Annotated in this window: 66 protein-coding genes and 1 pseudogene (1 of these 67 only partly in view); 40 read left to right on the forward strand and 27 right to left on the reverse strand. The window is 62.4% G+C overall.

Going from position 1 to position 51,866, the window contains the following annotated elements:
* Positions 1 to 136: 136 nt before the first annotated feature.
* Positions 137 to 604 carry a MarR family winged helix-turn-helix transcriptional regulator gene (locus ACE04I_RS13845; RefSeq protein WP_046795807.1) on the reverse strand — a complete coding sequence of 156 codons (468 nt, stop codon included), beginning with the start codon at positions 602 to 604 and terminating at the stop codon, positions 137 to 139.
* Between the two features lie 141 nt (positions 605 to 745).
* Here ACE04I_RS13845 and ACE04I_RS13850 point away from each other — a divergent pair, with 141 nt between their 5' ends.
* From ACE04I_RS13850 to ACE04I_RS13860, 3 genes are all read left to right on the forward strand, one after another.
* A complete protein-coding gene (locus tag ACE04I_RS13850) occupies positions 746 to 1,168 on the forward strand; it encodes an organic hydroperoxide resistance protein (RefSeq protein ID WP_046795806.1) in 423 nt (140 codons plus the stop codon).
* Between the two features lie 210 nt (positions 1,169 to 1,378).
* Positions 1,379 to 1,777, forward strand: coding sequence for an MbcA/ParS/Xre antitoxin family protein (locus tag ACE04I_RS13855; protein WP_046795805.1), 399 nt, complete (start codon positions 1,379 to 1,381; stop codon positions 1,775 to 1,777).
* A complete protein-coding gene (locus tag ACE04I_RS13860; RefSeq protein ID WP_046795804.1) occupies positions 1,737 to 2,492 on the forward strand; it encodes an RES family NAD+ phosphorylase in 756 nt (251 codons plus the stop codon). Before ACE04I_RS13855 ends, ACE04I_RS13860 begins: the two co-directional genes overlap by 41 nt.
* Here the strand turns inward: ACE04I_RS13860 and ACE04I_RS13865 are convergent.
* Positions 2,485 to 2,940: a MarR family winged helix-turn-helix transcriptional regulator gene (locus ACE04I_RS13865; protein ID WP_137326789.1), complete on the reverse strand. Its 456-nt coding sequence runs from the start codon at positions 2,938 to 2,940 to the stop codon at positions 2,485 to 2,487. The genes ACE04I_RS13860 and ACE04I_RS13865 overlap by 8 nt on opposite strands.
* 50 nt (positions 2,941 to 2,990) lie before the next feature.
* On the opposite strand from ACE04I_RS13865, the gene ACE04I_RS13870 reads away from it, so the two are divergent.
* From ACE04I_RS13870 to ACE04I_RS13890, 5 genes are all read left to right on the forward strand, one after another.
* Positions 2,991 to 3,743, forward strand: a complete 753-nt coding sequence (locus ACE04I_RS13870) for a DUF899 domain-containing protein (protein ID WP_046795803.1) — start codon at positions 2,991 to 2,993, stop codon at positions 3,741 to 3,743.
* Positions 3,744 to 3,788: 45 nt separating this feature from the next.
* On the forward strand, positions 3,789 to 4,256 hold the full coding sequence (locus ACE04I_RS13875; protein ID WP_170986341.1) for a DUF1579 domain-containing protein: 468 nt from the start codon (positions 3,789 to 3,791) through the stop codon (positions 4,254 to 4,256).
* A gap of 38 nt (positions 4,257 to 4,294) precedes the next feature.
* Positions 4,295 to 5,110, forward strand: coding sequence for a VOC family protein (locus ACE04I_RS13880; protein WP_046795801.1), 816 nt, complete (start codon positions 4,295 to 4,297; stop codon positions 5,108 to 5,110).
* A 92-nt stretch (positions 5,111 to 5,202) separates the two neighbouring features.
* The gene (locus tag ACE04I_RS13885) at positions 5,203 to 5,604 is read left to right on the forward strand and encodes a nuclear transport factor 2 family protein (RefSeq protein WP_487207217.1); all 402 of its coding nucleotides are present in this window, start codon (positions 5,203 to 5,205) and stop codon (positions 5,602 to 5,604) included.
* 107 nt (positions 5,605 to 5,711) lie between these two features.
* Entirely contained in the window at positions 5,712 to 6,458 is a 747-nt protein-coding gene (locus ACE04I_RS13890; RefSeq protein WP_487207218.1) for a sulfite exporter TauE/SafE family protein, read from the forward strand.
* Positions 6,459 to 6,467: 9 nt separating this feature from the next.
* Here the strand turns inward: ACE04I_RS13890 and ACE04I_RS13895 are convergent, their stop codons facing one another.
* On the reverse strand, positions 6,468 to 8,006 hold the full coding sequence (locus ACE04I_RS13895) for a helicase HerA-like C-terminal domain-containing protein (RefSeq protein WP_046795798.1): 1,539 nt from the start codon (positions 8,004 to 8,006) through the stop codon (positions 6,468 to 6,470).
* Positions 8,007 to 8,117: 111 nt separating this feature from the next.
* Positions 8,118 to 8,492 (reverse strand): winged helix-turn-helix transcriptional regulator, encoded by a 375-nt coding sequence (locus tag ACE04I_RS13900; RefSeq protein ID WP_046795797.1) that lies wholly within the window; start codon positions 8,490 to 8,492, stop codon positions 8,118 to 8,120.
* A gap of 164 nt (positions 8,493 to 8,656) precedes the next feature.
* On the opposite strand from ACE04I_RS13900, the gene ACE04I_RS13905 reads away from it, so the two are divergent.
* The 3 genes from ACE04I_RS13905 (at position 8,657) to corA (ending at position 11,335) form a co-directional block, all read left to right on the forward strand.
* Entirely contained in the window at positions 8,657 to 9,529 is an 873-nt protein-coding gene (locus ACE04I_RS13905; protein WP_046795796.1) for an alpha/beta fold hydrolase, read from the forward strand.
* Between the two features lie 139 nt (positions 9,530 to 9,668).
* Positions 9,669 to 10,061: a hypothetical protein gene (locus tag ACE04I_RS13910; RefSeq protein ID WP_046795795.1), complete on the forward strand. Its 393-nt coding sequence runs from the start codon at positions 9,669 to 9,671 to the stop codon at positions 10,059 to 10,061.
* Positions 10,062 to 10,357: 296 nt separating this feature from the next.
* Positions 10,358 to 11,335: a magnesium/cobalt transporter CorA gene (gene corA, locus ACE04I_RS13915; protein ID WP_046796057.1), complete on the forward strand. Its 978-nt coding sequence runs from the start codon at positions 10,358 to 10,360 to the stop codon at positions 11,333 to 11,335.
* A 53-nt stretch (positions 11,336 to 11,388) separates the two neighbouring features.
* On the opposite strand, the gene ACE04I_RS13920 is transcribed toward corA, so the two are convergent.
* The 6 genes from ACE04I_RS13920 to ACE04I_RS13945 form a co-directional block, all read right to left on the reverse strand.
* Positions 11,389 to 12,699, reverse strand: coding sequence for an alpha/beta hydrolase family protein (locus tag ACE04I_RS13920; RefSeq protein ID WP_046796056.1), 1,311 nt, complete (start codon positions 12,697 to 12,699; stop codon positions 11,389 to 11,391).
* Between the two features lie 175 nt (positions 12,700 to 12,874).
* Positions 12,875 to 13,129 (reverse strand): BrnA antitoxin family protein, encoded by a 255-nt coding sequence (locus tag ACE04I_RS13925; protein WP_046795794.1) that lies wholly within the window; start codon positions 13,127 to 13,129, stop codon positions 12,875 to 12,877.
* Positions 13,083 to 13,361, reverse strand: a complete 279-nt coding sequence (locus ACE04I_RS13930) for a BrnT family toxin (RefSeq protein WP_046795793.1) — start codon at positions 13,359 to 13,361, stop codon at positions 13,083 to 13,085. Before ACE04I_RS13930 ends, ACE04I_RS13925 begins: the two co-directional genes overlap by 47 nt.
* Before the next feature lie 107 nt (positions 13,362 to 13,468).
* Entirely contained in the window at positions 13,469 to 14,296 is an 828-nt protein-coding gene (locus ACE04I_RS13935; protein WP_046795792.1) for an aldo/keto reductase, read from the reverse strand.
* A gap of 105 nt (positions 14,297 to 14,401) precedes the next feature.
* Complete coding sequence (locus ACE04I_RS13940) at positions 14,402 to 15,439, reverse strand: aldo/keto reductase (protein ID WP_046796055.1); 1,038 nt, start codon at positions 15,437 to 15,439, stop codon at positions 14,402 to 14,404.
* A 61-nt stretch (positions 15,440 to 15,500) separates the two neighbouring features.
* On the reverse strand, positions 15,501 to 16,682 hold the full coding sequence (locus ACE04I_RS13945; protein ID WP_046795791.1) for an MFS transporter: 1,182 nt from the start codon (positions 16,680 to 16,682) through the stop codon (positions 15,501 to 15,503).
* Positions 16,683 to 16,995: 313 nt separating this feature from the next.
* Between ACE04I_RS13945 and ACE04I_RS13950 the strand changes: the two genes are divergently transcribed.
* Entirely contained in the window at positions 16,996 to 17,889 is an 894-nt protein-coding gene (locus tag ACE04I_RS13950) for a LysR family transcriptional regulator (RefSeq protein WP_487207219.1), read from the forward strand.
* Between the two features lie 83 nt (positions 17,890 to 17,972).
* Positions 17,973 to 18,308, forward strand: coding sequence for a hypothetical protein (locus ACE04I_RS13955; RefSeq protein ID WP_137326788.1), 336 nt, complete (start codon positions 17,973 to 17,975; stop codon positions 18,306 to 18,308).
* A gap of 6 nt (positions 18,309 to 18,314) precedes the next feature.
* Here the strand turns inward: ACE04I_RS13955 and ACE04I_RS13960 are convergent, their stop codons facing one another.
* A complete protein-coding gene (locus ACE04I_RS13960) occupies positions 18,315 to 18,974 on the reverse strand; it encodes a glutathione S-transferase family protein (RefSeq protein WP_046795788.1) in 660 nt (219 codons plus the stop codon).
* Positions 18,975 to 19,115: 141 nt separating this feature from the next.
* Between ACE04I_RS13960 and ACE04I_RS13965 the strand changes: the two genes are divergently transcribed.
* Both ACE04I_RS13965 and ACE04I_RS13970 read left to right on the forward strand, forming a co-directional pair.
* Positions 19,116 to 20,024 (forward strand): alpha/beta fold hydrolase, encoded by a 909-nt coding sequence (locus ACE04I_RS13965; protein ID WP_245282130.1) that lies wholly within the window; start codon positions 19,116 to 19,118, stop codon positions 20,022 to 20,024.
* A 62-nt stretch (positions 20,025 to 20,086) separates the two neighbouring features.
* Positions 20,087 to 20,227, forward strand: a complete 141-nt coding sequence (locus tag ACE04I_RS13970) for a hypothetical protein (protein ID WP_156176977.1) — start codon at positions 20,087 to 20,089, stop codon at positions 20,225 to 20,227.
* 30 nt (positions 20,228 to 20,257) lie between these two features.
* Here ACE04I_RS13970 and tam read toward each other — a convergent pair.
* Positions 20,258 to 21,029, reverse strand: a pseudogene (gene tam / locus ACE04I_RS13975) (trans-aconitate 2-methyltransferase).
* A 172-nt stretch (positions 21,030 to 21,201) separates the two neighbouring features.
* Here tam and ACE04I_RS13980 point away from each other — a divergent pair.
* Entirely contained in the window at positions 21,202 to 22,083 is an 882-nt protein-coding gene (locus tag ACE04I_RS13980) for a branched-chain amino acid aminotransferase (RefSeq protein WP_487207220.1), read from the forward strand.
* 337 nt (positions 22,084 to 22,420) lie between these two features.
* Here the strand turns inward: ACE04I_RS13980 and ACE04I_RS13985 are convergent, their stop codons facing one another.
* From ACE04I_RS13985 to ACE04I_RS14000, 4 genes are all read right to left on the reverse strand, one after another.
* Positions 22,421 to 22,708, reverse strand: a complete 288-nt coding sequence (locus tag ACE04I_RS13985) for a ribbon-helix-helix domain-containing protein (protein ID WP_046795785.1) — start codon at positions 22,706 to 22,708, stop codon at positions 22,421 to 22,423.
* A 60-nt stretch (positions 22,709 to 22,768) separates the two neighbouring features.
* Positions 22,769 to 23,032 (reverse strand): YdeI/OmpD-associated family protein, encoded by a 264-nt coding sequence (locus tag ACE04I_RS13990; RefSeq protein WP_046795784.1) that lies wholly within the window; start codon positions 23,030 to 23,032, stop codon positions 22,769 to 22,771.
* A 10-nt stretch (positions 23,033 to 23,042) separates the two neighbouring features.
* On the reverse strand, positions 23,043 to 23,786 hold the full coding sequence (locus tag ACE04I_RS13995) for a sulfite exporter TauE/SafE family protein (protein ID WP_487207221.1): 744 nt from the start codon (positions 23,784 to 23,786) through the stop codon (positions 23,043 to 23,045).
* Between the two features lie 99 nt (positions 23,787 to 23,885).
* Positions 23,886 to 24,206 carry a hypothetical protein gene (locus tag ACE04I_RS14000; protein WP_046796052.1) on the reverse strand — a complete coding sequence of 107 codons (321 nt, stop codon included), beginning with the start codon at positions 24,204 to 24,206 and terminating at the stop codon, positions 23,886 to 23,888.
* 186 nt (positions 24,207 to 24,392) lie between these two features.
* Between ACE04I_RS14000 and ACE04I_RS14005 the strand changes: the two genes are divergently transcribed.
* The 3 genes from ACE04I_RS14005 to ACE04I_RS14015 all read left to right on the forward strand — a co-directional run bounded on the left by ACE04I_RS14005 (position 24,393) and on the right by ACE04I_RS14015 (position 25,869).
* Positions 24,393 to 24,995, forward strand: coding sequence for a superoxide dismutase (locus ACE04I_RS14005; RefSeq protein WP_046795783.1), 603 nt, complete (start codon positions 24,393 to 24,395; stop codon positions 24,993 to 24,995).
* A 158-nt stretch (positions 24,996 to 25,153) separates the two neighbouring features.
* Complete coding sequence (locus tag ACE04I_RS14010) at positions 25,154 to 25,420, forward strand: type II toxin-antitoxin system Phd/YefM family antitoxin (RefSeq protein WP_046795782.1); 267 nt, start codon at positions 25,154 to 25,156, stop codon at positions 25,418 to 25,420.
* Positions 25,417 to 25,869: a type II toxin-antitoxin system VapC family toxin gene (locus ACE04I_RS14015; RefSeq protein ID WP_046795781.1), complete on the forward strand. Its 453-nt coding sequence runs from the start codon at positions 25,417 to 25,419 to the stop codon at positions 25,867 to 25,869. Before ACE04I_RS14010 ends, ACE04I_RS14015 begins: the two co-directional genes overlap by 4 nt.
* Before the next feature lie 45 nt (positions 25,870 to 25,914).
* On the opposite strand, the gene ACE04I_RS14020 is transcribed toward ACE04I_RS14015, so the two are convergent.
* Positions 25,915 to 26,613, reverse strand: a complete 699-nt coding sequence (locus ACE04I_RS14020; protein ID WP_046795780.1) for a helix-turn-helix transcriptional regulator — start codon at positions 26,611 to 26,613, stop codon at positions 25,915 to 25,917.
* A gap of 134 nt (positions 26,614 to 26,747) precedes the next feature.
* Between ACE04I_RS14020 and ACE04I_RS14025 the strand changes: the two genes are divergently transcribed.
* The 6 genes from ACE04I_RS14025 to ACE04I_RS14050 all read left to right on the forward strand — a co-directional run bounded on the left by ACE04I_RS14025 (position 26,748) and on the right by ACE04I_RS14050 (position 30,665).
* On the forward strand, positions 26,748 to 27,392 hold the full coding sequence (locus ACE04I_RS14025) for a LysE family translocator (protein WP_046795779.1): 645 nt from the start codon (positions 26,748 to 26,750) through the stop codon (positions 27,390 to 27,392).
* A 140-nt stretch (positions 27,393 to 27,532) separates the two neighbouring features.
* The gene (locus ACE04I_RS14030) at positions 27,533 to 27,973 is read left to right on the forward strand and encodes a c-type cytochrome (protein WP_046795778.1); all 441 of its coding nucleotides are present in this window, start codon (positions 27,533 to 27,535) and stop codon (positions 27,971 to 27,973) included.
* Positions 27,974 to 28,045: 72 nt separating this feature from the next.
* Positions 28,046 to 28,960, forward strand: coding sequence for a c-type cytochrome (locus tag ACE04I_RS14035; RefSeq protein WP_046795777.1), 915 nt, complete (start codon positions 28,046 to 28,048; stop codon positions 28,958 to 28,960).
* A 75-nt stretch (positions 28,961 to 29,035) separates the two neighbouring features.
* Entirely contained in the window at positions 29,036 to 30,013 is a 978-nt protein-coding gene (locus tag ACE04I_RS14040; RefSeq protein WP_046795776.1) for a cation diffusion facilitator family transporter, read from the forward strand.
* A gap of 71 nt (positions 30,014 to 30,084) precedes the next feature.
* Positions 30,085 to 30,339 carry a type II toxin-antitoxin system HicA family toxin gene (locus ACE04I_RS14045; protein WP_046795775.1) on the forward strand — a complete coding sequence of 85 codons (255 nt, stop codon included), beginning with the start codon at positions 30,085 to 30,087 and terminating at the stop codon, positions 30,337 to 30,339.
* Positions 30,336 to 30,665, forward strand: coding sequence for a type II toxin-antitoxin system HicB family antitoxin (locus ACE04I_RS14050; protein ID WP_046795774.1), 330 nt, complete (start codon positions 30,336 to 30,338; stop codon positions 30,663 to 30,665). Before ACE04I_RS14045 ends, ACE04I_RS14050 begins: the two co-directional genes overlap by 4 nt.
* Positions 30,666 to 30,678: 13 nt before the next feature.
* Here the strand turns inward: ACE04I_RS14050 and ACE04I_RS14055 are convergent, their stop codons facing one another.
* The 4 genes from ACE04I_RS14055 to ACE04I_RS14070 form a co-directional block, all read right to left on the reverse strand.
* A complete protein-coding gene (locus ACE04I_RS14055; protein WP_046796051.1) occupies positions 30,679 to 31,167 on the reverse strand; it encodes a GNAT family N-acetyltransferase in 489 nt (162 codons plus the stop codon).
* Positions 31,168 to 31,377: 210 nt separating this feature from the next.
* Positions 31,378 to 31,734: an HVO_A0114 family putative DNA-binding protein gene (locus ACE04I_RS14060; protein WP_046795773.1), complete on the reverse strand. Its 357-nt coding sequence runs from the start codon at positions 31,732 to 31,734 to the stop codon at positions 31,378 to 31,380.
* Positions 31,707 to 32,003, reverse strand: a complete 297-nt coding sequence (locus tag ACE04I_RS14065; RefSeq protein WP_046795772.1) for a toxin-antitoxin system TumE family protein — start codon at positions 32,001 to 32,003, stop codon at positions 31,707 to 31,709. The genes ACE04I_RS14060 and ACE04I_RS14065 overlap by 28 nt, the downstream gene beginning before the upstream one ends.
* A 31-nt stretch (positions 32,004 to 32,034) precedes the next feature.
* Positions 32,035 to 32,448: a MerR family transcriptional regulator gene (locus tag ACE04I_RS14070; RefSeq protein ID WP_046795771.1), complete on the reverse strand. Its 414-nt coding sequence runs from the start codon at positions 32,446 to 32,448 to the stop codon at positions 32,035 to 32,037.
* Positions 32,449 to 32,532: 84 nt separating this feature from the next.
* Here ACE04I_RS14070 and ACE04I_RS14075 point away from each other — a divergent pair, with 84 nt between their 5' ends.
* The 10 genes from ACE04I_RS14075 to dmeF all read left to right on the forward strand — a co-directional run bounded on the left by ACE04I_RS14075 (position 32,533) and on the right by dmeF (position 39,262).
* Positions 32,533 to 33,273, forward strand: coding sequence for a cation efflux transmembrane domain-containing protein (locus tag ACE04I_RS14075; RefSeq protein ID WP_046795770.1), 741 nt, complete (start codon positions 32,533 to 32,535; stop codon positions 33,271 to 33,273).
* Positions 33,274 to 33,356: 83 nt separating this feature from the next.
* Positions 33,357 to 34,208 (forward strand): D-alanyl-D-alanine carboxypeptidase family protein, encoded by an 852-nt coding sequence (locus tag ACE04I_RS14080; RefSeq protein WP_052760458.1) that lies wholly within the window; start codon positions 33,357 to 33,359, stop codon positions 34,206 to 34,208.
* Positions 34,209 to 34,333: 125 nt separating this feature from the next.
* The gene (locus tag ACE04I_RS14085) at positions 34,334 to 35,782 is read left to right on the forward strand and encodes an alanine/glycine:cation symporter family protein (protein WP_046795769.1); all 1,449 of its coding nucleotides are present in this window, start codon (positions 34,334 to 34,336) and stop codon (positions 35,780 to 35,782) included.
* A 123-nt stretch (positions 35,783 to 35,905) separates the two neighbouring features.
* The gene (locus ACE04I_RS14090; protein ID WP_046795768.1) at positions 35,906 to 36,808 is read left to right on the forward strand and encodes a dihydrodipicolinate synthase family protein; all 903 of its coding nucleotides are present in this window, start codon (positions 35,906 to 35,908) and stop codon (positions 36,806 to 36,808) included.
* 158 nt (positions 36,809 to 36,966) lie between these two features.
* Complete coding sequence (locus ACE04I_RS14095; protein WP_046795767.1) at positions 36,967 to 37,152, forward strand: hypothetical protein; 186 nt, start codon at positions 36,967 to 36,969, stop codon at positions 37,150 to 37,152.
* Positions 37,153 to 37,183: 31 nt separating this feature from the next.
* A complete protein-coding gene (locus tag ACE04I_RS14100; protein WP_046795766.1) occupies positions 37,184 to 37,474 on the forward strand; it encodes a hypothetical protein in 291 nt (96 codons plus the stop codon).
* Between the two features lie 11 nt (positions 37,475 to 37,485).
* The gene (locus ACE04I_RS14105) at positions 37,486 to 37,662 is read left to right on the forward strand and encodes a hypothetical protein (RefSeq protein ID WP_156176975.1); all 177 of its coding nucleotides are present in this window, start codon (positions 37,486 to 37,488) and stop codon (positions 37,660 to 37,662) included.
* Positions 37,663 to 37,695: 33 nt separating this feature from the next.
* Complete coding sequence (locus ACE04I_RS14110) at positions 37,696 to 37,854, forward strand: hypothetical protein (protein ID WP_156176973.1); 159 nt, start codon at positions 37,696 to 37,698, stop codon at positions 37,852 to 37,854.
* Between the two features lie 125 nt (positions 37,855 to 37,979).
* The gene (gene dmeR, locus ACE04I_RS14115; RefSeq protein WP_046795765.1) at positions 37,980 to 38,252 is read left to right on the forward strand and encodes a Ni(II)/Co(II)-sensing transcriptional repressor DmeR; all 273 of its coding nucleotides are present in this window, start codon (positions 37,980 to 37,982) and stop codon (positions 38,250 to 38,252) included.
* A 23-nt stretch (positions 38,253 to 38,275) separates the two neighbouring features.
* Positions 38,276 to 39,262 (forward strand): CDF family Co(II)/Ni(II) efflux transporter DmeF, encoded by a 987-nt coding sequence (gene dmeF, locus ACE04I_RS14120; protein WP_046795764.1) that lies wholly within the window; start codon positions 38,276 to 38,278, stop codon positions 39,260 to 39,262.
* 25 nt (positions 39,263 to 39,287) lie between these two features.
* Here the strand turns inward: dmeF and ACE04I_RS14125 are convergent, their stop codons facing one another.
* The 3 genes from ACE04I_RS14125 to ACE04I_RS14135 all read right to left on the reverse strand — a co-directional run bounded on the left by ACE04I_RS14125 (position 39,288) and on the right by ACE04I_RS14135 (position 42,881).
* Entirely contained in the window at positions 39,288 to 39,557 is a 270-nt protein-coding gene (locus ACE04I_RS14125) for a hypothetical protein (protein ID WP_046795763.1), read from the reverse strand.
* A gap of 242 nt (positions 39,558 to 39,799) precedes the next feature.
* Entirely contained in the window at positions 39,800 to 41,920 is a 2,121-nt protein-coding gene (locus ACE04I_RS14130; RefSeq protein WP_487207222.1) for a S9 family peptidase, read from the reverse strand.
* 79 nt (positions 41,921 to 41,999) lie between these two features.
* A complete protein-coding gene (locus ACE04I_RS14135) occupies positions 42,000 to 42,881 on the reverse strand; it encodes a LysR family transcriptional regulator (protein WP_046795761.1) in 882 nt (293 codons plus the stop codon).
* Between the two features lie 308 nt (positions 42,882 to 43,189).
* Between ACE04I_RS14135 and ACE04I_RS14140 the strand changes: the two genes are divergently transcribed.
* Positions 43,190 to 44,686 (forward strand): CoA-acylating methylmalonate-semialdehyde dehydrogenase, encoded by a 1,497-nt coding sequence (locus ACE04I_RS14140; RefSeq protein ID WP_046795760.1) that lies wholly within the window; start codon positions 43,190 to 43,192, stop codon positions 44,684 to 44,686.
* Positions 44,687 to 45,041: 355 nt separating this feature from the next.
* Here the strand turns inward: ACE04I_RS14140 and ACE04I_RS14145 are convergent, their stop codons facing one another.
* Positions 45,042 to 46,091, reverse strand: coding sequence for a Fe(3+) ABC transporter substrate-binding protein (locus ACE04I_RS14145; protein WP_046795759.1), 1,050 nt, complete (start codon positions 46,089 to 46,091; stop codon positions 45,042 to 45,044).
* 172 nt (positions 46,092 to 46,263) lie between these two features.
* Between ACE04I_RS14145 and rirA the strand changes: the two genes are divergently transcribed.
* The 4 genes from rirA (at position 46,264) to ACE04I_RS14165 (ending at position 49,447) form a co-directional block, all read left to right on the forward strand.
* A complete protein-coding gene (rirA, locus tag ACE04I_RS14150) occupies positions 46,264 to 46,746 on the forward strand; it encodes an iron-responsive transcriptional regulator RirA (RefSeq protein WP_046795758.1) in 483 nt (160 codons plus the stop codon).
* 160 nt (positions 46,747 to 46,906) lie between these two features.
* Positions 46,907 to 47,941, forward strand: a complete 1,035-nt coding sequence (locus tag ACE04I_RS14155) for an AbrB family transcriptional regulator (RefSeq protein ID WP_137326787.1) — start codon at positions 46,907 to 46,909, stop codon at positions 47,939 to 47,941.
* A gap of 77 nt (positions 47,942 to 48,018) precedes the next feature.
* The gene (locus tag ACE04I_RS14160) at positions 48,019 to 48,555 is read left to right on the forward strand and encodes a gluconokinase (RefSeq protein WP_046795756.1); all 537 of its coding nucleotides are present in this window, start codon (positions 48,019 to 48,021) and stop codon (positions 48,553 to 48,555) included.
* A gap of 235 nt (positions 48,556 to 48,790) precedes the next feature.
* The gene (locus ACE04I_RS14165) at positions 48,791 to 49,447 is read left to right on the forward strand and encodes a TetR/AcrR family transcriptional regulator (protein ID WP_046795755.1); all 657 of its coding nucleotides are present in this window, start codon (positions 48,791 to 48,793) and stop codon (positions 49,445 to 49,447) included.
* A gap of 64 nt (positions 49,448 to 49,511) precedes the next feature.
* Here ACE04I_RS14165 and ACE04I_RS14170 read toward each other — a convergent pair whose 3' ends face one another.
* Together ACE04I_RS14170 and ACE04I_RS14175 are read right to left on the reverse strand one after the other, a co-directional pair.
* The gene (locus tag ACE04I_RS14170) at positions 49,512 to 50,804 is read right to left on the reverse strand and encodes an NAD(P)/FAD-dependent oxidoreductase (RefSeq protein WP_046795754.1); all 1,293 of its coding nucleotides are present in this window, start codon (positions 50,802 to 50,804) and stop codon (positions 49,512 to 49,514) included.
* A 27-nt stretch (positions 50,805 to 50,831) separates the two neighbouring features.
* A protein-coding gene (locus ACE04I_RS14175; protein WP_046796049.1) for an NAD(P)/FAD-dependent oxidoreductase crosses the window boundary here: on the reverse strand, positions 50,832 to 51,866 show its 3' portion. 213 nt of this gene lie beyond the right edge of the window; only the last 1,035 of its 1,248 coding nucleotides appear in the window; its start codon lies off the right edge, out of view; it ends in the stop codon at positions 50,832 to 50,834.

A 51,866-nucleotide genomic window follows, 5' to 3' on the forward strand; every position in this document is an offset into this window, starting at 1 on the left:
CCCTAGCCCTCTCCCCGCCTGCGGGGAGAGGGGACGTGGCAAACGAACCCTTGTGATGCGGGAAACCGGTGCGGCATATCCCTTCTCCCCGCGAGCGGGGAGAAGGTGGCGGCAGCCGGATGAGGGGCAACAAACCTCACGCGTCCGCGCTCAGAAGCCTCTCCCTCAGCGCCTTCAAGGCATCCCTCAATGCGGCGACCTCGTCCAGTCCGCAGCCCAGCGCTTCGCCGATCGCGCGGGCGACGTGTTCGGCTTGAGCCTTCATCTCGGCGCCCTTCGGCGTGAGCGAGATATGCACCTGGCGCTCGTCCCGGCGGTCGCGCTTGCGCTTGACGAGATCGGCCTGCTCCAGCCGCTTGAGGAGAGGGGAGAGCGTGCCGGAATCGAGGCCGAGCCGCTCGCCGATCGCCTTCACCGGCTGACCGTCTTGCTCCCACAGCGCCAGCATGACGAGATATTGCGGATAGGTCAGCCCGAGCGGCTCCAGAAGCGGCTTGTAGGCGCGGTTGAAGGCATGCGCCGCGCCGTAGATCGCGAAACAGAGCTGGCCGTCGAGGCTGATGCCGACGTCTCCCAAGTGACCGTTTTCCGACTTTTTCTGCATGTGGCTCCTGACTTTAGGGGCAAGCTCTCTATTTCGTCATTGTCGCAGGCTTGACGGCAAAACACAATGCGCATAACTATATTGCGCGCAATTGAATTGCGAACAACAAAATTAGCCTCGCTCTCAGGAAGGAGTCCCCAGATGGCCATTCTCTATACGACCAAGGCTTCCGCCACCGGCGGCCGCGCCGGCCGCGCCGTTTCCGAAAACGGTGTCCTCGATGTCACGCTGACCGTGCCGAAGGAACTTGGCGGCGACGGCGCCACCGGCACCAATCCCGAACAGCTTTTCGCTGCCGGCTATTCGGCTTGCTTCCTGGGCGCACTGAAGAACGTCGCCGGCAAGGAGAAGGTGAAGATCCCGGATGACGCCAAGGTCACCGCCACTGTCGGCATTGGCCCGCGCGACGACGGCACCGGCTTCGGCATCGAAGTCTCCCTGCTGGTCGATCTTCCCGGCTTCGACAAGGCCCAGGCGGAAGACCTCGTCGCCAAGGCCCATATCGTCTGCCCCTACAGCCATGCCATGCGCACCTCGACAGAAGTTCCGGTCAAGGTGGCCTGACGGGATTTCCACCCTCCCTCGAGGGGGGGGTCGAACCGCAGGTTCGGGGTGGGGTGACCGTTCGTGCGTGAGCACAGTGCTCACCCCACCCGCAGCTTCGCTGCGACCTCCCCCTCAAGGGGAGGTGGGGAGTTCCTCATCGGCCCCCGAGCACGCGCCTTGTTTTCCGCAAGTTTAGTGCTATATTCTTTCCATGGAAAGGAAATAGCCATGACTTTGCGGCAGAAAGTGGCTCCCCCTCCGACGCGAGAAGGTTCGTCTCAGGAAGGGATGGTGGTGACCAAGGCGGCGGTGAACGCAGCTGAACGGCTGGGTCTCAACGCGCGCATACTCGGCGCGGTGGTCGGCGTATCGGAAGCTTCCGTCTCGCGCATGAAGCGGCAGGATCACCAGTTGGAGAAGGGCACGAAGCCTTTCGAGCTGGCGCTCCTGCTCATCCGGCTGTTCCGCTCGCTCGATGCCATTACCGGCGGTGACGACATGGTCGCCCGCCAATGGCTGCGCAACGAAAATTCGGCGCTCGGCGGCGTGCCGGCTCAAAGAATCCTCACCGTTTCCGGCCTCACCGATGTCCTTGCCTATCTGGACGCCCGCCGCGCTCTCGTCTGAGGCGCGGCGCATCTCCGGCCGCTTCTGGCGGCTGGTGGAGGCGCAGCACCGGGTATCGACGATGAAGCTCGTCGATACGGTGGAGGAGCAGGCGCTTCTCGAAAACCTGCTGGAGGAGACGAAGCCCTCCTATCCGCCCGAATGCGAGGGGCTGGATTATCTGCTCGCCACGCCCTTCCGCTATGGCGCCGCCTATCCGCACGGCTCGCGTTTTCGCCGGGCCGGGCGAACACTCGGCGTCTTCTATGCGGCCACGGCCGTCACCACCGCGATCGCCGAAATGGCCTTCTACCGGCTGCTGTTCTTCGCCGAATCGCCCGCCACGCCCTTTCCCGCCAATGCCGCGGAATATACCGCCTTCGCCGTGCCCGCGAAGACGGATGCCGGCATCGATCTCACCCTTCCGCCATTCGATCGGGATCGTGCCCATTGGGAGCACCGCACCGATTACGCCGCCTGCCAGGCGCTGGCGGATGCGGCGCGCGGGGCGGGCATAGAGGCGATCCTCTACCGTTCGGTGCGCGATCCGGAAGGCGGCATGAATATCGCGCTCCTCACCGCCAAAACATTTGCCGCGAGAGAGCCGGTGGAGCGGCAGACCTGGCGCATCCGCCTGTCCGGCGCCGGCGTGCAGGCGATCCGCGATTTTCCGTTGACGAGGATCGGGTTCTCGCGGGCGGATTTCGAGGCCGATCCGCGACTGCGGCCTATTTAACGAGAGCCAGCGTCTCTCTCAGCCGCTCCACGTCGCCGCCGAGTTCCGCGTCGACCTCCCCATGCACGCGGACCCAGATCGGCAGCGCTGCCGAAAGCAGGGCCATGCCTTCATCGGTGAGGCTCAGGAGCTTGCCGCGCCGGTCCTTAGGGTCGACGGCGGTTTTGACGAGCCCGCGCCGTTCCAGCACCTTCAGCGCCGCCGTCAGCGTCGTGCGGTCCATGGCGAGCACGTTGACGACCGATCCCATGGAGGCCGGCTGGGGGCGGTTGAGCGACATCATCAGCGAGAATTGGCCGTTCGTCAGCCCGATCGGCTTCATGGCATTGTCGAAGCGGCGCGCGAGCGCCCGCGCGGCTCGCTGCACGTGCAGACAAAGACATGTGTCGCGAACATGCAGGGTGGTCGAGAAGGGAATCGGCTCTATTTCGGCAGTGTTTGACAGCATGCGGATAGTATGTTGATATCAACCTATCATGTCAATGGAGGAGAGAAATCATGGATGCTACCGTATCCCCGAGAAATCCCGTCGTATCGCGCGAGGAATGGCTGAAGGCCCGCCGCGATCTCCTGAAGCTCGAGAAGGAAGAGACCCATCTGCGCGACAAGGTGCGGGCCGAGCGCCGGGCATTACCCTGGGTGAAGGTCGACAAAGAGTATGTCTTCGACACGCCGAAGGGGAGGAAGGCGCTTGCCGAGCTGTTCGACGGCCGCAGTCAGCTCCTCATCTATCACTTCATGCTCGGTCCGGAATGGGAGGCGGGCTGCCCCGGCTGCTCCTTCCTGGCCGACCATTTCGACGGCACGCTGCCACATCTCAACCATCACGACGTGACGCTGATCGCCGTTTCCCGTGCGCCGCTCGAAAAGATCGAGGCCTACAAGAAGCGCATGGGCTGGAAGTTTCCCTGGGTCTCGTCCTACGGCTCGGACTTCAACTTCGATTATCACGTCTCCTTCACCAAGGAGGATCTCGCGAAGGACAAGGTCTTCTACAATTTCACGGAAATTCCACCGGAAGATGCGCATGACGAGCTGCCCGGCCTTTCCGCCTTCTACAGGAACGAGAGCGGAGAGGTTTTTCATACCTATTCGACCTATGCCCGAGGCGGCGAGGAGGTGATCGGCACGCTGATGATCCTCGACCGGGCGCCCTTCGGCCGCAACGAGGACTCGACCATGAATTTCGTCAAGCGCCACGATGAATATGAGCCGGCGCCGGAGGCGGCGTCTTCATCATCTTGCCATTGATCGGGCGCAGGATCGGGTCCGTATAAAGAGGAGGAGGAAATCATGATGGAAATGCCGAAACCGCAGGCCGAGCACGGCTTTCTCGAACAGCTCGTCGGGACATGGAATGTCACTTCCGGAACCATGAGCGGCGATGAGACGTGGACGGAAGTGGTCCGCTCCCTGGGCGGCATCTGGTTTGTGGCCGAAGGCAATGGCCAGATGCCCGGAGGCGGGGATGCCACGACGATCATGACGCTGGGCTACGATCCCGAAAAGGGCAAATATGTCGGCACCTGGCTGGGGTCGATGATGAACTACCTGTGGGTCTACGAGGGCGAGCTTTCCGCCGACGGCAAGACGCTCAGCCTCTATACCACCGGTCCGGATATGGAAAATCCGGGAAAGACCGGCGACTACCGCGAGCAGATCACCTTCCAGGATAGAAACAACCGCACCTTCAATTCCAGCGCCAAACAGCCGGATGGAAGCTGGAAGCAGTTCATGGAAGCGAGCTATACGCGCAAGCTCTGAACCAGCGCGTTCAACTACAATCGAAGGAGGAAACGGCAATGTTGCAGACCGTTTCGGAAGCACGTTCGAAGACGCATGGCAAGTTCATCTGGTGCGAACTGATGACGCCCGACACCGATGCCGCGGGCAAATTCTATTCCTCGGTGGTCGGCTGGAAGGTCAAGCAGGTCGATATGCCGGATATCGATTTTCCCTATTTCCTGTTCGAGATGGGGGAGGGCGAAAATTGCCCCGGCATCGGCGGCATGATGAATTTTCCGCCGGAATTGGAAGGCAAGATCCCGCCGAACTGGACCGGCTATGTCGCGGTCGATGACGTCGACCAGACGGCTAGGGAATTCACCGAACACGGCGGCGCGGTGCAGCGTCCGCCCGAGGATATCCCCGGTATCGGCCGCTTCGCCGTGCTTGCCGATCCGCACGGCGCGGTCATCTGCGTCATGAAGCCCCTGCCGATGGATCAGCCACCGCCGCCGGAGCTTGCTCCGGAGGATGTCGGCGCCGTCGGCTGGCATGAACTCTATGCTGGCGATGGTGCCGAAGCTCTCGATTTCTACGGAAAGGTCTTCGGCTGGACGCTTGATCAGGACTGCGACATCGGTGAGATGGGCGTTTACAAGATATTCGCCCATAACGGTCAGATGATCGGCGGTATGATGACCAAGCCGGCCGACATGCCTGCCTGCTGGGCCTATTACTTCACGGTCGAGGCGATCGATGCTGCGGCCGAGCGGGTGAAGGCTGGTGGCGGCAAGATCGTCATGGGGCCTATGCAGGTTCCGAGCGGCGGCTGGATCGTCCAGTGCACCGATCCGCAGGGCGCCTTCTTCGCTCTGAGCGCGGCGAAACGATAACCGCCGAGTTGATCTTCCCGACGTCGTCAAAGCCTCGCCGCGGTTGCGACCGTGGCGGGGTGAGCGTGGCTGCGCGAGCAAAGGAGGTTCGCATGGCATCCGAAAGCGAAGAGCAGCGGATCAGGGATATCATCGAAGACTGGGCGAATGCAGTGATGAGCGGTGATCGCGTAAAAATCCTTGCCCGCCACTCGCCCGATCTCCTGATGTTCGATTTTCCCGAAACGGTCGAAGGCATTGAAGCCTATGACAAGACCTGGGATTTCTTCTTTGCCGATCCGAAAGGGCCGATCACCTATCGGCCGACCTCGATGCGGGTGGTGGCCGGCAACGATGTCGCCTTCGCCGCCTGCACTTTCCATTGCGATGGCACGTCTGCCGGCCCGCTGGATTTCAGATTGACGGTGGGCCTGGAGAAACGTGATGGCGAATGGGTCATCTCGCATGAACACCATTCGGTCCCGACGGTCGAGGATCGCTTCATCGAGCCGTGACGGCGACGCGGAGATGCGCGTGAGGGCTGTGCATCCTTCGACCTTTATCGAAGCATCAGGCCTTTTCGCGCCTTGAGAAGCATCGAGCCGCCGTGAGATAAGGCGGCATGACGGAGCTTTCCCTTCCCTTTCTCGCCGCCGTTGCCGGCACATTCATCATCGCAGGCCTGGTCAAGGGCGTCACCGGAATGGGGCTGCCGACGGTCGCGATGGGGGTGCTGGGCGCGCTCATCTCTCCCGTCGCGGCGGCGGGGCTGCTGCTCGTGCCTTCCGCCGTCACCAACATATGGCAGTTGTCGACCGGGCCGAGCTTCATGGCGCTCGCAAGAAGGCTCTGGCCGATGATGGCGATGATCGTCGCCGGCACCGTGCCGGGCGCATTTCTGCTGACCGCGGGAAGCCCTCTATCCGTGGCTGCCCTTGGCCTCGTCCTGGTCGCCTATGCCCTTTATTCGCTTTTCGGAAAGCAGCCCTTCGTGCCCCCGCAGGCCGAAAGATGGTTGTCGCCCCTGATCGGTCTGGTGACCGGCGTCATTACGGGCGCAACCGGCGTTTTCGTCATCCCGGCCGGGCCCTATCTTCAGGCATTGAACCTTGGCCGCGACGATCTCGTGCAGGCGCTCGGCCTCTCCTTCACCGTCTCGACCATGGCGCTGTTTGCCGGCCTCGCCTGGCACGGCGCCCTAGATTTCGGCAATCTCCTGCTTTCGTCACTGGCGATCCTGCCGGCGCTTGCCGGCATGTGGGCGGGGCAGGCGCTGCGAAATCGCATCAGCCCCGCCGCCTTCCGGCGCGGCTTTCTGGTCTGCCTCGTCCTGCTCGGCGGCGAGCTTGCCCTGCGGCCGTGGTTTTAGGCCTAGGCCTTACCGCTTGAAGCTGCCGAGGATGCCGCGCACGATCGCCCGGCCGACCTGGGTGGCGACGGTGCGGGCGACGGACTTCATCGCTGCTTCCACCACCGTCTGGCGCTGGGAGCCGGCGCGGCCGCGGGTGGGGCGCTCGTCCGCGCCGCCGCCGAAGCCCGGCAGCGTCCAGCCGGAACCCGCCGATGCGGTCTGGGCCTCCTCCGCCTCCTTGGCGGCTGCCGCATCCGCTGCCTGCTTGGCTTTGGCAGCCAGCATTTCGAAGGCGGATTCCCGATCCACGTCCTCGTCATAGAGGCCGAGCACGGGGCTCCGGTCCATCACGGCCTGACGCTCCTGATCGGTAAGCGGCCCGATGCGGCTCGAAGGCGGCCGGATGAGAGTGCGCTCCACCATGGAGGGGGCGCCCTTGCCTTCCAGCGTCGAGACCAGCGCCTCGCCGGTGCCGAGATTGGTGATCGCGGTGGCGCAATCGAAGGCGGGGTTGGGACGGAAGGTATCGGCCGCCGTCTTCACCGCCTTCTGCTCGCGCGGCGTATAGGCGCGCAGCGCATGCTGTATTCGGTTGCCGAGCTGGGCAAGAACGGTTTCCGGTACGTCGAGCGGGTTCTGCGTCACGAAATAGACGCCCACCCCCTTGGAGCGGATGAGGCGGACGACCTGTTCGACACGCTCGGTGAGCACTTTCGGCGCGTCGTTGAAGAGCAGATGCGCCTCGTCGAAGAAGAAGACGAGCTTCGGCTTTTCCGGATCGCCGACTTCCGGCAGTTCCTCGAAGAGTTCGGAAAGCAGCCAGAGCAGGAAGGTCGCGTAGAGCCGTGGGTTCATCATCAGCTTGTCGGCGGCAAGCACCGAGATCTGCCCATAGCCATTGGTATGGGTGCGCATGATATCGCTGATCTTCAGCGCCGGCTCGCCGAAGAAATGCGTGGCACCCTGCTGTTCCAGCACCAGCAGCGACCGCTGGATCGAGGCGACGGAGGCCTTGGAAATCTGCCCGAACTGGCTGGAAAGCGCGCTGGCGTTTTCCGCCATGTAGTTGAGGAGGGAGGTGAAATCCTTGAAGTCGAGAAGCGGCATTCCCGCCTGATCGGCAATCTTGAAGGCGATGTTGATGACGCCTTCCTGAGGCTCGGAGGCATCCATCAGCCGTGAGAGCAGGAGAGGGCCCATCTCCGCGATGGTGGTGCGCACCCGGTGGCCCTTCTCGCCGAAGAGATCCCAGAAGATCACCGGAAACTGTTCGAAATCGTAATCGGCAAAGCCGATCTGCTCGGCGCGCTTGGCGAGGAAATCCTTGGGCTCGCCCTTGGCGGCGACGCCGGAGAGATCGCCCTTGATGTCCGCGGCGAAGACGGGCACCCCGGCTTTCGAAAAGCCTTCCGCCAGGATCTGCAGCGTCACGGTCTTGCCGGTGCCGGTGGCGCCGGTGATGAGGCCGTGCCGGTTGCCGAACTTCAAATCCAGATATTCGGCCTTGTTGAGCGAATCGTCCGGATTGCGGCTGCCGCCGATGAAGAGTTTACCCGTTTCGTCCATGCAACTATGCGCTCCCTGGCCGCGTGCCCTCACAGGATGTTAGTTATAGGGTGCGTCGGGAAAAGCGGCAACGGCAAGTGCAACGGTTGGTTACTCCTTCCACTGTGTGGTTCACCGGGCCGGCTTTTTATTGTCATAGGCCTGCTGCGCCTGCTCGATCTCGTGCAGATGGCCGATCGCCCAGTCATACGCCGCTCCGAGCGGGACTTGCAGGGTGCGCCCGAGTTCGGTGATCGAGTATTCGACCGCGACCGGCGAAGTGGGGAATACTTTCCGGTCGATCAGCCCGTTGCGCTCCAGACGCCGCAGGGCCTGCGTGAGCGCCTTGTGCGTCACCCCTTCCAACCTCCGCCTGAACTCATTGAAGCGCGTCGGCCTCTCGGCAAGGACGGTGAGGATCATCACCGACCATTTGTTGGCGACCTGATCGAAGAAAGAACGCGCGGCGCAGTCTGCAAAGAACACCGCATCAACCTGGTCCGTCATCCCGGTAACCTTCCGTATATCTACGCACCTGGAAGTGCATTCTTGATCCTAGATATACAATGGATATCTGTCCTGCAACTCGCATGGCAGCCAGGATTGCCGACATCGGTTCATGTCCCTGCGAGGCAATCGAACGCCAAGCTTTGCAAACGACAGAGGATAAGATGGAGACCAGATTTTCGAGGCGCAGCCTGCTGAAATTCACCGGCGCCACGGCCGTAGCGGCCGCCACGTTCAGGAGCACGCCGACGGCGGCGGCACCTGCGGCGAAACTCTTCTATACCGAGGCCGGCGCGGGCAGGAATGTGATGCTCCTGCACGGCTGGACTTGCGATTCCAATGATTGGATCGGGCAGCTTCCATTGTTCGAAAGCAAGTACCGGGTGGTCGCGCCCGATCTGCGCGGGCATGGAAGGTCGGAGGTCATGCCGTCGGGCGCCTATAGGCCCGCCGATCACGTTGCCGACATCGAAACCTTGATCGCAACCAGGTATCCGGGCGAGAAGTTCGTCATCGTCGGGCACTCGATGGGCGGGCAGATCGCCGCGCGCCTTGCCCTCAAGCGGCCGGATCTGGTCAGCGCCGTCGTGTCCGTCGATGGGGCGCTTGGTTTTGGTGGTGACGCGGCCCAACTGTTCGACAAGACCGTCCGCGATCTGAGCGCCGGCGATCCCGCCGTTGTTGTCCCGGCTCTGTTTCAGCTCGTTTATGATGCAGCGACCGATCCGGCATTCAAGCGCTGGCACGCAAGGCGCGTCCAGGGCATGCCGAACCACGTCGTGCGCGACACCTTCGGCCCCCTCTTCTTCGGAGCGGACCAGGTCGGTGTCGGAGAGGCGAGCGCGAAATTCTGCGAACGAGTGGAAGTGCCCATCTATCACCTGTGCCGCGATCCAGCTCAGGCGGGCCGCATGCGGCCGTGGTTCTCGCACCCGAAGTCGAAAGTCGATCTATGGTCCAATGCGGGTCATTGGATCATGCAGGACCGCCGGGAGGACGCAAATGCTGCCATCAGCGCCTGGATCGATGCGCTTTAGGGCCGTGACACAGGCGGTACGCCAGTCCACCGATTCGACCGGCGCGAATTTGCTCCTATATTTACGGCTCCCCACTGGTTTGGGGGCCGGACAGTGTGTATTACTTTGACGTCAACGTCAGATTTCGAGGAGAATCTTTATGAACGAGCTGGTTACCCGCGTTGCTGAAAATGTCGGCATCGCTCCCGATGTCGCTGAAAAGGCGGTCGGCATGATGCTCGGTTTCCTGCAGCGCGAGGCCGATGACGGCGCCGTCGCCAAAATGATCGAGTCGATCCCCGGCGCGACGGAACTGGTCGCCCAGTTCAACGGCGAAGGCTCGAACGGCGGTGGTCTGCTCGGCGGCCTGATGTCGGCGATCGGCGGCGGCGGGGTCATGGGGCTCGGCCAGCAGCTGATGAGCCAGGGCCTCGGCATGGGTGAGATCACTTCGCTCGCCAAGGAAACCATTGCCGTTGCCCGCGAGCATGCCGGCGACGAGGTCGTGGACACCGTGGTTTCTTCCGTTCCGGGCCTTTCCCAGTTCGTGTAATGCCGTGCCGCCTGTGCGGTGCAAAATGTGTTTGACTTCCTTGCGCATTGGGCGCATCCGTTCGCTCAGCGCCGCCCGTTCGGGCGTCGCTGTTTCAAAGGAAAAAGAGAGATGAACCCCGACAGTCGAAGTTCGACGTCAACATACCGACCCGTCCTTTCGGGGCTCTGATCCTTTTTAAGGATACGCGCTCCTGAAGGACCGATGGTCCGAGAAAAGGAGCTGTCATGCTGCGTATCCATGCCTATGACCTCGACCGCCTTGTGCCGGTTGTTTCCGATACGCCCGCCGTCGTCATGGCGCCTGCTATTGCCGGTGCCGCGGTCGCGCTCGACCTGAAATCCGAGGCTCAGCCGCCCGTCGTCTGGTACGACCTCATCAATCCGACCCAGGAGGAAGAGCGCACCGTCGGCGAGCGCCTCGGCATCACCGTGCCGACCATGGACGAAATGGAGGACATCGAACTCTCCGCCCGTCTCTACCAGGAGAACGGCGCCGAGTTCATGACCATGACGGTGCTGACCCGGCCGGATGCCGAGGCGCCGCGCAAGGTGCCCGTCACCTTCATCGTCAAGGGCCAGGCGCTGGTGACCGTGCGCTATTCGGAACCGCGGCCCTTCGACGCCTTTCTGGCCCGCGCCCGCCGAGGCAACGGCGCGGGCCTGCATTGCAGCAATGGCGAGCTGATCATGGCGGGGCTGATCGAGGCGGTGATCGACCGCATGGCCGATACGCTGGAGCGGCTCGGCAACGACATCGACCAGATTTCCCAGGAAGTCTTCAGCGCCAAGGCCGCCAAGGTCAACAAGAAGACGCGCGACCTTCAGGAACTGATCCGGGAGATCGGTCAGGCGGGTGAGTTCCTGACGGTCGTTCGCGAAAGCCTGGTCAGCGTCTCGCGCGTCGTTGCCTATTATAGCGCGTTGGACGGCGTCGACCGCAAGCTGGCCAAGGAGCTCCGCCAGCGCCTGAAGCTTCTGCAGCGGGATGCGACCTCGCTCGGCGATCACTCGGCCTTCCTGTCGAGCAAGATCAATTTCCTGCTGGATGCGACGCTGGGGCTGATCAATCTCGAGCAGAACCAGATCATCAAGATCTTCTCGGTCGCCGCGGTGGTCTTCCTGCCGCCGACTCTGGTTGCCTCGGTCTATGGCATGAACTTCGATGTCATGCCGGAACTGAGATGGCAGTACGGCTATCCGATGGCGATCGGCATGATGATCGTTTCGATGATCATGCCCTATCTCTATTTCAAGAGAAAGGGATGGCTGTAACCACCCCTTAAGGGGGCGTCTCTCTCCCCGCATGCGGGGAGAGAGTTGGGGTGCTATTGCCCCGCCACCTGCGGCTCGTAGTTCATGATGAACCGGCAGGGCTCGTTGTCGTAACGGGCGCTTGCGGCCTTGCAGCTTTCGGCGATGGATGCAGGGCTCGGTTTCTCGCTCTTGTCGATCCAGCCCACCATGGCGGCGAAAATCGCGGCGTATTGCGGCGTCGAGAGCTTGCTGTGCTGGTTCTCGTCGGTGAAGGTCTGGACCAGTAGATCGGCATTGCCGGCGTTGGCGACCGTCTCGCGATATTGGGCCTCCAGTTCCACGAAGGCGGTCGGATCGTTCCTGGCATGCATGGAAATCGTCGGCGCGACGATCGCGCCCGTCAGGTCAGCGTCATAGGCGAGCAGCCGCCGGGCTTCCGCGTCGGCGCTGAACCGCTCCACGCCCTCGTTGAGGGCCGCATCGTCATCCGAGCCGGAATAGACGGTCTTCGAATTGTCGAAGGGGTTCTTTCCCTCCAGCCGCCGCCATACGATATCCTGGAAGAGATTGGTGGCCCAGGCGAGATGCGCCACGAGATTGCCCTCCGGCACCTTGGTGACGCCAAGAATATTGGCGAGGTTTTTCGTCTGTTCCGGCGAGCGCTTGTCCTTGTCGAGGGAAACGCCGGTGCATTCGTCGACACGCTTTTCGAGTTCGGCCCGCGGCATTTTCCCATCCTTGGGCAAACCCTGCCATACGGGATATTGCGCCTCTTCGGGCCGCGGATGGTTCTTGCAGTAATACTGGTAGACGGCGCGAAGATCGGCACGGAAGCCGTAGGACTCGGTGCCGCCGCCGAGCACGCCGCTCGTCAGCACCACGCCGTCGTAATTCCTCTTGCCGTCGGCATCGAGCGCATAGAGTTCGGCTGCCTTGGCGGCGACATTGGCGCCCCAGGATTGGCCGTGCAGCAGGGTCAGACGTGGTTCGCCGAGCAGCTTTTCGGCGATCTTGCGGACGTTTTCGGTGTCTTCCGCCGCCATTCGCACCCCATAGCCTTCCCGGCGGTAGTTGGAGGCGGCCCAGGCATAGCCTTCCTCGACGGTGACGGCGAACCGTTCCAAATCTTCGATGGGATCATCCGGTTCGGGTTTGGCGGTGCGCGGACCGCCATGCGAGTGCACGACGAGAATGCCGTTCCAGTTCTGAGGCTTGGCGATCCAGTAGAAGGCGCCGTTCTGGTCGGCGCCCGCAAGGCATTCGGTGCCTTCCGGAAGCGTTTCCGGGCAATCCTTCTTCTCCTGCCCAAGGGCCGGCAATGCCGCAGGCAGGGACATGACGGCGGCGAGTGCCACCGAGGCCAATAGTTGCTTCAAATGCATGGAAAGCTCCTCCTTCTCCACCACCCGGAGGCTATTCCGGTGTGTTTGCGGGAGGCAACCGCGGTAAGGGCCGGATTGCGCGCCGAATGTGATTCAGCACCGGCGAATGTTTCGCATCCTGCCCAACGGGCGTCAGCGATGGGTGGGAAACCACCCATCCGGCGGCGGCGGAAGATTACCTTTTCGCCAGCCAATCCCGCAATGCGTCGTTGATGCGGGATTGCCAGCCGGGCCCATCCGCTCGAAAGCGCTCCAGAACATCCGCATCCAGCCTGATCGTCGTGGAAACCTTGGTTCGATCGCTTTTCGGCCGGCCCCGTTGAACGGGTGCCTCCGCAAGCTTCTCCGCCCATGGGCTTTCCGTCAGATCGGGGGCATCGTCATCAATGGCCGGCCAGTCTGGCGCCATAGGCTTTCTGTTCCCGGTCATTGGCTTTCCTCATGCTGATGATGCGCTGATGGTCTCCCCGGGGCGTCCAGACCAGAACGACCAGCCGTTCATTCAGGAAGCCCACGGTGAAATAGCGCGTTTCTCCATAGTCGATCCGATCGTCTTCGATCGTCAGGTGAGGGCCATCGAAAACCTGGCCCGCATCGGCGAAATCCAGACCTCGCTGCTCGAGGGTCAGAAGCCGCTTCACCGGATCGAATAGGATCGCCATTTATTGTTACTACAGAAAAAATGGATTTTCCAGCGTTATGGACGAAGGAGCATTCACAAAAAAATGCGCCGGAACAATCCAGCGCATTTGATGTCGTTTTGCAATGTTTAGTTGTCCCACTCCGGCGCCAGATGGCCGGGGTTGACGATGCGGCCGTCGGGGCGGGCAAGTTCGTGGATCGCCTGCATCTCCTTTTCCGTCAGCGCGAAATCGAAGATGTCGAAATTCTCCTGAAGCCGGCTTTCCGTTGCCGTCTTGGAAAGGGCGATAACGTCCTTCTGCTGCACGGCCCAGCGCAGCGCCACCTGCGCAGCCGTCTTGCCGTGCCGCGAGCCGATCTCCTTCAGCACCTCGTCCTGCGGCACCTTGCCGTCCGCCATCAGGTAGTAGGCGGTAATGGAAATGCCGTCCTTGCGCGCCGCGGCGATCACCTTGGACTGGTCGAGATAGGGATGGTACTCGATCTGATTGTTGGCGATCGGCGCGTCGGAAAGCTTCACGGCTTCCGCCATCAGGGCGGTGTTGAAGTTGGAAACGCCAATATGGCGCACCTTGCCGGCTTTCCGGACCTCGTTCAGTGCGCCGATGCGCTCGGCGAGCGACACTTCGCTCTTCGGCCAGTGGAGGAGCAGCAGGTCCACATGGTCGGTCTGAAGCTTCTTCAGGCTCTCGTCGACGGAAGCGATGAAGTCCTTGTGACGGTACTTGTCGACCCAGACCTTGGTGGTGAGAAAGATGTCGGCGCGCGGAATGCCCGACTTGGCGATCACTTCGCCCACTTGCGCCTCGTTGCCGTAGATCTGGGCGGTATCCACATGGCGGAAGCCGAGTTCGAGCGCCTGGGGCAGGATGCGCAGCACATCCGGGCCGGGCATGCGGAACGTGCCGAAGCCGAGAGCGGGGATATTGGCGCCATTGGCGCTGACGACGTGCATGATAGTCTCCTTACTAAAGAATGTCCGCCCGGACCGGGCGGAGGAAAGGGGCCTTTTCTACATGGGCCGATTCCATGACGGATCAACCGTCATGTCGTGTGCCGGTCACCCGGCGAGCGGCGGGTCGAGGCGTGCAAAGCCCTCCTGCCGCCTATAGGGGAAGTGCGGATAGGGCGCGGTGACCGCGCTGGCTTGATCGAGCTTTTCGATCTGCTCTTTCGTCAGCGCCCAGCCGACCGCGCCGAGGTTCTGACGAAGCTGTTCCTCGTTACGGGCGCCGATGATGACGGAGGATACGGTCGGCCGCTGGAGAAGCCAGTTGATCGCCACCTGCGGCACGGTCTTGCCGGTTTCAGCAGCCACGTCTTCGAGCGCGTCGACGACCTTGTAGAGCAGTTCGTCGGTGACCGGCGGACCGAAGCTCGCGGTTTCGTGCAGACGGCTTCCCGCCGGGATAGGCTTTTCCCGGCTGATCTTGCCGGTGAGACGGCCCCAGCCGAGCGGGCTCCAGACGAGCGCGCCCAGGCCTTGGTCCTTGCCGAGTGGCATCAGGTCCCATTCGTAATCGCGACCGACCAGCGAATAATAGACCTGGTTCGCCACGTAGCGGGTCCAGCCGTGCTTTTCGGCGGCCGCCAGCGATTTCATGATTTGCCAGCCGGAGAAGTTCGAGACGCCGATATTGCGAAGCTTGCCGTCGGCCACGAGCCGGTCGAGCGTCGAGACCACTTCCTCCACCGGCGTCGAGGCATCGAAGGCGTGGAGCTGGAATATGTCGATGTGGTCGGTTCTGAGCCGCTTCAGGGCATCCTCGACGGAGCGGATCAGCCGCGAACGGGACGAGCCCCAGTCGTTCGGTCCATCGCCCATCGGCAGGCTTGCCTTGGTGGAGATGAGCACGGCATCGCGCCGGTCCTTGATGGCCTGGCCGAGCACCTCTTCCGAGGCGCCGTTCGAATAGACGTCGGCCGTGTCGAACAGGTTGACGCCGGCCTCGAGGCAGATATCGACGAGACGGCGGGCCTCTTCGACATCTGTCGTGCCCCAATTGCCAAAGAGCGGGCCGGAGCCGCCGAACGTGCCGGCGCCGAAACTAAGGACGGGCACCTTCAGGCCGGATGCTCCAAGTGATCTGTATTCCATATCGGGCTCCATGGAAAAGTTCGCGTAGCCGAGAAGGGCGGGCGAGCCCCGCCCCGTCTTATCATTCCGCCGGGCTTGCCTGCAGGGCAGGGCGGGAGCCATCCAGCCGGATCGCGATCAGCGCGACCGCAAGGGCGGCGATCGGCACCAGGCCGGCGACGAGCGTGACCGAGCCGAGGCCGAGACCGCTGTCGATGATGACGCCGCCGAGCCAGGCGCCGATGGCGTTGCCGAGGTTGAAGGCGGCGATGTTGAAGGAGGAGGCCAGTCCCTGGCCGGCGCCTTCCGCCTTTTCCAGCACCCACATCTGCAGCGGCGATACGGTCGCGAAGGCGGCTGCCCCGAAGAGACCGATCGCGATCACCGCGGCGACCTGCTGGTGGATGGCGAAGGTCAGGGCGAGCAGCGCGACCGAAAGCGCGATCAGACTGCCGATGACGGTGGGCACCAGTTTGCGGTCCGCCAGACGCCCGCCGAGCAGGTTGCCGACGACGAGCCCGCCGCCGAAGACGAGCAGGATGGGCGAGACGGCGGATTCGGAGAACCCGGTGATCTCGGTCAGGATCGGCGCGATATAGGTGAAGCCGGCGAATACGCCCACCCAGGAGAGCACTGTGGTCAGCAGCCCGAGCAGCACGGAGCGGCGGCCGAGCACGGCAAGCACGCCCTGCGAACCCTCTTCCTGCTGGTCCGCGGCATTGTCCCTGGGAACGAGCAGCGCGATCACTGCAAGCGCGATGATGCCAATCGCGGTGACGGCCCAGAAGGTCGAGCGCCAGCCGAAGGCCTGGCCGAGCCAGGTGCCGAACGGGACGCCGAGGATATTGGCGACGGTAAGCCCCGTGAACATGATGGCAATGGCCGAAGCTTGTCTGTTGGGAGCGACGAGGCTGGTGGCGACGACCGAGCCGACGCCGAAGAAGGAGGCATGCGCAAACGCGGTGAGCACGCGCGCCGCCATCAGCGTCCAGTAGTCGGGCGCCAGCGCACAGGCGAGATTGCCGATGGTGAAGACCACCATCAGGCTCATCAGCAGGGTCTTGCGCGACCATTTGCCGGAGATCGCGCCGAGGAGGGGCGCGCCGACGACGACGCCCAGCGCATAACCGGAGATCAACAGGCCGGCCGCCGGGATCGAGACGCCGAGATCTTTGCTGACGTCGATGAGCAGACCCATGATGACGAATTCGGTGACGCCGATCCCGAAGGCCCCGGCCGTCAGGGCATAGAGAGCGAGTGGCATGTTTGTGTTCCTAATCCTTGGGAGGAGGGATGGAGGATGATGTCCTTGGAAGGATGACGGGAATATCGTCGCGCGGCACTTGCCTGTGTAGCGACACAAGCGGATAATCATTTGTGAAGTGAAGTCACAGGTGAGGATGCAGGACGCGATGCGTGGAGCCCCTCCTCCTTGTGGGGAGGGGTTGGGGAGGGGATCTTCCTTCGAGTGGAGAAAGACCCCTCCCGCCTGCCGGCCACCCTCCCCACAAGGGGGAGGGTTAAGCTCGCCGCGCCACATTGCATCTCGTGACCGTTGGAGCGAAAGAGAAGCAACGATGGACAATCGCGTTGGGGAAATGGAAGTCTTCACGCTCGCGGCGGAGCTCAGGAGCTTCTCGGCCGCGGGGCGCAGGCTCAAGCTCTCGCCCTCGGCGGTCAGCAAGCTCGTCACCCGGCTCGAGAACCGGCTCGGCACGCGCCTTGTCGTGCGCTCCACCCGTACGCTGCAACTGACGCCGGAAGGCGAGACCTATCTGGCGCGGGCGCAGCGCATCCTCGCCGAGATCGCCGATACGGAGGCGGTCGTTTCGGGGGGAGGGCGCATGCTTCCGCGCGGGCCGCTCTCCGTCAACGCCTCGGTCGGCTTCGGCGAGCGCTACATCCTTCCGCTGGCGGGTGAATTTCTGACGCTCTTTCCGGATGTCCAGCTCGACGTCACGCTGACCGACGACATCGTGGACGTGATCGGCGAGCGGGTGGATATCGCCATCCGCCACGGCTCCATGCGCGATTCGTCGCTGATGGCGAAAAAGCTGGCCGAAAGCAGCCAGGTGGTCATGGCCTCGCCCGAATACCTGAAAAGGCACGGCACGCCGAAGACGCCGGACGAACTCATTCATCACAATTGCATCAACTTCAATTTTAGAAGAGCGGTCGAAGGCTGGCCTTTTCGTGATCCGGTGACGGGCAGGGCGGAAGTCCGCCCGGTGGCGGGAAGCCTGAAGGCGAGCAGCGGCTCAATCATCCGGCAGTTCTGCCTTGCCGGGCTGGGGATCGGCCGTGTCGGGCGTTTCCATGTGGAGCCGGACCTTGAGGCGGGACGCCTCGTGCCGGTGCTGGAGGATTATAATCCCGGCGACATGGAGGAGATGCACGCCGTCTATGCCGGCCACGAACATCTCGCCGTGCGCATCCGCGCATTCATCGAATTCCTGGCGGAGCGGCTTTGATGGCGAACGTGGCGAACCTGCCGCATTCATGCCATGGTTTGGACAATTTCTTCCACAAATTCATAGGCATGGAGAATCTGATCATGTCCGAACGATTTAATGACGTCCTTGCCCGCATTCGGGCCGACGTGGATGCCGCAACCGCCGAGCTGCCGCATCTCACGATACCCATGGAAGATCTGCGGCTATTGATCCAGAGCCTGGAAAACCTCCATTCGGAGAGGGAAGAACTGCGTCGCAAGATCGACCAGCACAACGATGTGATCGAGGCGGTGGCGGTCTTCATTGAAGCCTACCGGGAAAAATACCGCAACTATTCGAGCGGCGGCGTGCGTCCCAGCGCGGTCCTGCGCCGGGAGGTGCGAATGATATGGGCCGCCATGAACGGCCATGCGGTGGCGACCGACAGCAGCTTCTAACCAGCCTTAATCCCGGTCCGGTGCGCCGAGCGGGAAGAGCGGCCGGTAGGGCCGGGCCTCGTCGACCGCCCGCGCAAACGAGGGGCGGGCGAGCAGCCGCTTGCGATAGGCCCGCACATTGGCGAACCTGCCGTCGATCTCATGCGTCCAATCGGCATAAAAGAGGAAGGGCGCGGCGGCGCAGTCGGCGAGGCTGAAGCCGTCGCCGGCCGCCCATTCCCGGGTTCCCATGCGCTCGTCCAGCCAGCCATAGGCGGCCTCCAGCATATCGCGTGCCTCCTGAACGCCGTAAGGATCCCGCTTGTCCTCGGGGCGGATCGCATTGAAGACGATCCTCTGCTGTGGGGTGGAGATGTAATTGTCGAAGAAGCGGTCGAGCATCCTCACCTCGAGCGCCAGATCGGGGTCGTCGGGGATCAGCCTCACCGGCCCCGGATAATGCTGCTGCAGATATTCGATGATGATGGAAGACTCGAAGATCTGCCTGCCGCGGTCCTTGAGGATCGGAAAGCGCTTGACCGGCCAGATCGCGCAAAGCTCCTCGTAGGCCGAAGGGTCGTCCGGGCTCAGCATGCGGTATTCGAAAGCGATATCGTTCTCGTAGAGGGCGGTGAGCGTCTTCTGGCAATAGGAAGAGAACGGGTGGGCGTAGAGCATCGGGCGCATGGGTAAACCTCCAAACCAGTTTCATTTTGAAATCAGTATTGATTAACTGATCCTGTTTTGCAATCGGTTTATTTCCCTCGGATCGATTCAGGCGCCTCCGCGGTTTTGAGGGCTTATTCTCAATGCCTACGGAGAACGCTCATGCAAGCGATGGCCACGCATCTCGACGAGAAACGGGTTCGCCATAAATGGCTCGATCTCGACGGCATGAATATATTCTACCGCGAAGCGGGTGCGGAGAATGCTCCCGTGCTGCTTCTGCCGCACGGCTATCCCTGCTCTTCCTATGAATTCAGGGAATTGATGCCGGCGCTTGCCGATCGCTGGCGGCTTCTTGCTCCGGATTTTCCGGGCTGCGGATATAGCGATGCGCCCGGCGGGTTCTCTTATGATTTCGATGGTTATGCCGAATTTCTCCATGCTTTCGCGCAAAAGCTCGGAGCGAGCCGTTTCGCCATCTACCTGCACGACTTCGGCTCGCAGATCGGCCTCAGACTGGCGATCCGGCATCCCGAATGTATCGAAGCCGTCATCATCCAGAACGGCGACATCTACGAGGATGCGCTGGGGCCGAAATATGAGGGCCTCAAGGAATATTGGCGTAATCCGACGCCGGAGGGGCGCGAGAAGATCGCTACGGCCGTGAGCGAGGAAGGCTTCAGGGAAGAGTTCCTGAACGAGGTGGATGCCGATGTCGCCGAGCGCATCTCGCCCGATCTATGGCAGCTCCACTGGTCGCTGATGGACGAGAAGCGCCGGCAGATCGCGATCGATGTCATAGCCGGCTTGCGGGAAAACGTCGCGTGGTTTCCGCGCTACCAGGCCTATCTGAGGGAACACCGGCCGCCGGCGCTCATCGTCTGGGGCCCGCGCGACGGCTACATGCCGGAGAAATCCGCGCGCGCTTATCTCCGCGACCTGCCGGATGCCGAGCTTCACCTCTTCGAGACCGGCGGCCATTGGCTGCTGGAAACCCATCTGGAAGAGGTCGTTCCGCTGCTGCGCGATTTCCTCGGCCGGGTTCTGCCGGCAGCTTCCATGCGCGGTTGAGGGGAAAGTGGTGTGGAACCTTTTCGTTGCAGACGGGTTGCTTCCCCCGCAATGGAGGAGCCATGATGCGATTTATCATGCCGGGGATTTTCGTGGTGCTGATCGCTCTCGTCCTCAGCATCCTCGTTCTGCGTTCGCCGAGGGACGAGCCGGCCAATGGCGAGCTTACCAGCAGCGCCGATGCCGATCCTGAGTCCCGTTAGCGACTACCCGTTACGCAATCCTTTGCTGGTTCAGGCTTTCACCGCGGTGATGAAGAGCCGGGGAAAGCGCAGCAACACCCGGCCGTCCGCCATCGGCGGATAGGCGCGCGCGATGCGGGCCGTGTAGTCCGCCGTGAAGGCCTCAGCGTGGTCCGGGCCGGCGGCATCGAGATAAGGCCTGAGGCCCGTTGCCTTGACCCATTCGACGATCGCCGCCGCATCGGCGAGCGGGTGATAATAGATGGGTATGCCAGAGATCGACGCGGGCCGCCTTCGGCATCAGCCGGTCGTAATAGGCGGATGGCGGGGGCAGGGGCGCGCGCCTGATCCTGCCGCCCTCGAAAGCCGGCGCCCAGGGGCCGGCCGCTCCCGCTTCCTCCATCAGCGTGTGGCTGGGTTCGGAAAGATTGTCCGGCATCTGCACGGCCAGCACCCCGCCGGGCCGCAGGTGATCCATCAGCCGGGCGAGCACCGAAAGGTGATCCGGCACCCACTGGAACACCGCGTTCGCATAAAGCAGGTCCGCCGGTTCCTCCGGCACCCATGTGGCGAGATCGGCCTTGATGAAGCGGCTCTCGGGCAGCCGTTTTGCCGCCGCCGCCAGCATGTTGTCGTCGCTGTCGAGACCGATGACGTTGGCGGCGCCGAAGCGCTCCGCCAGAAGTTCGGTGGAATTGGCCGGCCCGCAGCCGAGATCATAGGCGCGGCTTGCCGAACCGAGTGACACCTGGGCAAGCAGATCGCGCGCCGGCCGCGTCCGCTCGTCCTCGAATTTCACGTATTGCTCCGCCGACCAGACCATTTTCGCGACTCCGTGACATTGCGACCGCGTGGAACATGCCACTCCTCGCATAAGCGCTCCATGGTCGAATTTATCAATTTTTGTGATGACTCATTTCCAATTATCGCTTGACCTGCGAACGAGGCCGGGCCTTCACTCGCGGCGAAATTTGGAAGAGCCAAGGAGACCCGTAATGCCCGTCGATACCACCCCCCGCAGCGCCACCTGGACTTTCGTGGATGGCGAGTGGCACTCGGGCAATCCTCCGCTGATCGGCCCCACCTCGCATGCCATGTGGCTTGGTTCGACGGTGTTCGATGGTGCGCGCTGGTTCGACGGCATTGCTCCGGATCTCGACCTGCATTGCCAGCGCATCAACCGTTCGGCGCTCAACATGGGCCTGAAGCCCGTCGTCCCGGCTGAGGATATCGAAGCGCTCGCCTGGGAAGGCGTGAAGAAGTTCGACGGCAAGACCGCGATCTGTATAAGAGACAGGTACTGGGCCGAGCACGGCACGTCCTACAGCGTCGTGGCCGCCGATCCGGAATCCACCCGCTTCGCGCTTTGCCTGTTCGAGGCTCCGATGAATTCGGCCAAGGCAGGTTCGCTAACGGTTTCGCCCTTCCGCCGCCCCTCGCCGGAAGTCGCCATGACGGGCGCCAAGACCGGCAGCCTTTATCCGAACAGCGGCCGCATGATCATCGAGGCCCGCTCGCGCGGCTTCGACAACGCGCTCGCCCGCGACATGAACGGCAATGTGGCCGAAACCGCTTCCTCGAACGTCTTCATGGTCAAGGACGGCGTCGTCCTGACCCCGGTCGCCAACGGCACCTTCCTCGCCGGCATCACCCGCGCCCGTGTGATGGGCCTTCTGCGCCAAGCGGGCTTTGACGTGCGCGAGGCGACGCTCACCGTGCAGGATTTCCTGGAAGCCGACGAGGTCTTCACCTCCGGCAACTATTCCAAGATCGTGGCGATCAACCGCCTGGACGATCGCGAATTCCAGGAAGGCCCGGTCGCCCGCAAGGCGCTGGAACTCTACATGGACTGGGCCCGCTCGACCGCGCGCGGCTGAGATTTCAGAGGAGGGCGACGCTATGCGTCGTCCTCTTCACTGACTTCAACAGCTCCGCCTAAACTTCTTCCGGCGTGCAGAAAGCGGGCGATGGTGACCGTATCGCCGCTAACGCGGAAGGCGATCGTTCCTCGGCGCTTGTAATCTACGAGCCGAAGTCCGGGTTCGATGTCGTCCCGTGGTGTTCCTCTTTTGGGAAATCTATCGAACCTGCGGCAATGCTAGACAATCCTTTGAACATAGGCACGAGCGAAATCCTCGCCCTTACGTTCCGCCAGATAGTCGAACAGGTTAGCCAGATCGTGCCGTGCTTCAAGCGCGAAGATGACTGTGTAGATCATGCGCCGATTGATCGCCGATCGCGGGTGCGCATGTATTCGTCAAGCTCTTTGCGGGTTTCATCGATAGTACGGCCCCAGCTGGGGTCTGCGTCGTGCGCCTTGATCGTCGGCACGACTTCGTCCCGCAGCCATTGCTCGATTTCCGCATCGTGGTCGGCGAGATAGCACAGCCCTTCGGTCACGACCTCGCTCTCGTCGGCAAATTCGCCTGAGGCGATTTTCTTTTCCACGAGGTCAGCCATGTCTTCCGGCAGCGAGATGGTGATGGAACGGTTCGCGCGCATCGTGAAGCTCCTTGTCCGCCGACATTAGCACGGAGAGGCGGGGGCTCGATAGCCGCCTCCTCACTCCCTTCCCGTCGGTCCGGTGTACTTCATCTTCATGTAGGCATTGCCGGCCTTGAGTTCGTCCAGCATCTGGCGGATGCGCTTTTCGCGCGTGTCGGCCCGTTTCGCCTGGGCGATCCAGCCGAGATAGTCGTTGCGCTGGTAGGCGGGGCGGGCATCATAGGCTGCCTCGAGCCCCGCCGCCTTCAGCCGCTCGGCGATTTCCGGTGGCATGGGGTTCAGCGGGCGCTTCAGCTTGTCCGTATCCTTGCCGGATTTCATGACCGCCTCCTCAGACGAGCCTCACCGCCGCAGTGCCGATGATGATGACGGAAACGGCGATCATCAAGGGCTTCACCGGCACGCGCTTGAGTATGAGCGCGCCGAACGGAGCCGCCAGAATGCCGCCGAGGATGAGGCCAATGGCGGAGGAAAGTTCCGACCAGCCGAGAGCCAGGATGAAGGTCAGCGAGATCACCGAGGTCACGCCGAATTCGGTGAGGTTTGTGGAGCCGATCACCTTCTTGGCGTCGTGGCCGCGGCCGAGCAGCGTGCTCGTCACGATCGGTCCCCAGCCGCCGCCGCCCATCGCGTCGAGCAAGCCGCCGCCGGCGCCCACATAGGGCACGATCCAGTCGCGCACGTCGCGCGGCCATTGCGGCCGGAACGCCTTGTAGAGGATGAAGAGCCCAACGGCGATGAGATAGGCCGAAACGAAAGGTTCGATCGCCTCGCCGTCGATGTTGGAAAGCAGATAGGCGCCGATCGCGCCGCCGATCATGCCTGCAGGTGCCAGCCGTGCGACGAGCCGCCAGTCGACATTGCGGTGATAGGCATGCGAGACGCCCGATGCCGCGGTCGTGAAGCATTCCGTCACGTGGGTCATGGCGCTGGCCGCCGCCGGCGGCACCCCGATCGTCAGCAGGCTCGTCGTGGAAAGCACGCCGAAGGCGAGGCCGAGAGCGCCGTCGACCATCTGTGCCAAAAAGCCGATCAGCACGAAGATCAGGAAGTCCGTGGTCACGAAGTCGAGCATCGAGCCATTCTCCTGGCTGGCTATGGTCCTCACCTGGGTTCCAGCCGGAGGTAATTCGTGATCGGAATAAAAGGTTCCCGCGCCTGCGCGGAGTAAGGATCAGTCCGGCAGTTCCACCGTCACGCGATCTTCGCCGAGTTCGCTGCCGAGTTCGACGGCCTGGGTCTGCTTGTCCATCACGCAGATATGGCTGACGCGGGCATCGGCGCCCACCGCCTTGCCGGTGACGATCGCAAGCCCGAAGCGCTCGCTGCCGATAGGATCGACCGCCGCTTCCGGGTTCTCGATCATACCGCTTGCGGCGGCGACGCATTTCTCCTCCACCGTCTTTTCGAATGCGGCCCAGGCCTCGTCGGAGGATGCTTTCGCGGTCTGGACGGAAAGCAGGATGAGAAGGGAAAGCGGCAGAGCGGTCTTCATGGAGGCCTCGCGAATCATTTAAATCAGAGGTTCCAACAACACCGGAAATCCAGCAAGTCTTTGACGTCGGCAGGCGGATTTTTGGCAAGATTGCCGTTGCCTCCGGCCATGTCCGCACCTATGTTCCGCCACGAGCCCGTCCCCGCGCGAGCCGTTCCTAGGTGTTTGCCGAAAAGGAGTAAGACAATGGCCTTTGAACTTCCTGAACTTCCCTACGATTACGAAGCGCTTTCGCCCTATATGTCGAAGGAAACGCTGGAATTTCACCACGACAAGCATCACAAGGCCTATGTCGACAACGGCAACAAGCTCGCGGCCGAGGCCGGCATGGCCGATCTTTCTGTCGAGGAAGTCGTGAAGAAGTCCTTCGGCACCAATCAGGGCCTCTTCAACAACGCGGCCCAGCACTACAACCACATCCATTTCTGGAAGTGGATGAAGAAGGGCGGCGGCGGCAACAAGCTGCCGGGCAAGCTGGAAAGCGCGATCACGTCCGATCTCGGCGGCTACGACAAGTTCAAGGCCGATTTCCTCGCAGCCGGCGCCACGCAGTTCGGCTCCGGCTGGGCCTGGCTCTCGGTCAAGGACGGCAAGCTCGCCATCTCCAAGACCCCGAACGGCGAGAACCCGCTGGTGCATGGCGCGGAACCGATCCTCGGCGTCGACGTATGGGAACATTCCTATTACATCGACTACCGCAACGCCCGCCCGAAGTATCTCGAAGCCTTCGTGGATAACCTGATCAACTGGGATTACGTCCTGGAACGCTACGAAGCAGCCACGAAGTAAGGCTCCGATTTCGTCCGGAAAGGGCGAGCCGCGATCATTTGAAAAACATCCGGCGCCAGATCGGCGGCCGGGTGTTTTGTTTTGGGCCGCCGTCCTGCCCTTGAATATTACACGAATGGGCAGCATATTAGTCATTTGTGACTACTTTGCGAGGCGATATGCCAAGGGTAAGCCTTAAGGATGCGAAGGCGGGATTTTCCAGTCTGGTCGACCAGGCTGCCGCGGGAGAATTCGTCACGATCACGCGCCACGGAAGGCCGGCGGCCGTGATGGTCAGCGTCGAAGCCGCGGAGTTTGCGAGAAGCGCGCTTCGGAAGGATCGGCCGAGCCTTGCCCGATATCTCAGAAGCTTCCCGGCCGATTTCGATCTCGACGACGATGTTTTCGCGAGAAATCCGACGCCGGGCCGCGAGGTCGATCTGTGACCGGGTATCTCCTCGATACCAATGCCGTTTCCATGTTCGCGCCCTCCAAGGCGAACGTCAGTCCGAACTTCGCCAACTGGGTGGAGGAGCAGGAAAAACTGGACGCGATCTATCTCTCTGCTCTCACGGTGCATGAAATCGAACGGGGAATTCGCTTGCTGGAGGCGAAGGGTGCGACGTCGAAAGCGTCGATCATCGCGATGTTCCTGCAAGGGATGATTGCCGGCTATGGGGATAGGATTTTGCCGATTGATGCCGAAACGGCACGAGAATCCGGCAGGCTGGAGGCAAAGGCCGCGGCGGCCGGCCACAATCCCGGAACGGTGGATGCGCTCATCGCCGGAACCGCGAGCATTCGCGGGCTGATCGTCATCACGCATAACCTGAAACATTTTCGGCCGTTTGGCATTCCGGCAAGGTCACCCGATGAATTGGCCATTGGCCGATAGCTTGTCACACTAGCTTTATCCGTGAAGGCTGATCAGCCTCCCTCTCTAACCCGCAGCCGCAGGCCCCGTCTGCCAGCCTTCCACCCAGAGCTGCCTCAGCCTCACGCCTTCGCCGCGGAAGAACTCCTCCACCGCTTCGCAATGTTCCACGCGGTCGGCGCGGAAGTTGCGGATCGCCCGCCTGAGTTCGCACCAGGCGACGATATTGGCGGTCTGCGAGTAGTAGACGAGAGCGATGGGCCGGATCGTCCTTTCGGTGGCGCGGCCGAATTCATCGCGGTAGTCGAGCGCAAGTTTCCGCTCGTCGCGGATCGCGCGGCGCACCAGCGCAAGGTCGATGGCTTCCGGTGCCGGCGCGGTTATGCCCCAGGCATGCAGGGCATTGTCGGAAAAGATGCGCGCCAGCGGCGGCGGCACGGCCGCGGCGATCTTGCGGTTCACCTGTTTTGCCGCCTGCTTGAGCCCGGTATCGCCGGTGCGCTCCAGCAGCGCCAGCGAAAGCACGATCGCCTCCGTCTCCTCGATCGACAGCATCAGCGGCGGCAGCGTGAAACCCGGCCGCATGATATAGCCGATGCCGCGCTCGCCCTCGATCGGCACGCGCATGGCCTGAAGTGCTGCGATGTCGCGATAGATGGAGCGCACCGTCACCTCGAGCTGGTCGGCGATTTCGGCGCCCGTCACCGGTTTGCGGGCAAGCCGGAGGATCTGGATAATCTCGAACAGCCGGGAAGCCTTGCGCATGTCGTTTTCCTCTTTGCCGGCCCAGACAACTGACAGAACGTTGTCAGTTGGTTTCGTCTATATCTCTGCATATCCGATTGAAAAACAAGGCGCCTGTTTCTGGAAGGCGCTCGCGGCACCCAAGGCTAACTGACATGACCTATACGGAAAACCTCTGGCTCTTCTTCACCCTGTTGTTCGGTATCATCGTCGTGCCGGGCATGGATATGATCTTCGTGCTGGCGAATTCGCTCACGCGTGGCCGTGCCGCCGGCCTTGCGGCCACCGGCGGCATCATGGCGGGCGGGCTCGTCCATTCGCTTTACGGCGCGCTCGGCGTCGGCCTGCTGGCGAGCCTCATGCCGAAGCTCTTCACGCCGCTGCTCATCGTCGGCGCGGCCTATATGGCCTGGATCGGCGTGAGCCTGATGAAGAGCTCCATCGTCGTGGAAGGGGTTGGCCCGGCCGATGCCCGCTCCAACTGGGAGGCGTTCCGGCGCGGCGCCGTCACCTGCCTCATGAACCCCAAGGCTTATCTCTTCATGCTGGCGGTCTATCCGCAGTTCCTGCGGCCCGATTTCGGCCCGCTGGCGCCGCAGGCGGCGGTCATGGCGGCGATGACGGCGGCAACGCAGCTCGCCGTCTATGGCGGGCTCGCCGCGGCCGCCGGCAAGGCACGGGAGTTCCTGGTCGGCAACGGCGGCATCACCGTCTGGCTCGGTCGTGTGGCCGGGCTGTTGCTGGTGGTGGTCTCGCTGATCACGCTATGGGAAGGGCTTGACGCTTCCGGTGCGTTCTGACGAAGTCTTACTTTACAACCTTGTTTTACAACGCTTATCACCGGTTTGTTACTTCTATCTCCGGTCCGGAACCGGCATCTTGCCCGCGTCGAACAATCGCTCGCCGGCTCGTGCCGGTAACCAACCATGGAGAGTCCCGCATGAGGTTCAAAGCTGCCGCAATCACGGCGACCGCACTCTGTCTTGGCTTCGCCGCCGTCTCCGTTGCGCAGGAAACCCCGCAGGCAAAGCGCGAACAGCTGATGAAACAGGTCGGCGGGGCCATGGCCGCCCTCGGCGGCATCGCCAAGGGCGAGAAGCCCTATGACGAGGCCACGGTGCGCACGGCGCTCACCGCCGTCAGCACCAATCTCAAGGCATTTCCGGATCAGTTTCCCGCGGGCTCCGAGGTCGATTCGGCCGCGGCTCCTGCCATCTGGCAGAACACGGAGGATTTCCGTTCCAAGGCGCTCGCGCTCGCGGAAAAGGCGGATACGGCGCTTGCATCCTTCCCCGCCGACCAGGCAGGCGTCGGCGCCGCCATGCAGAGCCTCGGCTCGAGCTGCGGCGATTGCCATCAGACCTATCGCCTGAAGCGTTGATCCACCGGTTTTAGGAATGCGGCCGCGACCTGTTTGCGGCCGCTGTTATGCATGTGAAGCGGGAGAGGGATGATGGCCGCAAGATGGACCAAGCTCTTCGTTGCCGGTGCGGCGATCGTCGTCGCGGGCGCGGTCACGGCCTGGGCGCTCACCAGGCCGGACCCCCATCCCGATAGCTATTGGGCGAACCTCGGCGAGCCCGATCTCGCCCGCGGGGAAAACCTCTTCTGGGCGGGCGGCTGCGCGAGCTGTCACGCGGCGCCGGATGCGACGGGCGATGCGTTGAAGGTGATGTCGGGCGGCAGGGCGCTGCCCACCGGCTTCGGCACCTTCCACGTTCCCAACATATCGCCCGATCCGACTGCCGGCATCGGCGGCTGGACGCTCGCCGAATTCGGCAATGCCATGACCCGCGGCGTCGGCAGGAACGGCGAGCATCTCTATCCGTCCTTTCCCTACGGCTCCTATGCCCGCATGAGCCCGCAGGACATCAACGATCTCTTCGGATATCTGGGCACGCTGCCCGAAAGCAGCTATGTCGCGCTGCCGCACGAACTGCGCTTTCCTTATAATATCCGGCTTGCGCTCGGCGCCTGGAAGTACCGCTATTTCAACGATGAGCCGCGCGTCGAGCTTGCCTCCGCCGATGAGAAGCTGAAACGCGGTCAGTTCCTGGTCGAAGGGCCGGGCCATTGCGGCGAATGCCATACCCCGCGCGACGCGCTCGGCGGTTTCCTCGATGGCCAATGGCTGGCCGGCGGACCGAACCCGGAAGGCGAGGGGCGCATTCCCAATATCACTCCGGGCGGCCAGGATCTCGGCTCCTGGAGCGAGAGCGACCTGGTGAACTATTTCCAGACGGGCTTCACGCCTGAGTATGATTCCGTCGGCGGCTCGATGGCCGACGTGCAGCGCAACCTCGCGCATTTGCCGCAACAGGATCTCGAAGCCATCGCCGCCTATCTGAAAGCCGTACCGTCACGCTGACCGATAGCCGCCGCCGGGTGGAACGAAGCCCGCAACCTTACGTTTTCGCTCCCATGTGGGCGGAGAAGCGTCACCATGAGCCATAGCCACGAGCATCACCATCACGCCGCGGCCGAAGGCGGCGACAAGCGGATGATCGGCGCGATCGCGGTCAACATGCTCCTGACGGTTGCCCAGATCGTCGGCGGCGTCGTCTCGGGAAGCCTTTCGCTGATTGCCGATGCGCTTCACAATTTCAGCGATGCGGCCTCGCTGGTCATTGCGTTTGCCGCCCGCAAGATCGCGCGCCGCCCGTCCGACGAGGTCATGACCTTCGGTTACGTGCGGGCGGAAATCGTCGCAGCCCTCATCAACTACACGACGCTGATCGTGATCGGCCTCTATCTCGTCTACGAAGCGGTGATGCGCTTCATCACGCCCGAGCCGATCGAGGGCTGGATCGTGGTCGTCATCGCCGCCGTCGCGCTCGTCATCGATCTCGTGACCGCGCTGCTGACCTATGCGCTGTCGAAGGAAAGCATGAACATCCGTGCCGCCTTCCTGCACAATGTCGCGGACGCATTGGGTTCGGTGGGCGTCATCATCGCCGGAACGCTGATCATTTTCTATGGCTGGCGGATCGTCGATCCGATCGTCACGCTGCTGATCGCCGCCTATATCCTCTGGCAGGCCTTTGCGGAGATCGGCGGCTCGATCCGCATGCTGATGCTCGGCACGCCTTCCGGCGTCGATATCCAGGCGCTGGTCCAGGCGCTCGGCACGGAACCGGGCGTCTCGAGCATTCATCACGTCCATGTCTTCGCGATCGACGAGCGGTACACGGCCATGGAGGCGCATGTCGTGCTGGCCGATGGCTTCGAGGCGAGCGCCGACGACGTCAAGGCGCGGCTGAAGATGCTGGCGCATGAAAAATTCGGTATCGGCCATTCGACCCTGGAGATGGAGCGGCCGGATACCTGCTGCCGGGGCGAGGACGCCCGCACCATAGGCCATGCTGTCGGCGCTGCGCATGATGCCGAGAATGCCGGACGGCACCACGCGCACGGCCATTAGAGGAAGGCGGCGGTGCCGTTCGATCAGGTTCCATGCTTGCAAATTATGCTAGCATCAAGTAGGTTGCCTGCATGAACAGCAAGCAGCGCAAGACGCTCGTCGCCATTTTTCGCGACCCCGCTTCTCCGTCGATCGAATGGAGCGATATCGAAAGCCTTTTGCTTGCTGTCGGCTGCAATATCCTTGAAGGCAGCGGTTCGCGTGTCCGTTTCGAGAAGGACGGGTTGATCGCGTCGTTTCATCGCCCTCATCCGGAAAAGGAGGCGAAACGCTATCAAGTCAAGGATGCGCGGCTTTTCCTGAAGCAATTGGGAATAGAACCATGAATGTGTTGCACTACAAGGGCTATTCGGCACGTGTGGAATTCGATGCGGAGGACGAAATCTTCGCTGGGCGCATTGCCGGCATACCCGATGTCATCGGTTTCCATGCGGACAATGTTGCGGACCTCAAGATGGCGTTCCATGAAGCGGTCGATGATTATCTTGCAACCTGTGAACGCCTTGGCCGGCCTCCGCACAAGCCATATTCGGGGCGGGTGATGTTCCGCATCGATCCGGACGTCCATGCCCGTGCGGCGAAGGCTGCGGAACTCGAGGGAAAGAGCCTCAACGAATGGGCTGGAGAGGTTCTGGCAAAGGCGACGGGATGAATGATCCCGCGCCTCATGCCAGTGCCTGCATATAGCGCATGCCGGTTACCGGCCGCGGCACGAAATCCATGAATTCGTAGAAGCGGTGGGCGGCGAGATTGCCGGTCGCGGCGCTGACCGAGAGATAGTCGCAGCCGGCGTTCCTGGCGATTTCGCGGGCGCGGGAGACGAGGTGCTGGCCGGTGCCGTGGCCGCGATGTCCGTCGCGCACGAAGAGATGGTGCAGGTCCATGCCACGCTTGCCTTCCTGCGCTCTGTAGAGCGGCACGAGAATGGCGTAGCCGATGAGCTGCGAACCCGTATCGGCGACAAGCGCGGTGATCCACGGCATTTCACCGAACAGATCGCGTTCCAGCGTTTCGGGTGTCGTGGCTACCACATCGTTGTGATGAGCCGCCAAAAGCCCGATCATCTCGTTGAGTTCGGGCAGGTCGCGCGGCTTTGCGGCGCGGATGGTCACCACCGGCGGGCGGGGAAGTGTGATTTCGGTGTCTTCGGTCATTTTCGGCATCCTTTTCCGGTTTGTCGCCGTCAGGTGCCGTTTCATACAACAAAGCCGCCTGACGGCGGCCTGTTGACAATGATGATCTGTCGGCCGCCCTTTAGAGGAAGGCCCAAAAATACGAGCAGGAGATGATGTTGCGCGTCTTGATCATGCCGGTGTGATGCTCCCATTCACGGGGCTTGTCAAGCGGCTTTGGTGACGGCGCCTCTACGCCGCCTTCAGCGTAAAATCGACCCTGATGCCGCCATAGGGAAAAACCACTTTCCCGTCGGAGGTCTTGTCGATGATGCCTGCCGCGATCAGCGCGGTGATATCGCCGTGGACGGCCTTTACGTCACGCTCCACCCGCCGCGCCACTTCGCGGATGGCCATGTCGCCCTGACCTGCCATCGCTTGCAGGATTTCCCAGCGTTTGACAGTCAGCACCTTCCAGAGAAGATCGATGGAAGCAAAGTCGATATGGGTGCCCTGAGCCTCCCCGCGAAAGGCGGCCGCCATCTGCCGTTTGGTTTCCTCGATGGAGGAAAGGCCAAGTGTTACGATGGGATGTTGTCTTTCATCCATAGCTCGACATCCTTCCAGAAATCGTCCTGCAATCTTTCCAGATTCACAAACGCATAGGCGACCTCGTCGCGGCCCAGATGTTTGTGATCTCTCTTGCCGGCTTCGTTGTCATAGCGCAGCACGCAGGTTTCGCCCGATACCGGTGCCAGGCTGTATTTGATATCGTGCAAGCTGCCGCGAACCGGTTTCGGCACCTGCCATATCTTGATGTCCGCGAAGCAGGTTTCCGTGAGCGCCAGGCGTTTCTGCAGCAGAAGCTTCGCTTTCATTGTTGGAGTTTGCTACAACGCGGACCCCCCGTCAATGTTCCCCGTCGCATAAGCCATGGTCCGAAAGCGCCCGGATCACGTAGCAATCCTCGATCGAATGGCCGTCGCAATGGGAGATGATGCGCTCCAGCTCGTGTTCCAGCCTCTGGAGCTTGGCGATCTTTTCGCGCACGGCGGAAAGGTGATCGGCGGCGATCCGGTCGGCGTCGACGCAGGGCATCTCGGGATGCCGGCTGAGCGCGATCAGATCGCGGATTGCCGGAATGTCGAGGCCTAGATCGCGGGCATGTCGGATGAAGGCCAGCCGTTCGAGGTCTGTCCTCTCGTAGCGCCGCTGGTTGCCCTCAGAGCGCTCGGCCGCGCCCATCAGTCCCATCTGCTCGTAATAGCGGATGGTCGGCACCTTCACGCCGGTGCGCTTCGAAAGATCGCCGATCGACAACATTTTCGATTTTTCCTCTTGAACCTCTAGTCACTAGAGGAATTATGTAGGGCGTCACCGGAAACCAGACAAGGAAAAGGTGACACTATGAGCGCATCCTGCGGCCATCATCACGGCACGTTCGAGGGATTGTCGGACGATTACAAGCGGCGGCTATGGGCGGTCATCGCCATCAACGCTGCGGGCTTTCTGGTCGAGATGATCGCCGGCCGGCTTGCCGGCTCCCAGGCGCTGCAGGCCGATGCGCTGGATTTCTTCGCAGACGCGGTCACCTACGGCATTTCGCTCGCCGTCATCGGCGCTTCGATAAGGGTCCGCACCACCGCTGCCGCCGCCAAGGGCATCAGCCTCTTTCTGATGGGCCTCTGGGTCTTCGGCTCCACGGTCTACCGCGTCTTCTATGTGGGCGTGCCGGAAGCCCCGATCATGGGCGTCATCGGCTTCCTGGCGCTTCTTGCCAACGTGGCGAGCGTGCTGATCCTGATGAACTACAAGGATGGCGACGCCAACGTGCGTTCCGTCTGGCTCTGCTCGCGCAATGACGCGATCGGCAACGTCATCGTCATGATCGCTGCGCTCGGCGTCTGGGGTACTGCGACCGCCTGGCCGGATCTCATCGTCGCGGGCGTCATGGCTGGGCTCTTCCTCACCTCTTCGGTGCAGATCCTCCGCCAGTCCTGGGCAGAATGGAAAAACGGCGGCACGATCAGCCTGGATGCGCATGCGGGACATAGCCATGGGCCGGTGGGCGAGGCGCATTCCGCCTGCTGCTCGGGCCACGATCACGCCGCCCATCACGATCACAAGGAACATGAGCACGCGCACTGAGCCGCGGCATTGAGCCTATGGCGGGCTGTGGTACAAGGGCAGGCATCATAGGTTGAGGACCCAGCCAGCCCGAAAGGAAGACCATGGCCCGCCTTCCGTCCCGCGCCGCGTCGCTCTTCGCGCTTGCGGCGTTTCTTCTGAGTGCCGCAAGTGCCGCCGCCGGCAATGCCCATATCCTGATCGATGCGAAGACCGCCAAGGTCATCAGCGCGGAAAATGCCGGAGCGCCGAACGGGCCTGCCTCTCTCACCAAGATGATGACGCTTTATCTCACCTTCGAGGCGCTTCGTTCGGGGCGGATCGGTTGGAATGATCCCGTGCCGGTCTCGCGGCGCGCGACCCGCGCCGTGCCCTACAAGCTGAACGTCCGCGAGGGCGATGCGGTGACGGTGCGGGAGGCCGTGCTCGGCATGATCGTGCTTTCCGCCAATGACGCGGCCATTGCGATCGGCGAGAAGCTCGGCGGCTCGGAAGAGCGTTTCGCGGAGCTGATGACGGCGAAGGCAAGGCGCCTCGGCATGCGTAACACCACGTTTCGCAATGCAAGCGGGCTGACGGCGCCCGGCCAAGTGACCACCGCCCGCGACATGGCCGTGCTGGGCCTGGCGCTGATGAAGAACTTTCCCCGCGAATTCCGCCTGTTCTCCACCCGCAGCTTCCAGTTTCGCGGCAAGACGCTCGAGGGCCATAATTACCTGATGGACGAGTATCCCGGCGTGGACGGCATCAAGACCGGCTATACCAGCGCCTCCGGCTATAATGTCGTCACCTCTGTCAGCAAGGGCGGCCGCCGCATAGTCGGCGTGGTGATGGGCGGCTCCACGGCCAAGAGCCGCGACCGCACCATGGCCGCCTTGCTGGACGGTGTCCTGCTCGGCGCCGCCGCCGGCCGGAGAACAGTGCCGGCCGTGCCGGTGACGCCCGGCCTCTATTGATCCCGCCGCGCAATCTTGCCCGCAACGCCTCCACAGCCTAAAGGAGGTCGGCACAACATGCTTCGCCCAAAAGGAGCGGTCGACGCGTATCCGGATACACTCAAGTCGAAAGAAGGGGCAACGAGATGACGGCGATCATAGGATTTCTCAATACGGTCTTCTGGGGCTATGTCCTCATCTACGGATTGATTGCCGTTGGATTGTTCTTCACGGTCCGCCTGGGTTTTCTCCAGTTCCGCCATTTTCCCGAGTTTTTCCGCGTCGTCCTGCGTGCGCCCGAGGCGGATGCGGCCGGCATCACGCCGTTTCAGGCGCTTTGCACCAGTCTCGCCTCGCGGGTCGGCACCGGTAATCTGGCTGGTGTCGCCGTTGCGATGACGCTCGGCGGGCCGGGCGCGCTCTTCTGGATGTGGGTGGTTGCCGCTCTCGGCATGGCGACGGCTTATGCCGAAAGCGCGCTGGCCCAGTTGTTCAAGGTCCGCGGTCAAAGTGGGGAATATCGCGGAGGCCCGGCCTTCTACATCTCCCGAGGCTTGAACGCGCCCTGGGCGGCGGTGATCTTTGCCGTGTGCCTGATCCTGGTCTTCGGCCTTGCCTTCAATGCCGTCCAGGCAAATTCGATCGCAGAGGCGATGCACGGCGCCTTCGGCGTGCCCAAGCTCGGGGTCGGGGTTGTCGTTGCCGGCATCTCCGGCGTCGTCATTTTCGGCGGCATCAAGTCGATCGCACGCATTGCGGAATATATCGTGCCGTTCATGGCGGTCGCCTATCTCGGCGTCGCTCTCTACGTGCTGATCGTCAACATTGCCGATGTGCCGGCAGCACTCTCACTGATCGTCCGGAGCGCCTTCGGCTTCGAGCAGGCAGTCGGCGGCATGGCCGGAGCCATGTTGAACGGTGTCAAGCGAGGCCTGTTCTCCAACGAAGCCGGCATGGGATCGGCGCCGAATATTGCCGCGGTAGCCACGCCCAGCCCCCATCACCCGTCCTCGCAGGGCATGGTTCAGGCGCTCGGCGTGTTCATCGATACGCTGCTGATCTGCACGGCCACCGGCCTCATCATCCTGCTGTCCGGCGCGCTCGTGCCCGGAGGGGAGCTTACGGGAACACCGTTGACCCAGGCTGCGATGGCCGTCCATATCGGCGGCGCGGGGCACGCCTTCATCGCCATCGCGATCTTCTTCTTCGCGTGGACATCGGTCATCGGCAACTATTCCTATGCCGAAAACGCTCTCGTCTATCTCGGTCTGGACAACAAGGTCGGGCTTTTATGCGCACGCGTCGGCCTGATCCTGATGGTTCTCTGGGGTTCCTATGAGAGTGCGACGACGGTATTCGATGCTGCCGATGCGTCCATGGGCCTGATGGCCTCGATCAATCTCGTGGCGATCGTCCTGCTGTCGCCGCTGGTCGTAAAGCTGACCCGCGATTACTTCGAGCAGAGGCGATCCGGAGCCCCGGTGTTCGATCCGGGAATGTATCCGGAACTCGCCGGGAAAATCGATGCGGATATCTGGCACGACATATCCGTCTCCCCAACCTCCAAGGACGCCTTGCATCCGGCAAAGGCTTGACGCCCGGCTTTCACTGATCCCGTCGAGCCTATGATTTCCCTATGAGGCTCGCCCTTGCCCCGCATCGATTTCCTATGCGGGGCCGGGCTAAGCCCTCGCGGTCAATCACGCGAGGGCTTTGCGATGACGGTCGGAATTGCTGAACTCAGGACGGTGACGGCGCTCGTCACGCCTTTCCGCGACGGCACCATGGAACGTTCCTGGCTGAACAAGGCGCTCGACCGGCAGGTGAGGGCGGGCGTCGATGGCGTCGTGGTCTGCGATGTCTTCGGCGAGGGCTATGCGCTGAGCCATGACGAACGCGACCGGGTTCTCGCCATCTGCCTCGAACGGGCGGCGGGTAGACTTGCCGTATTCGCCGCCACCGGCACCAACGATACGGCCGAAACCGTGGCCATGACCCGCCGCGCGGCGGAAATCGGCGCCGACGGCGTGCTGGTCACCGTGCCCTATTATTCCAAGCCGGTGCCGAAGGGCGTGATCGGCCATTTCCGCGAAGTGGCCGGGGCGACTCGTCTGCCGGTCGTCCTGGACGACGATCCGTACCGCACCGCGCTCGATTGCGGTCATGCGCTCCTTTCCTCGCTGGCGGATGTCGAAAATATCGTCGGCATCCGCCACGGCATCGGGCGGCTGGAAGCCTTTCACCGACTTCCAGCCGATCTCAGGCGTCGCTACCGGCACTATTCGAGCGACGATTCCACGCTGCCGATGTTTCTGGCCTGCGGCGGCCATGGCTGCATATCGGCACTCGGCAACGTGCTTCCCTATCGGCTGGCGGCCATGAAAGTGCCGGCAGCCGCATCCGCCGGCGATCTCTCCTTCCGCCAGGCGCAGTCGCTTCTGGTCGCCGCCGAGGGCCGGTGGGATGCGGCGGTCGTCAAGGCGGCCTTAGCGATCCTCTACGGCACGCCGCCGGAGGTCCGCCTTCCTCTCGTGGAGGTCGAGCCGGAAATGCGCGAAGCGATCGCCCATGCGCTTGCCGCGCTGGAGGGGCAGCCCGTTTTCTCGCAGGCGCTCGCCTGAGCCGGCTGATCGGGGCAGCGGCACTTATCCTTATGAAATTCCTATTTCTTCGGTTTCCGGCCCCAATCGATAACCTATGCCACCCAGCTTACCTTGATCCTGCACATCACGAGCATGTGCGCGGATGGAAAACCATCCGCAACGCTGGAGTACGAGACATGTACGGCAGATTGGGGCTCTATCATTTGGCCCGCTACCATCAGGAGCAGGCGCAAGCCGCAAAGCACGGCGAACGGCGCCTGCCACAAGACGATTACGGCCGCCTGGACGTCTTCCTGCGCCTCGCCGCGGTCGTCCTGATCGCGGCGAGCGTCGGCGGCGCTTTCTACTGCGCACTCTCCTGATCTTTCCCGACCTCACGAAAGGAACATATCGATGGGCAAAGCAATGTTGCGTGGAGAACCTTCCTTAAGGAACGGCACCCGTTTCACGGTGGGCCGTGACGAGAACGGCTGCTGGGTCGTATGCGACCGCGAAGGCCTGGTCGGCGGCTTCTTCAGGGACAGGGCATCCGCCGTCCATTTCGCCATGTTCGAAAGTGATCACCAGCCGGGCGCCGTCTGCTGCGTTCCCGATGGCGTGATCCTTTCCTCCTCCTCGCTTCACCCCGCCAAGGCGGTCTCGCGGCGCAGGCCGCGCGAAAGCCGCCTCAGGCTCGTCTCCTGAAAGGCATCCCGATGTCCAACCTCGAACTGACTTCCCCACTGACTTCCCTGGGCGCCGCGAAGCGCCACGCTTCCGAAAGGCCGGGACTTCGCCAAGGCCTCATGGCGGCGGGCGTCTGTGTGCTGATGCTGGTCGCGGCCGCCGGTATCCGGCTCCTCGCCGCCGCATCCGCGCTCTCCCTCTGGTGATCTCAGCCGTTTCCCGAACCCCGGATATCTTCGATGCCGAACATTCTCAGGCAGTGCCGCCGAATGATCCTTCCCCGCTTCGAGGCGGAGAAGGATTTCCGCGGCTCGACCATCATTCTGCACATGTGCATCGCCTTGGGGCTCATATTGCTCCTCGCATTCCTTCTGACGCGGCTGGCGACCGCCATCTGATCCGCCCGTTCAAGTCATTTTTCCGTGGAATAGCGAACCCGGACCTGCCGGCAAGAGCGGGACCGGGTTGCTTTCGTTGGTCGGATGGATAATATACCCCCCTATACTATTGAGGAACGACGATCATGTCGCACACCATCCGCGAAAAAGCGAAGCTTCTGGCGCGCGTGCGCCGGCTGAAGGGACAGATGGAAGCTGTCGAGCGCGCGCTGGAGGCGGAAAGCCCCTGTGGCGAGGTGCTGCAGCTTCTCGCCTCCATCCGCGGTGCGCTCTCCGGTCTCACGGGCGAGGTGATCGAGGATCACCTGCATGAGCATGTGCTCCACGCCGAAGACGAGAAGGCGAGAGCCAAGGCCACCGACGAGCTGGCCGAAGTGCTGCGCACCTATATCCGCTGATATTCACCGTAAGGAGTAAGGCCATGTCCACCGTCGATCAGATGAGGCACGAGCATGTGTTTCTAGGCGATAACCACGAGCGCAACGAGCGGCGCGTCTGGCTGGTGATCGCGCTGACCGCCACGATGATGGTGGCCGAGATCGTCGCCGGAACGCTCTTCGGCTCCATGGCGCTGCTGGCCGATGGCTGGCACATGTCCACCCATGCGGGCGCCATGCTGATCGCCGCGCTCGCCTATCTCTATGCCCGCCGGCAGGCGCGCAATCCGCGCTACACGTTCGGCACCGGCAAGCTCGGCGATCTCGCGGGCTTCGCAAGCGCCGTCGTGCTGGCGCTGATCGCGCTCCTGATCGCCTGGGAAAGCGTGGTCAGGCTCGCCAATCCGGTGGCGATCGATTTCGATCAGGCGATCCTGGTCGCGGTTGCCGGGCTCGGTGTCAACCTGCTCAGCGCCTGGCTGCTTCGGGACGACCATTCGCATCACGGCCACTCCCATCATGGCCATCACCATGACCACGATGACGATGACCACCATCACGCCCATGATGCGCATGGCCAGCACGGCCATCGTGCCGGCGGAACCGATCACAATCTGCGCGCCGCCTATCTACATGTGCTGGCGGACGCGCTGACCTCGCTGCTGGCGATCTTCGCGCTGATCCTCGGCCGCACGAACGGCTGGGTCTGGCTCGATCCGGTCATGGGCATCGTCGGCGGCCTGGTGATCGCCCGCTGGTCCTGGGGCCTGATCCGCGCCACCGCGAACGTGCTTCTCGATGCCCTGCCGGCGGATGAGGATCTGCCGCAGGAAATCCGCGAGATCGTCGAGAATGGAGAAGACAGGATCGCGGACCTGCATGTCTGGCAGGTGGGGCCGGGCCATCACGCGGCGATCGTTTCGGTGGTTACGCCGACGCCGCGCGCGCCGGCCTTCTACAAGGAGAAGCTTGCGGCAATCCCCGAGCTTTCGCATGTCACGGTGGAGGTCACGCCGGCCGTCGCGGCGTGACTGGAGCAACGGTCGCGCTCAGGCTTCAGGCGAATTCCTGGTAAAGTTCCTCGACCCAGTCCTGGGTCACAGTGGGTGCGGCCGCTTCGTCGGCGCGGGAGGTCGTGCCGCTCAATTCCATCGACCACAGCGCATTGGCAAGCGAGGGGGAAAGCAGCGTACTGCTGCCGGTGAGCGCGTCCGGAGCGCGCTGGAAGGTCGCGGTTTCGCGATGCGGAGCTTCCTCCGCCTTCCGCTCCGTCTCGGGCGTCCGGTTGGGATAATGATAGCCGTTGAGGCCGCTATCGATCTTCATGGCGCGCAGACCCACATTTGTAATGGTTAACCAGTGGTTAACGCCTGAAGCTTGCGCGAGGCTTGCGTCTCGCCGTTTCTGAGGCGAGGCGACTCTTGACAAATCAATGGCGGCGGGGAGGGCGCGCTGGTTGGTTGTTAACTGCAGTGGTTCGGCGGGCTCCCGTCATTCCTGTGACGAGCACAGGAATGGCGGAAGTGGAAGATACTCCGGTCAGCCGTAGCCTCTAAAGCCGCCGCCGCTTAAACTGCAGCCGCCATCTTCCCGGCCACCTTGATCGCAAACGAATATTCGAAGGCGATTTCTTCGAGGCGTTGGAAGCGTCCGGATTTGCCGCCATGGCCCGCCGCCATATTGGTCTTCAGGAAATAGGGTCCTGCCTCGGGCGCCACTTCCCGAAGCTTCGCGATCCACTTGGTCGGCTCCCAATAGGTGACGCGCGGATCGGTGAGGCCGGAGATCGCCAGGATCGGCGGATAGGGTTTTGCGCCGATATTGTCGTAAGGCGAGTAAGAGGCAATCCAGTGGTACTCCTCCTCGGACTCGATCGGATTGCCCCATTCGGGCCATTCCGGAGGGGTGAGCGGCAGCGTGTCGTCCAGCATCGTGTTGAGCACGTCGACGAAGGGCACGGCCGCGATGATTCCGGCGAATTTCTCCGGGGCGATGTTGGCGATGGCGCCCATCAGCATGCCGCCCGCCGATCCGCCCTCGGCGATAATGTTCACGTAAGACGTGAACTTCTGTTGATTCAGATAGTCAGCCGCGGCGATGAAGTCTTTGAACGTGTTCTGTTTATGCTCCATCTTGCCGTTCTCGTACCAGGCAAAGCCCTTCTCCTTGCCGCCGCGTATATGGGCGATGGCATAGACGAAGCCGCGATCGGCAAGCGACAGATTGTTGGTGTTGAACGAGGCGGGGATGGTGATGCCGTAGGCACCGTAACCATAGAGCAGGCAGGGCGCCGAACCGTCGAGCGGCGTGTCCTTGCGATAGAGCAGCGAGACCGGCACCAGTTCGCCGTCGGGGGCGGGAGCCATCACCCGGCGCGTCACATAGTCTTCCGGGTTATGGCCGGAGGGCACTTCCTGCGTCTTCAGAAGCACCCGCTCGCGGGTTACCATGTCGTAGTCGAAGAGCTGGCTTGGCGTCGTCATCGAGGAATAGGAGAAGCGGATGACGTTCGTGTCGTATTCAGCAGCTCCCGAGAGCCCGAGCGAATAGGCTTCCTCGGCAAAGGCGATGGCGTGCTCATCTCCGGTCGCCCGGTCGCGCACGACGATCCGCGGCAGGCCCTCGCGCCGCTCCAGCCAGACGAGATGGCGCGCAAACGCCATGTGGCTGATGATGAGCCGGCCGGGCTCGTGCGGTACGATCTCTTTCCAATTCTCCTTGCCCGGCGCCTCAACCGGCGCTTCCATGATCTTGAAATCCTTGGCGTCGCCGTCATTGGTGAGAATGTAGAAGACGTCGCCGCCTTCCGTCATTGAATATTCGACGCCTTCCTCGCGAACCGCGACCAGCTTGGGCTCGGCCGTCAGGTCCTTGGTGGAGATGAGCCGGTATTCCGACGTCTCGTGGTCGTGGATGTCGATATAGATGAAGTCGTCCAGCAGCGAGCCGCCGACACCCATGAAGAAGCCGGGGTCCTTCTCCTCGTAGACCAGCCGGTCGCCGGTCTGCGAGGTGCCGAGGATATGATGGAAGACCTTGGACGGCCGGTGATTTTCGTCCTGCAGCGTATAGAAGAAGCTCTTGCCGTCCGGCGCCCACACGCCGCCGCCGCCGGTATTCTCGATCACGTCGGAGAGATCCTCGCCGGTCGCAAGATCGCGGATGCGCAGCGTGAAATATTCGGAGCCCTTGTCGTCATAGCCCCAGATGCCGAAGCCGTGATCGGTGGAATTGTCGATGCCGGAAAGCCGGAAATAATCCTTGCCCTCTGCTTCCTTGTCGCCGTTAAGCAGCACATGCTTCTCGCCGCCGTCGCGTGGGGTTCGGAAGAAGTGCGGCTGCTCTCCGCCCGTCACGTAAAGCGTACCATAGGCGTAGGGTCCGTCCTTCATCGGCACGGAGCTGTCGTCTTCCTTGATGCGGCCTCGCATTTCGGCAAACAGCACCTTTTGCAGTTCGGCCGTATCGCCCATGCCGGCTTCCATATAGGCGTTCTCGGTTTCCAGATGGGTCCGGATTGCCGGATCGAGAAGCGAGGGGTCCTTGAACATCGCCTGCCAGTTCTCGGCCCGCATCCAGGCATAATCGTCCGTGCGGGTAATGCCGTGGCGGGTATCGGTGACCGGCTTCTTCTCGGCTACGGGCGGGCTCGGCAGGTTTTGGAAAGGCGTTTTCGGGGAGAGGGACAAGGCGGGTCTCCGGCAGGAATGAAGGTGTGCCAGAGATAGGGGCAGGCGAGGGTGAGGGCAAGCCGTGAGCTGGGGCCTCTCATACGAAGATATCTCCTTCCTCCCGCACGAGTTCACCCAGAAACTCGATGACGGCCTTGAGCCGCATCAGGTTGCGGCCGCTTTCGTGATAGGTCGTCCAGTAGGCGCGCCTTATCGTCACCTCCGGCAGCACCCGCACGAGTTCGGTATATTGCCGGGCGATGTAGTCGTGCAGGATGCCGATGCCGGCGCCGGAGCGCACCGCTTCCGTCTGGCCGATGGCGCTGGAAATCTCGAAGCTCGCATCCCAGTTGCGCATGATCTCCCCGGTGAAATTGAGGGAAGGGGAGAAGATCAGGTCTTCCACGTAGCCGACGCGCGCATGGTCCTTCAGCGCTTCCACGCTCTCCGGAATGACGGCCTCCGCAAGATAGGCTTTCGAGGCGTAGAGCCCAAGCGTGTAGTCGGTGAGCTTGGAGGATACGAGCCGGCCCTGTTCCGGCTGCTCGATGGTGATTGCGATATCCGCCTCGCGCTGCGACAGCGAAAAGGAGCGGGGCACCGGTACCAGTTGCAGCTTGAGTTCGGGATGGCGGCGTGTGAGGCGGCCAAGCCGCGAGGCGAGGAAGGATACGCCGAAGCCGTCCGGCGCGCCGATCCTGACCGTGCCGGCTATCGCCGTATCGATCCGGCCGGTGCTTGCCTGTGCGGCCAGCATCTCCGTCTCCATCCGCTCGGCGGCCCGGAAGAAAACCTCGCCTTCCGCCGTCAGTTCGCAGCCATTGGTGCGGCGAATGAGAAGCCGCGTGCGCAAATCTTCTTCCAGTGCAGTGACGCGCCGCCCGAGCGTGGCATGGTTGATGCCGAGCCGTCGTGAGGCCGCGAGGATCTGTCCTGAACGAGCCACCGCCAGGAACATTCGTACGTCATCCCAGTTCATTCCCGCTCACCTCGTCCCGGTTAATTCCCCTCCCCAACCCCTCCCCAAAAGGGGAGGGGCTTAACCTGCCGCCCCCTTCGGTTCGCCCTGCGAAATGGTCGAGAGGGTTCCGCGAGTTCTCTCCCCCCTTGTGGGGGAGATGGCCGGCAGGCCAGAGGGGGATTTACCTCCACCGCATTCCCTCTGCGGGAAGAGGTTTTTAAAACCAGACTTCAATCCTTGCACAACGGATGCGTAAACTATGGCGTTGCGTTGTGCAATCATGAGGGTATCCTCTGCCTATCGAGAAAACACTGGAGGAGCATTCCATGCGCGAGATTGGTCATTTCATCGGCGGCAAGCATGTCGCCGGCACCAGCGGCCGCACGGCCAACGTCTACAATCCCGCCACCGGCGAGGTGCAGGCCCAGGTGGCATTGGCGAGCGTCGCCGATGTCCGCGCCGCGGTCGAGAACGCCAGGGAAGCCCAGGTCAAGTGGGCGGCCACCAACCCACAGCGCCGCGCCCGCGTGTTCATGAAGTTCGTGGATCTCCTGAACCAAAACATGGATGAGCTCGCTACGCTGCTGTCCAGCGAGCACGGCAAGACGGTGGAGGATTCGAAGGGCGATCTCGTGCGTGGCCTGGAAGTCTGCGAGTTCGTCATCGGCATCCCGCATCTCTCCAAGGGCGAGTTCACCGAAGGCGCCGGGCCGCATATCGACATGTATTCGATGCGCCAGCCGGTCGGTATCGGCGCGGGCATCACGCCCTTCAACTTCCCGGCCATGATCCCGATGTGGATGTTCGCGCCTGCGATCGCCTGCGGCAACGCTTTCATCCTGAAGCCGTCGGAGCGCGATCCGTCCGTGCCGCTGCGCCTCGCGGAACTGATGATCGAGGCAGGACTTCCGGCCGGCGTGCTGAACGTCATCAACGGCGACAAGGCCGCGGTCGACGCGATCCTTGCCGATCCGGATATCGGCGCGGTGTCCTTCGTCGGCTCGACCCCGATCGCCCGCTACGTCTATGGCACGGCGGCGATGAACGGCAAGCGCGCCCAGTGCTTCGGCGGCGCCAAGAACCACATGATCATCATGCCGGATGCCGATATGGACCAGGCCGTCAACGCGTTGATGGGCGCGGGCTACGGCTCTGCCGGCGAGCGCTGCATGGCGGTTTCGGTTGCGGTTCCGGTGGGCGACGATACCGCCGACCGTCTCGTGGAAAAGCTCATCCCGAGGATCGAGTCGCTGCGCATCGGCCCCTATACCGACGAGAAGGCCGACATGGGCCCGGTCGTCACAAAGGATGCCTATAACCGCATCAACGGCCTGATCGGCAAGGGCGTCGAGGAAGGCGCCAAGCTCCTGGTCGATGGCCGCGGTTTCAAGCTGCAGGGCTATGAAGAGGGCTATTTCGTCGGCGGCACGCTGTTCGACCACGTCACCGCGGACATGGAAATCTACAAGACCGAAATCTTCGGTCCCGTCCTCTCGGTCGCCCGCGCCAAAAACTATGAGGAAGCCCTGTCGCTGCCGATGAAGCACGAATACGGCAACGGCGTCGCGATCTTCACCCGCGACGGCGATGCGGCGCGCGATTTCGCGTCCCGCATCAACATCGGCATGGTCGGCGTCAACGTGCCGATCCCGGTCCCGCTTGCCTATCACTCCTTCGGCGGCTGGAAGGCTTCGTCCTTCGGCGATCTCAACCAGCACGGCATCGATTCCATCAAGTTCTGGACCCGCACCAAGACGATCACCGCCCGCTGGCCCTCCGGCATCAAGGACGGCGCCGAGTTCGTCATGCCCGTCATGCGGTAAGTCGAACTCCAAAAGACAAACACATTCTGCGGGCTCCTTCGGGAGCCCGTTTTTGTTCCAGGTGTTGACCTTTTATCCCATCGTCCTAATTTAGCGCGCTGTAGGAGTGGGGAGTACCATGGTCTACGAGTGGGATGAGAAGCGCGCCCGCCGCGCTCAACGCATCAGAATGAGTCTGAGCCTGCTGGTCGCTGCATGTGTTGTGGGAGTTCCCGTCTGCATAGCGGCGGCGCTGGATATCGTGCCCGCGTTCTGATCCGTTCGATCAGGGCTGGCGCTCGGTAATCGAACAGACAAACGAAAATGGCCGGAGCGTTGCGGCCCCGGCCATCCGTAATTCAGTAGTGCCGAAAGCTCAGCTTTCCGGGCCTTCGTTGAAGCCGACCTTATCGACCAGTTCGGAGGCCTTCTTGCGGTTGGCCGCGATGTCCGAGAGCGGCAGCGTATCCGCCTTGATGGGGCCCCAGGCCTTCACCACGTCGGAAGGCTCGGCGCCCGGCATGACCGGATATTCGTAGACCTGCTCGCCATAGATCTTCTGCGCTTCGCCGGAAGCCAGGAATTCCATCAGCTTCAGGGCGTTTTCCTTGTTCGGCGCGTTCTTGGCGAGCGCCATGCCGGAAATGTTCACATGCGTGCCGCGATCGGCGGAGTTCGGGAACAGGATCTTGATGGCGGCTGCCCATTCCTTCTGTTCCGGCTCCTTTTCGTTGGTCTGCATCAGGCCGACGTAATAGGTGTTGCCGAGCGCGATGTCGCATTCGCCGGCCAGGATCGCCTTGGCCTGGTCGCGGTCGCCGCCGGCCGGCTTGCGGGCGAGATTGTTCTTGAAATCGTTCAGCCACTTCTCGGTATATTCCTCGCCATGGGCGGCGATCATCGAGGCGAAGAGGCCGATATTGTAGGAGTGCTGACCGTCGCGGATGCAGATCTTGCCCTTCCACTTGGGATCGGCGAGCTCCTCATAGGTGATCGTGTCCTGGCTGACGCGATCCTTCGAGGCGTAGATGACGCGGCCGCGCGTGGTGAGTCCGAACCATTCCCCCTGCGGATCGCGGAAATTGGCCGGGATGTCCTTGTTGATGGTCTCGTTGTCCGTCACCGGCTGGGTGACGCCGCCGTCCTTGGCCTCGACGAGACGGGAGATGTCGACCGTCATGATCACGTCGGCGGGCGAGTTCACGCCTTCCGCCTGGATGCGCTCCACGAGGCCCTTGTCCAGGAAGAGGACGTTGGCGGTGATGCCGGTCTCCTTCGTGAAAGTGTCCAGCAGCGGCTTGATCAGGTCCGGCTGGCGATAGGAGTAGATGTTGACCTCGCCATCGGCCGCCGCGACGGAAGCGGTTGCCAGCACGGATGCAGCCGCAAGTAGAAGTTTGTGCAGGTTAGAGCGGTTGCCTTTCATGACTGTCCTCCTATGATTGTCTTTGTTGACGACAAAGGTCATGATTTGGTTCGCTCGTCAATATGCCCGAATGGCCGCTGCATAAAAGTTGATCACGATTTTCTTATTTTGGAATTGTTCAAAACTAGCAAAGCCCCTATATATGGATCGTTAACGAACTCCGGAGACCGGTATGCGCCTGACGAAACAGACAAATTACGCAGTCCGCATGTTGATGTACTGCGCTGCCAATGAAGGGCACCTGAGCCGCATTCCCGAGATTGCGAAGGCTTACAACGTCTCCGAGCTCTTCCTTTTCAAGATCCTGCAGCCGCTCAACAAGGCTGGTCTGGTGGAAACCGTGCGCGGCCGCAATGGCGGCGTGAAGCTCGGCCGGGCGGCGGACCGCATCACGCTTTTCGACGTGGTGAAGGTGACCGAAGAAAACTTCGCCATGGCCGAATGCTTCGAGGACGGCGTGGTGGAATGCCCGCTGGTCGATAGCTGCGGCCTCAACGCGGCGCTGCGCAAGGCGCTCAACGCCTTCTTCGGCGTGCTGGCCGAATACACGATCGACGACTTGGTGAAGGCCCGCCCGCAGATCAATTTCCTGCTGGGTCTCGATGAGACGAACCTGGCGAGGACCCGTCCTGCGGTATCGGCTCCGGCCGCCTGATCTTTCTCCTGTCTTTCAACGTTTGCCATCCGGCGCCTGCCTTGCAGCGCCGGATGTTTCATTTCTGCCCTCCGGCAGGTTGACCTTCCGTGCCTGGTGAATAGAAGGGAATATCCCTTCCGTCCGCTTCCCGGCTTTTGATTCCGCCGAAGGCTTCATCATGTCACGTCCGGATATCCGCGCCTTTGTGCTCACCCTGCTGATTGGCGGCGGTGGCGCGCTCGTCGCCTATGCGCTCGCCTTTCCTGCCCCCTTCCTCATCGGTCCGGCGCTGGCCGTCACCATCGGCGGGCTTTGCGGGCTGAAGCTCACCGTGCTGCAGCAGGTGCGAAACGTCTGCTTCGTCATCATCGGCGTATCCATGGGGACGGGGCTGACGCCGGAGGTGATCGTCGCGGCGAAGACCTGGCCGCTCAGCTTCGTCATGGTCCTGGTCGCCGTCGTCATCCTTCTTCACAGCGGTGCCTGGGTCCTGCAGCGGCTGTTCGGCTATGACCGCGTTACCGCGCTGCTCGCCGCCTCGCCGGGGCATCTGAGCTATATCATGAGCCTGGCGGCCGAGACCCGCAGCGACATGCTGGTGGTCGGCATCGTCCAGAGCGTCCGGGTTCTGGCGCTGACGCTCACCGTGCCGCTGATCGTCGAGTTTCTCGATCTCGCCGGCGCCGCTCCCGCTCTGCCGGCAGAGACGATGAACCTCCTCGTGCTGGCCGTCACGCTTGCCGCGGCCGTCGCGCTCGGCCTGCTTTTCCTCCGCTGGCATTTTCCGGCAGCGCTACTTCTCGGCGGCGTCGTGGCGACCGCCGCGACGCATGTGACCGGCCTCGTCTCCGGCGCGGTCCCGGATTGGATACTCACGCCGACCTACGTGGTCCTCGGCTGCGTCATAGGCACCCGTTTTTCCGGCGTTTCGATCACCGCGCTGAGGTCGGCCTTCGTCGCCGGCATGGTGCTGACGGTGGTCGTCACGGCGCTTGCGGCCTCCATGGCGGCTTGCGTTTCCTATCTGACGGGTGTGCCGCTCGATGCGGCGCTCATCGCCTTTTCCCCAGGCGGGCTGGAAACCATGGCTGCCATGGCGGTGATGCTGAACGCCCACCCCACCTATGTCGGCGCCCATCACGTGCTGCGGCTGATGTTCCTGTCCGCGCTGATGCCGCTGGTGCTGGGCAAGGATGCCCGGCAAAAGCCCTAATTCGGGACTGGGGGCTTGTGCAAATCCGCGCGGCGATGGATATCGGCATGCGCGAGTTCTTGAAGAGTGGAAGAAAAATGTCGGATATCAGTGCGCGCCCGCCTCGGGCGATCATCGTCATGGGCGTCAGCGGTGCTGGAAAATCCTCGGTCGGAGAGCTCCTGGCCGAACGCCTCCATTGCGCCTTCGCGGAGGGCGATCGCCTGCATCCGCCGGCCAATGTCGAAAAGATGGCGAAGGGAATTCCGCTGACGGACGAGGACCGCTGGCCCTGGCTCGATCTCGTCGGCGAGGAACTGGCCTCCGCCCTGAGACGTGGCGAAACCCTGGTTCTTTCCTGTTCGTCGCTCAAGAAGATCTACCGCGAGCGTCTGCGCAAAGCCTCCGGCGGAGAACTGTTCTTCGTCTTCCTCAAGGGCACGCCGGAACTCCTCCAGGTGCGTATGGGCGAGCGGACGGGACACTTCATGCCCACCTCGCTCCTGCAAAGCCAGCTTGCGACGCTGGAAAGCCCCGAGGGGGAAGAGGGGGTGGCGACGGTCGATATCGACGCAAGTCTGGAAGTGATCGTCGACAAGGCTTACGAAGGCCTGACCAAGTTTTGGTCCGCCTGATACCGTTTCAAAAAGGGGCGTATTCCGATAACGGCCCCGCATAAAAGTATTACCTAAAAAAATATTGCGAACAAGCTCTTCGAACATCTTGCCGTTTCGAAAAAAGATACATTTCTAGTGTATAGGACGTTTCCGTTTAGCCTCTGAAACGCTCCATGGCTCTGCGCGCGCCTCGGGGGAAACTCCGAGTGCCCGCAGTCATCGAAACTGTGAATGTTCAGGAGACGCTTTCCGGATGTCAGACTCGACGCAAGGCCCTGCGCGCAGCAAGCTTCGCAGGGTGCCCAAACAGGAGAGAAGCCGCGAGCGTATCGACGAAATCCTGAAGGTGTCCATGGACCTGATCGGCAGGAAGGGCATCGATGCGGTGACGATGAAGGAGATCGCCGCTCTCTCGGGCGGTCCGATCGCATCCGTCTATCAATACTTCCCGAACAAGTCCGCGATCGTGGCGATGCTTTACGAGCGCTATGCCGAGGAGGTCCTCGGTCTTGTCATGGAATGTACCAGCGGCGTCGAAAATCGCGAGGATGCCTTCCGCGCCGTGGAAGACCTCTTCGAGAACTATTTCCAGGCGGTCCGCGGCAATCCCCCCTTGCAGGACCTCATCAACGCCATCCAGGCGGACAAGACGCTTTCCGACATGGATATCGCCCATTCGCGCATCCATTCCCGGATATTCATCGAAGCCACCCGGAATTTCGTGCCGGAGCCGTTGCACGAGCAGTATGGCCGGTCCGTCTTCCTGATGTTCCATCTTGCGGTCGGCGCCGTGCGGCTTGCGCTTCTGGTGGGCGAGGGGGAGGCGGCGCTCGTCATCGCGGATTTCAAGAACTGTGCGAAGGTTCAGCTCAGCCAGTTCATCGAGGGCAGCTTTCCGGACTTCGGATAAAAGCAATTCCAGGAAAAGTGGACACCGGTTTTCCGTCCGGAATTGCATATGTCATTTTGACTGGTCAAAGGCCCAGCCGGTCCCGCAATCCGTACCACCAGGCGCCCAACATGGTGAGCGGCACGCGGAAAGTCCGCCCGCCGGGGAAGGGCAGGTTCGGCAGCGAGGCCCAGATGTCGAAGCGCTCCGCGTGTCCCGCCACCGCCTCGCCGAGGATTTTCCCGAGCAGATGCGTGGTCGTCACTCCGTGGCCGCTATCGCCATGCGAGAAATAGATCTTGTCGGAAAGCCTGCCCATGTGTGGGATGCGGGTGAGCGTCAGCGCGAAATTGCCGCTCCAGGCATAGTCGATCTTCACGTCCTTCAACTGCGGAAAGGTCTTCAGCATGTTGGGGCGGATGACGCCGGTCAGGTCTCTCGGATCGTTCCCGCCATAGCCGATGCCGCCGCCATAGAGCAGGCGGTTGTCGGAGGTGCGGCGATAGTAGTCGAGAATGTAGTTGGCGTCCTCGACGCAATAGTTCGCCGGCAGCAGACTTTCGATCAGGTCGGGGGCCAGAGGCTCGGTGGTCATCACTTGGCTTGAGACCGGCATCATGCGGCCATGGATTTCCGGCAGCAGCGGCGCGAGATAGGCATTGCCGCAGACAAGCACGTAGGAGGCCTTTACCGAGCCCTTCGCGGTCCGCACGACGGGCTTGTCGCCCATATCGAGGCCAGTCACGCGCGATCCCTCGAATATGCGGCAGCCGAGGCTTTCCGCGGCGGTTGCTTCGCCAAGCACGAGGTTGAGCGGATGGATATGGCCGCCCAACCTGTCGATCATGCCGCCGGCATAGCGCTCGGTCTTCACGTATTGGCCGACATCCGCCTTCGGGATCATTTCGAGCCCGGTATGGCCGTGCCTTTCCCAATCGGCCTTGTGGGCCTCCATCTCGCGGATCTGCTTCTCCGTGAAGGCGGCGAAGAAGCCGCCTGCCACGAGGTCGCAATCGATGCCGTATTTCGCGACGCGGCTGCGGATGATCTCCCCGCCTTCGAGCGACATCGCGCCGAGCTTCACCGCCTTGTCGCGGCCATAGCGCCCGGCGATCGTCGCAAGATCGCGGCTGTAGCCGTTGACGATCTGCCCGCCATTGCGGCCGGATGCGCCGAAGCCGATCCTTGTCGCCTCCAGCACCACGACGGAATAGCCGCGTTCGGAAAGTTCGAGCGCCGCAGAAATGCCGGTGAAGCCTGCGCCTATGACGCAGACATCGGCTTGTGTCTCGCCTTTAAGGGCAGGGCGGATGCGCTTGTCGTTCGCGGAAGCCGCGTACCAGGAGTTCGTATGGCCGGGATTGTCGCTGGTCATCATCCGTAAAGTTCCAGCCGTATCCGCCGGTTAGATGCCGAACCTTTCCGGCCGGTAGGCGGAAATGTCGATCAGCGTCTTCTCGCCCGTGATCGCCTCGGCGATGACCTGGCCGGTAATAGGGCCGAGGGTCAGGCCGTGATGCGCATGGCCGAAGGCGAACCACAGGCCCTTGTGGCGCGGCGCCTTGCCGATCACCGGCATCATGTCCGGCGTGCAGGGGCGGGCGCCCATCCAGGGCTCCTGGTCCAGCCGCTCGGCGAGCGGGAAGATCGATTGGGCGACCTTTTCGGCGCGCTCGAGCTGCACCGGCGTCTTCGGCGCATCGCGCATCGCGAACTCGGCACCGGTGGTGAGCCGGATGCCCTGGTTCATCGGCGCGAGGAAATAGCCGCGCTCGGCATCCATGGTCCAGCCGTTGAGCTTCGCGTTCCCCTGAGTGGCATAGTGCATGTGATAGCCGCGCTTGACGCCGACGAGGAAGTCGTAGCCGAGCGGCTTGGTCACCGTGTCGGACCAGGGACCGAGCGCCACGACCACGTCCTTTGCCTCCACCGTGCCGTCGCCGGCCACGATCCGCCAGCCGGTCGAGGTCTGGGAAAGGCTCTTGGCGTCGCCTTTCAGGATGCGCCCGCCGAGCTTTTCGAAGAGCGCCACATAGGCGCGCGTCAGCGCCAGCGGGTCCTTCACCGACCAGGGATCGAGCCATTTGAGACCGCCGACGAAATCGCGGGAAAGGTGCGGCTCCTGGGCGGCGATATCGGCGGGCGTCAGGTCCTGGTACTTGACGCCGTATTCGCCGGCCAGCCGTTCGGCCTCCTTCATTTCGCCGTCATGCTTGGCGGAAGTGCGGAACACCTCCGTCCAGCCGTCCTTCTGGATCAGATCCTCCGCCCCGGCCGCCTCGATCAGCTCGTTATGGGTGGAGATCGAATGCTCGATCAGCGGCGCATAGGCGCGCGCGATCATCTGGTGCCGGGAAAGATTGGAATGCCACCAGTATTTGGCAAGGAAGGACGTGACCCTGGGGATCGCCCGCCAATGGTAATGCGCGTCGATGCGGTT

The sequence above is a fragment of the Rhizobium moroccans genome (assembly GCF_057559155.1).

Coding starts and splice junctions, on each gene's coding strand:
- ACE04I_RS13845 (WP_046795807.1), bottom strand. CDS start 604: ATGCAGAAAAAGTCGGAAAACGGTCACTTGGGAGACGTCGGCATCAGC.
- ACE04I_RS13850 (WP_046795806.1), top strand. CDS start 746: ATGGCCATTCTCTATACGACCAAGGCTTCCGCCACCGGCGGCCGCGCC.
- ACE04I_RS13855 (WP_046795805.1), top strand. CDS start 1,379: ATGACTTTGCGGCAGAAAGTGGCTCCCCCTCCGACGCGAGAAGGTTCG.
- ACE04I_RS13860 (WP_046795804.1), top strand. CDS start 1,737: ATGTCCTTGCCTATCTGGACGCCCGCCGCGCTCTCGTCTGAGGCGCGG.
- ACE04I_RS13865 (WP_137326789.1), bottom strand. CDS start 2,940: ATGCTGTCAAACACTGCCGAAATAGAGCCGATTCCCTTCTCGACCACC.
- ACE04I_RS13870 (WP_046795803.1), top strand. CDS start 2,991: ATGGATGCTACCGTATCCCCGAGAAATCCCGTCGTATCGCGCGAGGAA.
- ACE04I_RS13875 (WP_170986341.1), top strand. CDS start 3,789: ATGGAAATGCCGAAACCGCAGGCCGAGCACGGCTTTCTCGAACAGCTC.
- ACE04I_RS13880 (WP_046795801.1), top strand. CDS start 4,295: ATGTTGCAGACCGTTTCGGAAGCACGTTCGAAGACGCATGGCAAGTTC.
- ACE04I_RS13885 (WP_487207217.1), top strand. CDS start 5,203: ATGGCATCCGAAAGCGAAGAGCAGCGGATCAGGGATATCATCGAAGAC.
- ACE04I_RS13890 (WP_487207218.1), top strand. CDS start 5,712: ATGACGGAGCTTTCCCTTCCCTTTCTCGCCGCCGTTGCCGGCACATTC.
- ACE04I_RS13895 (WP_046795798.1), bottom strand. CDS start 8,006: ATGGACGAAACGGGTAAACTCTTCATCGGCGGCAGCCGCAATCCGGAC.
- ACE04I_RS13900 (WP_046795797.1), bottom strand. CDS start 8,492: ATGACGGACCAGGTTGATGCGGTGTTCTTTGCAGACTGCGCCGCGCGT.
- ACE04I_RS13905 (WP_046795796.1), top strand. CDS start 8,657: ATGGAGACCAGATTTTCGAGGCGCAGCCTGCTGAAATTCACCGGCGCC.
- ACE04I_RS13910 (WP_046795795.1), top strand. CDS start 9,669: ATGAACGAGCTGGTTACCCGCGTTGCTGAAAATGTCGGCATCGCTCCC.
- corA (WP_046796057.1), top strand. CDS start 10,358: ATGGCGCCTGCTATTGCCGGTGCCGCGGTCGCGCTCGACCTGAAATCC.
- ACE04I_RS13920 (WP_046796056.1), bottom strand. CDS start 12,699: ATGCATTTGAAGCAACTATTGGCCTCGGTGGCACTCGCCGCCGTCATG.
- ACE04I_RS13925 (WP_046795794.1), bottom strand. CDS start 13,129: ATGACCGGGAACAGAAAGCCTATGGCGCCAGACTGGCCGGCCATTGAT.
- ACE04I_RS13930 (WP_046795793.1), bottom strand. CDS start 13,361: ATGGCGATCCTATTCGATCCGGTGAAGCGGCTTCTGACCCTCGAGCAG.
- ACE04I_RS13935 (WP_046795792.1), bottom strand. CDS start 14,296: ATGCACGTCGTCAGCGCCAATGGCGCCAATATCCCCGCTCTCGGCTTC.
- ACE04I_RS13940 (WP_046796055.1), bottom strand. CDS start 15,439: ATGGAATACAGATCACTTGGAGCATCCGGCCTGAAGGTGCCCGTCCTT.
- ACE04I_RS13945 (WP_046795791.1), bottom strand. CDS start 16,682: ATGCCACTCGCTCTCTATGCCCTGACGGCCGGGGCCTTCGGGATCGGC.
- ACE04I_RS13950 (WP_487207219.1), top strand. CDS start 16,996: ATGGACAATCGCGTTGGGGAAATGGAAGTCTTCACGCTCGCGGCGGAG.
- ACE04I_RS13955 (WP_137326788.1), top strand. CDS start 17,973: ATGTCCGAACGATTTAATGACGTCCTTGCCCGCATTCGGGCCGACGTG.
- ACE04I_RS13960 (WP_046795788.1), bottom strand. CDS start 18,974: ATGCGCCCGATGCTCTACGCCCACCCGTTCTCTTCCTATTGCCAGAAG.
- ACE04I_RS13965 (WP_245282130.1), top strand. CDS start 19,116: ATGCAAGCGATGGCCACGCATCTCGACGAGAAACGGGTTCGCCATAAA.
- ACE04I_RS13970 (WP_156176977.1), top strand. CDS start 20,087: ATGATGCGATTTATCATGCCGGGGATTTTCGTGGTGCTGATCGCTCTC.
- ACE04I_RS13980 (WP_487207220.1), top strand. CDS start 21,202: ATGCCCGTCGATACCACCCCCCGCAGCGCCACCTGGACTTTCGTGGAT.
- ACE04I_RS13985 (WP_046795785.1), bottom strand. CDS start 22,708: ATGCGCGCGAACCGTTCCATCACCATCTCGCTGCCGGAAGACATGGCT.
- ACE04I_RS13990 (WP_046795784.1), bottom strand. CDS start 23,032: ATGAAATCCGGCAAGGATACGGACAAGCTGAAGCGCCCGCTGAACCCC.
- ACE04I_RS13995 (WP_487207221.1), bottom strand. CDS start 23,786: ATGCTCGACTTCGTGACCACGGACTTCCTGATCTTCGTGCTGATCGGC.
- ACE04I_RS14000 (WP_046796052.1), bottom strand. CDS start 24,206: ATGAAGACCGCTCTGCCGCTTTCCCTTCTCATCCTGCTTTCCGTCCAG.
- ACE04I_RS14005 (WP_046795783.1), top strand. CDS start 24,393: ATGGCCTTTGAACTTCCTGAACTTCCCTACGATTACGAAGCGCTTTCG.
- ACE04I_RS14010 (WP_046795782.1), top strand. CDS start 25,154: ATGCCAAGGGTAAGCCTTAAGGATGCGAAGGCGGGATTTTCCAGTCTG.
- ACE04I_RS14020 (WP_046795780.1), bottom strand. CDS start 26,613: ATGCGCAAGGCTTCCCGGCTGTTCGAGATTATCCAGATCCTCCGGCTT.
- ACE04I_RS14025 (WP_046795779.1), top strand. CDS start 26,748: ATGACCTATACGGAAAACCTCTGGCTCTTCTTCACCCTGTTGTTCGGT.
- ACE04I_RS14030 (WP_046795778.1), top strand. CDS start 27,533: ATGAGGTTCAAAGCTGCCGCAATCACGGCGACCGCACTCTGTCTTGGC.
- ACE04I_RS14035 (WP_046795777.1), top strand. CDS start 28,046: ATGGCCGCAAGATGGACCAAGCTCTTCGTTGCCGGTGCGGCGATCGTC.
- ACE04I_RS14040 (WP_046795776.1), top strand. CDS start 29,036: ATGAGCCATAGCCACGAGCATCACCATCACGCCGCGGCCGAAGGCGGC.
- ACE04I_RS14045 (WP_046795775.1), top strand. CDS start 30,085: ATGAACAGCAAGCAGCGCAAGACGCTCGTCGCCATTTTTCGCGACCCC.
- ACE04I_RS14050 (WP_046795774.1), top strand. CDS start 30,336: ATGAATGTGTTGCACTACAAGGGCTATTCGGCACGTGTGGAATTCGAT.
- ACE04I_RS14055 (WP_046796051.1), bottom strand. CDS start 31,167: ATGACCGAAGACACCGAAATCACACTTCCCCGCCCGCCGGTGGTGACC.
- ACE04I_RS14060 (WP_046795773.1), bottom strand. CDS start 31,734: ATGGATGAAAGACAACATCCCATCGTAACACTTGGCCTTTCCTCCATC.
- ACE04I_RS14065 (WP_046795772.1), bottom strand. CDS start 32,003: ATGAAAGCGAAGCTTCTGCTGCAGAAACGCCTGGCGCTCACGGAAACC.
- ACE04I_RS14070 (WP_046795771.1), bottom strand. CDS start 32,448: ATGTTGTCGATCGGCGATCTTTCGAAGCGCACCGGCGTGAAGGTGCCG.
- ACE04I_RS14075 (WP_046795770.1), top strand. CDS start 32,533: ATGAGCGCATCCTGCGGCCATCATCACGGCACGTTCGAGGGATTGTCG.
- ACE04I_RS14080 (WP_052760458.1), top strand. CDS start 33,357: ATGGCCCGCCTTCCGTCCCGCGCCGCGTCGCTCTTCGCGCTTGCGGCG.
- ACE04I_RS14085 (WP_046795769.1), top strand. CDS start 34,334: ATGACGGCGATCATAGGATTTCTCAATACGGTCTTCTGGGGCTATGTC.
- ACE04I_RS14090 (WP_046795768.1), top strand. CDS start 35,906: ATGACGGTCGGAATTGCTGAACTCAGGACGGTGACGGCGCTCGTCACG.
- ACE04I_RS14095 (WP_046795767.1), top strand. CDS start 36,967: ATGTACGGCAGATTGGGGCTCTATCATTTGGCCCGCTACCATCAGGAG.
- ACE04I_RS14100 (WP_046795766.1), top strand. CDS start 37,184: ATGGGCAAAGCAATGTTGCGTGGAGAACCTTCCTTAAGGAACGGCACC.
- ACE04I_RS14105 (WP_156176975.1), top strand. CDS start 37,486: ATGTCCAACCTCGAACTGACTTCCCCACTGACTTCCCTGGGCGCCGCG.
- ACE04I_RS14110 (WP_156176973.1), top strand. CDS start 37,696: ATGCCGAACATTCTCAGGCAGTGCCGCCGAATGATCCTTCCCCGCTTC.
- dmeR (WP_046795765.1), top strand. CDS start 37,980: ATGTCGCACACCATCCGCGAAAAAGCGAAGCTTCTGGCGCGCGTGCGC.
- dmeF (WP_046795764.1), top strand. CDS start 38,276: ATGTCCACCGTCGATCAGATGAGGCACGAGCATGTGTTTCTAGGCGAT.
- ACE04I_RS14125 (WP_046795763.1), bottom strand. CDS start 39,557: ATGAAGATCGATAGCGGCCTCAACGGCTATCATTATCCCAACCGGACG.
- ACE04I_RS14135 (WP_046795761.1), bottom strand. CDS start 42,881: ATGAACTGGGATGACGTACGAATGTTCCTGGCGGTGGCTCGTTCAGGA.
- ACE04I_RS14140 (WP_046795760.1), top strand. CDS start 43,190: ATGCGCGAGATTGGTCATTTCATCGGCGGCAAGCATGTCGCCGGCACC.
- ACE04I_RS14145 (WP_046795759.1), bottom strand. CDS start 46,091: ATGAAAGGCAACCGCTCTAACCTGCACAAACTTCTACTTGCGGCTGCA.
- rirA (WP_046795758.1), top strand. CDS start 46,264: ATGCGCCTGACGAAACAGACAAATTACGCAGTCCGCATGTTGATGTAC.
- ACE04I_RS14155 (WP_137326787.1), top strand. CDS start 46,907: ATGTCACGTCCGGATATCCGCGCCTTTGTGCTCACCCTGCTGATTGGC.
- ACE04I_RS14160 (WP_046795756.1), top strand. CDS start 48,019: ATGTCGGATATCAGTGCGCGCCCGCCTCGGGCGATCATCGTCATGGGC.
- ACE04I_RS14165 (WP_046795755.1), top strand. CDS start 48,791: ATGTCAGACTCGACGCAAGGCCCTGCGCGCAGCAAGCTTCGCAGGGTG.
- ACE04I_RS14170 (WP_046795754.1), bottom strand. CDS start 50,804: ATGATGACCAGCGACAATCCCGGCCATACGAACTCCTGGTACGCGGCT.